At 72.3% G+C, this 56,916-nt stretch carries 52 protein-coding genes and 1 riboswitch (1 of these 53 only partly in view); of the genes, 15 read left to right on the forward strand and 37 right to left on the reverse strand.

The window, feature by feature from the left end; all coding sequences use genetic code 11:
* Together AB0G15_RS07515 and AB0G15_RS07520 are read right to left on the reverse strand one after the other, a co-directional pair.
* Window positions 1-764 (reverse strand): IS630 family transposase (locus AB0G15_RS07515; RefSeq protein ID WP_362836726.1); only part of this gene is annotated, 764 nt, incomplete at its 3' end.
* A gap of 72 nt (window positions 765-836) precedes the next feature.
* Window positions 837-1,679 carry a LysR family transcriptional regulator gene (locus AB0G15_RS07520; protein ID WP_362836362.1) on the reverse strand — a complete coding sequence of 281 codons (843 nt, stop codon included), beginning with the start codon at window positions 1,677-1,679 and terminating at the stop codon, window positions 837-839.
* 72 nt (window positions 1,680-1,751) lie between these two features.
* On the opposite strand from AB0G15_RS07520, the gene AB0G15_RS07525 reads away from it, so the two are divergent.
* Window positions 1,752-2,975 (forward strand): MFS transporter, encoded by a 1,224-nt coding sequence (locus AB0G15_RS07525; protein WP_362836364.1) that lies wholly within the window; start codon window positions 1,752-1,754, stop codon window positions 2,973-2,975.
* Between the two features lie 208 nt (window positions 2,976-3,183).
* On the opposite strand, the gene AB0G15_RS07530 is transcribed toward AB0G15_RS07525, so the two are convergent.
* Window positions 3,184-4,266, reverse strand: coding sequence for a hypothetical protein (locus tag AB0G15_RS07530; protein WP_362836366.1), 1,083 nt, complete (start codon window positions 4,264-4,266; stop codon window positions 3,184-3,186).
* A 129-nt stretch (window positions 4,267-4,395) separates the two neighbouring features.
* On the opposite strand from AB0G15_RS07530, the gene AB0G15_RS07535 reads away from it, so the two are divergent.
* From AB0G15_RS07535 to AB0G15_RS07545, 3 genes are all read left to right on the forward strand, one after another.
* Window positions 4,396-5,499 (forward strand): ATP-binding protein, encoded by a 1,104-nt coding sequence (locus AB0G15_RS07535; protein ID WP_362836368.1) that lies wholly within the window; start codon window positions 4,396-4,398, stop codon window positions 5,497-5,499.
* Window positions 5,496-6,131 carry a response regulator transcription factor gene (locus AB0G15_RS07540; protein WP_362836370.1) on the forward strand — a complete coding sequence of 212 codons (636 nt, stop codon included), beginning with the start codon at window positions 5,496-5,498 and terminating at the stop codon, window positions 6,129-6,131. The genes AB0G15_RS07535 and AB0G15_RS07540 overlap by 4 nt, the downstream gene beginning before the upstream one ends.
* A 193-nt stretch (window positions 6,132-6,324) precedes the next feature.
* Entirely contained in the window at window positions 6,325-7,734 is a 1,410-nt protein-coding gene (locus tag AB0G15_RS07545; RefSeq protein ID WP_362836372.1) for an NAD(P)/FAD-dependent oxidoreductase, read from the forward strand.
* A gap of 126 nt (window positions 7,735-7,860) precedes the next feature.
* Here the strand turns inward: AB0G15_RS07545 and AB0G15_RS07550 are convergent, their stop codons facing one another.
* On the reverse strand, window positions 7,861-9,042 hold the full coding sequence (locus AB0G15_RS07550; RefSeq protein ID WP_362836374.1) for an acyl-CoA dehydrogenase family protein: 1,182 nt from the start codon (window positions 9,040-9,042) through the stop codon (window positions 7,861-7,863).
* 272 nt (window positions 9,043-9,314) lie between these two features.
* On the reverse strand, window positions 9,315-10,430 hold the full coding sequence (locus AB0G15_RS07555) for a Xaa-Pro peptidase family protein (protein ID WP_362836376.1): 1,116 nt from the start codon (window positions 10,428-10,430) through the stop codon (window positions 9,315-9,317).
* 258 nt (window positions 10,431-10,688) lie between these two features.
* Here AB0G15_RS07555 and AB0G15_RS07560 point away from each other — a divergent pair, with 258 nt between their 5' ends.
* The 3 genes from AB0G15_RS07560 (at window position 10,689) to AB0G15_RS07570 (ending at window position 14,401) form a co-directional block, all read left to right on the forward strand.
* Window positions 10,689-11,873 carry a SpoIIE family protein phosphatase gene (locus AB0G15_RS07560; protein WP_362836378.1) on the forward strand — a complete coding sequence of 395 codons (1,185 nt, stop codon included), beginning with the start codon at window positions 10,689-10,691 and terminating at the stop codon, window positions 11,871-11,873.
* A gap of 26 nt (window positions 11,874-11,899) precedes the next feature.
* The gene (locus AB0G15_RS07565; protein WP_362836380.1) at window positions 11,900-12,802 is read left to right on the forward strand and encodes a 5'-3' exonuclease H3TH domain-containing protein; all 903 of its coding nucleotides are present in this window, start codon (window positions 11,900-11,902) and stop codon (window positions 12,800-12,802) included.
* A gap of 171 nt (window positions 12,803-12,973) precedes the next feature.
* Entirely contained in the window at window positions 12,974-14,401 is a 1,428-nt protein-coding gene (locus AB0G15_RS07570; RefSeq protein WP_362836382.1) for an RNB domain-containing ribonuclease, read from the forward strand.
* 124 nt (window positions 14,402-14,525) lie between these two features.
* Here the strand turns inward: AB0G15_RS07570 and AB0G15_RS07575 are convergent, their stop codons facing one another.
* From AB0G15_RS07575 to AB0G15_RS07605, 7 genes are all read right to left on the reverse strand, one after another.
* Window positions 14,526-17,255 (reverse strand): DEAD/DEAH box helicase, encoded by a 2,730-nt coding sequence (locus tag AB0G15_RS07575; RefSeq protein ID WP_362836384.1) that lies wholly within the window; start codon window positions 17,253-17,255, stop codon window positions 14,526-14,528.
* Between the two features lie 102 nt (window positions 17,256-17,357).
* On the reverse strand, window positions 17,358-18,233 hold the full coding sequence (locus tag AB0G15_RS07580) for a YegS/Rv2252/BmrU family lipid kinase (protein WP_362836386.1): 876 nt from the start codon (window positions 18,231-18,233) through the stop codon (window positions 17,358-17,360).
* A gap of 17 nt (window positions 18,234-18,250) precedes the next feature.
* On the reverse strand, window positions 18,251-19,189 hold the full coding sequence (gene tatC, locus AB0G15_RS07585) for a twin-arginine translocase subunit TatC (RefSeq protein ID WP_362836388.1): 939 nt from the start codon (window positions 19,187-19,189) through the stop codon (window positions 18,251-18,253).
* Between the two features lie 58 nt (window positions 19,190-19,247).
* Window positions 19,248-19,583, reverse strand: coding sequence for a Sec-independent protein translocase subunit TatA (gene tatA, locus AB0G15_RS07590; protein WP_362686162.1), 336 nt, complete (start codon window positions 19,581-19,583; stop codon window positions 19,248-19,250).
* A complete protein-coding gene (locus tag AB0G15_RS07595) occupies window positions 19,583-19,837 on the reverse strand; it encodes a hypothetical protein (RefSeq protein ID WP_362836390.1) in 255 nt (84 codons plus the stop codon). Before AB0G15_RS07595 ends, tatA begins: the two co-directional genes overlap by 1 nt.
* Before the next feature lie 36 nt (window positions 19,838-19,873).
* Window positions 19,874-20,830, reverse strand: coding sequence for a WYL domain-containing protein (locus AB0G15_RS07600; protein ID WP_362836393.1), 957 nt, complete (start codon window positions 20,828-20,830; stop codon window positions 19,874-19,876).
* Window positions 20,827-21,783, reverse strand: a complete 957-nt coding sequence (locus AB0G15_RS07605; RefSeq protein ID WP_362836395.1) for a WYL domain-containing protein — start codon at window positions 21,781-21,783, stop codon at window positions 20,827-20,829. The genes AB0G15_RS07600 and AB0G15_RS07605 overlap by 4 nt, the downstream gene beginning before the upstream one ends.
* Window positions 21,784-21,822: 39 nt before the next feature.
* On the opposite strand from AB0G15_RS07605, the gene AB0G15_RS07610 reads away from it, so the two are divergent.
* A complete protein-coding gene (locus AB0G15_RS07610) occupies window positions 21,823-22,941 on the forward strand; it encodes a DUF3866 family protein (RefSeq protein ID WP_362836397.1) in 1,119 nt (372 codons plus the stop codon).
* Here the strand turns inward: AB0G15_RS07610 and AB0G15_RS07615 are convergent.
* The 9 genes from AB0G15_RS07615 to AB0G15_RS07655 form a co-directional block, all read right to left on the reverse strand.
* A complete protein-coding gene (locus AB0G15_RS07615; RefSeq protein WP_362836728.1) occupies window positions 22,887-23,363 on the reverse strand; it encodes a DUF3291 domain-containing protein in 477 nt (158 codons plus the stop codon). The two genes, AB0G15_RS07610 and AB0G15_RS07615, sit on opposite strands and share 55 nt — an antisense overlap.
* A 32-nt stretch (window positions 23,364-23,395) precedes the next feature.
* Window positions 23,396-24,037, reverse strand: coding sequence for a transcriptional regulator (locus tag AB0G15_RS07620; protein WP_362836399.1), 642 nt, complete (start codon window positions 24,035-24,037; stop codon window positions 23,396-23,398).
* A 268-nt stretch (window positions 24,038-24,305) separates the two neighbouring features.
* Window positions 24,306-25,259 (reverse strand): FKBP-type peptidyl-prolyl cis-trans isomerase, encoded by a 954-nt coding sequence (locus AB0G15_RS07625; RefSeq protein ID WP_362836401.1) that lies wholly within the window; start codon window positions 25,257-25,259, stop codon window positions 24,306-24,308.
* Between the two features lie 94 nt (window positions 25,260-25,353).
* A complete protein-coding gene (gene pafA, locus AB0G15_RS07630; protein WP_030904553.1) occupies window positions 25,354-26,712 on the reverse strand; it encodes a Pup--protein ligase in 1,359 nt (452 codons plus the stop codon).
* A gap of 182 nt (window positions 26,713-26,894) precedes the next feature.
* Window positions 26,895-27,653: a hypothetical protein gene (locus AB0G15_RS07635; protein WP_362836403.1), complete on the reverse strand. Its 759-nt coding sequence runs from the start codon at window positions 27,651-27,653 to the stop codon at window positions 26,895-26,897.
* Between the two features lie 114 nt (window positions 27,654-27,767).
* Entirely contained in the window at window positions 27,768-28,571 is an 804-nt protein-coding gene (gene prcA, locus AB0G15_RS07640; RefSeq protein ID WP_362686135.1) for a proteasome subunit alpha, read from the reverse strand.
* Window positions 28,572-28,596: 25 nt separating this feature from the next.
* Window positions 28,597-29,415, reverse strand: coding sequence for a proteasome subunit beta (gene prcB / locus AB0G15_RS07645; RefSeq protein WP_362836730.1), 819 nt, complete (start codon window positions 29,413-29,415; stop codon window positions 28,597-28,599).
* Window positions 29,416-30,257: 842 nt separating this feature from the next.
* The gene (locus AB0G15_RS07650; protein WP_362686132.1) at window positions 30,258-30,467 is read right to left on the reverse strand and encodes a ubiquitin-like protein Pup; all 210 of its coding nucleotides are present in this window, start codon (window positions 30,465-30,467) and stop codon (window positions 30,258-30,260) included.
* Window positions 30,468-30,656: 189 nt separating this feature from the next.
* Window positions 30,657-31,004, reverse strand: a complete 348-nt coding sequence (locus AB0G15_RS07655) for a helix-turn-helix domain-containing protein (RefSeq protein WP_362836405.1) — start codon at window positions 31,002-31,004, stop codon at window positions 30,657-30,659.
* Between the two features lie 132 nt (window positions 31,005-31,136).
* Here AB0G15_RS07655 and AB0G15_RS07660 point away from each other — a divergent pair, with 132 nt between their 5' ends.
* The 4 genes from AB0G15_RS07660 (at window position 31,137) to AB0G15_RS07675 (ending at window position 34,034) form a co-directional block, all read left to right on the forward strand.
* A complete protein-coding gene (locus AB0G15_RS07660; protein WP_362836407.1) occupies window positions 31,137-31,424 on the forward strand; it encodes a DUF1330 domain-containing protein in 288 nt (95 codons plus the stop codon).
* 152 nt (window positions 31,425-31,576) lie between these two features.
* Window positions 31,577-31,981 (forward strand): hypothetical protein, encoded by a 405-nt coding sequence (locus tag AB0G15_RS07665; RefSeq protein WP_362836409.1) that lies wholly within the window; start codon window positions 31,577-31,579, stop codon window positions 31,979-31,981.
* A 156-nt stretch (window positions 31,982-32,137) separates the two neighbouring features.
* Window positions 32,138-32,932 carry a serine/threonine-protein kinase gene (locus AB0G15_RS07670; protein WP_344743373.1) on the forward strand — a complete coding sequence of 265 codons (795 nt, stop codon included), beginning with the start codon at window positions 32,138-32,140 and terminating at the stop codon, window positions 32,930-32,932.
* Window positions 32,933-33,194: 262 nt separating this feature from the next.
* A complete protein-coding gene (locus AB0G15_RS07675; RefSeq protein ID WP_362836411.1) occupies window positions 33,195-34,034 on the forward strand; it encodes a serine/threonine-protein kinase in 840 nt (279 codons plus the stop codon).
* Window positions 34,035-34,412: 378 nt separating this feature from the next.
* Here AB0G15_RS07675 and AB0G15_RS07680 read toward each other — a convergent pair whose 3' ends face one another.
* From AB0G15_RS07680 to AB0G15_RS07725, 10 genes are all read right to left on the reverse strand, one after another.
* Window positions 34,413-35,735 carry a cobyrinate a,c-diamide synthase gene (locus tag AB0G15_RS07680; protein WP_362836413.1) on the reverse strand — a complete coding sequence of 441 codons (1,323 nt, stop codon included), beginning with the start codon at window positions 35,733-35,735 and terminating at the stop codon, window positions 34,413-34,415.
* Window positions 35,729-36,331: a cob(I)yrinic acid a,c-diamide adenosyltransferase gene (gene cobO / locus AB0G15_RS07685; RefSeq protein ID WP_362836415.1), complete on the reverse strand. Its 603-nt coding sequence runs from the start codon at window positions 36,329-36,331 to the stop codon at window positions 35,729-35,731. The genes AB0G15_RS07680 and cobO overlap by 7 nt, the downstream gene beginning before the upstream one ends.
* 136 nt (window positions 36,332-36,467) lie before the next feature.
* A complete protein-coding gene (locus AB0G15_RS07690) occupies window positions 36,468-38,675 on the reverse strand; it encodes a VWA domain-containing protein (protein WP_362836417.1) in 2,208 nt (735 codons plus the stop codon).
* A gap of 56 nt (window positions 38,676-38,731) precedes the next feature.
* Window positions 38,732-39,295, reverse strand: coding sequence for a histidine phosphatase family protein (locus AB0G15_RS07695; protein ID WP_362836419.1), 564 nt, complete (start codon window positions 39,293-39,295; stop codon window positions 38,732-38,734).
* Window positions 39,292-40,032, reverse strand: a complete 741-nt coding sequence (locus AB0G15_RS07700) for a CbtA family protein (RefSeq protein WP_362836421.1) — start codon at window positions 40,030-40,032, stop codon at window positions 39,292-39,294. Before AB0G15_RS07700 ends, AB0G15_RS07695 begins: the two co-directional genes overlap by 4 nt.
* Before the next feature lie 7 nt (window positions 40,033-40,039).
* Entirely contained in the window at window positions 40,040-40,234 is a 195-nt protein-coding gene (locus AB0G15_RS07705) for a CbtB domain-containing protein (RefSeq protein WP_362686101.1), read from the reverse strand.
* 34 nt (window positions 40,235-40,268) lie between these two features.
* A riboswitch (cobalamin riboswitch) is annotated at window positions 40,269-40,398 on the reverse strand.
* 111 nt (window positions 40,399-40,509) lie between these two features.
* Entirely contained in the window at window positions 40,510-42,027 is a 1,518-nt protein-coding gene (dop, locus tag AB0G15_RS07710; RefSeq protein ID WP_362836423.1) for a depupylase/deamidase Dop, read from the reverse strand.
* An 87-nt stretch (window positions 42,028-42,114) separates the two neighbouring features.
* Window positions 42,115-43,272, reverse strand: coding sequence for an acyltransferase (locus AB0G15_RS07715; RefSeq protein ID WP_362836425.1), 1,158 nt, complete (start codon window positions 43,270-43,272; stop codon window positions 42,115-42,117).
* Between the two features lie 253 nt (window positions 43,273-43,525).
* Window positions 43,526-45,289, reverse strand: coding sequence for a proteasome ATPase (arc, locus tag AB0G15_RS07720; RefSeq protein WP_362686093.1), 1,764 nt, complete (start codon window positions 45,287-45,289; stop codon window positions 43,526-43,528).
* Between the two features lie 205 nt (window positions 45,290-45,494).
* Window positions 45,495-46,373, reverse strand: a complete 879-nt coding sequence (locus tag AB0G15_RS07725) for a tRNA (adenine-N1)-methyltransferase (protein WP_362686090.1) — start codon at window positions 46,371-46,373, stop codon at window positions 45,495-45,497.
* 243 nt (window positions 46,374-46,616) lie between these two features.
* On the opposite strand from AB0G15_RS07725, the gene AB0G15_RS07730 reads away from it, so the two are divergent.
* Window positions 46,617-47,723, forward strand: coding sequence for a GNAT family N-acetyltransferase (locus AB0G15_RS07730; protein ID WP_362836427.1), 1,107 nt, complete (start codon window positions 46,617-46,619; stop codon window positions 47,721-47,723).
* Between the two features lie 48 nt (window positions 47,724-47,771).
* On the opposite strand, the gene AB0G15_RS07735 is transcribed toward AB0G15_RS07730, so the two are convergent.
* Both AB0G15_RS07735 and AB0G15_RS07740 read right to left on the reverse strand, forming a co-directional pair.
* Entirely contained in the window at window positions 47,772-48,995 is a 1,224-nt protein-coding gene (locus AB0G15_RS07735; protein WP_362686084.1) for an aminotransferase class III-fold pyridoxal phosphate-dependent enzyme, read from the reverse strand.
* A 148-nt stretch (window positions 48,996-49,143) separates the two neighbouring features.
* A complete protein-coding gene (locus tag AB0G15_RS07740) occupies window positions 49,144-50,067 on the reverse strand; it encodes a sugar kinase (RefSeq protein ID WP_362836429.1) in 924 nt (307 codons plus the stop codon).
* Between the two features lie 81 nt (window positions 50,068-50,148).
* Between AB0G15_RS07740 and AB0G15_RS07745 the strand changes: the two genes are divergently transcribed.
* A complete protein-coding gene (locus AB0G15_RS07745) occupies window positions 50,149-50,781 on the forward strand; it encodes a TetR/AcrR family transcriptional regulator (protein WP_362836431.1) in 633 nt (210 codons plus the stop codon).
* A 42-nt stretch (window positions 50,782-50,823) separates the two neighbouring features.
* On the opposite strand, the gene AB0G15_RS07750 is transcribed toward AB0G15_RS07745, so the two are convergent.
* On the reverse strand, window positions 50,824-51,612 hold the full coding sequence (locus AB0G15_RS07750; RefSeq protein WP_362686075.1) for a serine/threonine-protein kinase: 789 nt from the start codon (window positions 51,610-51,612) through the stop codon (window positions 50,824-50,826).
* Between the two features lie 120 nt (window positions 51,613-51,732).
* Between AB0G15_RS07750 and AB0G15_RS07755 the strand changes: the two genes are divergently transcribed.
* A complete protein-coding gene (locus tag AB0G15_RS07755) occupies window positions 51,733-53,808 on the forward strand; it encodes a cation:proton antiporter (RefSeq protein ID WP_362836433.1) in 2,076 nt (691 codons plus the stop codon).
* A 243-nt stretch (window positions 53,809-54,051) separates the two neighbouring features.
* Here the strand turns inward: AB0G15_RS07755 and AB0G15_RS07760 are convergent, their stop codons facing one another.
* The 3 genes in view from AB0G15_RS07760 to AB0G15_RS07770 are tightly spaced (at most 12 nt apart) and all read right to left on the reverse strand, a layout consistent with a single transcriptional unit that may run on beyond the window.
* Window positions 54,052-55,518 carry an FHA domain-containing protein gene (locus tag AB0G15_RS07760; protein ID WP_362836435.1) on the reverse strand — a complete coding sequence of 489 codons (1,467 nt, stop codon included), beginning with the start codon at window positions 55,516-55,518 and terminating at the stop codon, window positions 54,052-54,054.
* A complete protein-coding gene (locus AB0G15_RS07765; RefSeq protein ID WP_362836437.1) occupies window positions 55,515-55,949 on the reverse strand; it encodes a hypothetical protein in 435 nt (144 codons plus the stop codon). Before AB0G15_RS07765 ends, AB0G15_RS07760 begins: the two co-directional genes overlap by 4 nt.
* Before the next feature lie 12 nt (window positions 55,950-55,961).
* On the reverse strand, window positions 55,962-56,916 hold the 3' portion of the coding sequence (locus AB0G15_RS07770; protein ID WP_362836439.1) for a hypothetical protein. It continues 581 nt past the right edge of the window; 955 of the gene's 1,536 nt are visible here — the last part of the coding sequence; its start codon lies beyond the right edge, outside the window — the gene reads right to left on this strand; it ends in the stop codon at window positions 55,962-55,964.

Here is a 56,916-nt window from a genome sequence, read left to right on the forward strand (position 1 = left end):
TGGACGTCCAGGTCCGCGGGGACACTCTTGTCGATCGTGATCAGGAACTTCTTGAACTCGGCGGCGCGGTGCTGGCGGTGCAGTTCACCGATGACAGTGCCGTCGGCGACGTTGAAGGCGGCGAACAGACTGGTGATCCCGTTGCGGACGTAGTCATGGGTGCGCCGCTCGGGCATGCCCGGCATCATCGGCAACACCGGCTGTGAACGGTCCAGGGCCTGGATCTGGGACTTCTCGTCCACGCACAACACCACGGCCCGCTCGGGCGGGTTGTGATACAGCCCCACGACATCGACGACCTTCTCCACGAACAGCGGATCGGTCGACAACTTGAAGGTGCCGGCCTGGTGGGGCTTGAGACCGAAGTCGCGCCAGATCCGCCCGATCGTGGACTTCGACAGGCCGCTGCGGGCGGCCATCGAGGTCCTCGACCAGTGGGTGGCGTTCTTCGGCACCTGCTCCAAGGTCGTCACCACCACCTGCTCGACCTGATCCAAGGTGACCGAGGGCGGACGGCCGGGGCGTTGTTCGTCCATCAGCCCCTCCAGCCGGAGCCGGACGAACCGCCGCCGCCATTTGGAGACCGTGTCACGGTGAATCCGCAGGGCGGCGGCGATCTCGATGTTGTCCAGACCATCCGCACACGCCAGCACGATCTTCGACCGCATCGCCAGGACTTGCGAGGACTTCGCACGCCGGGCCCAGCGTTCCAACGTGGCCCGCTCATCAGCGGAAAGCGTCACCGGAGTCTTGGGCCGTCCCATCCGCGCCATGCAGCCCATTCTAGACTTAGCAGACGAACTTTAGACGCAGGACACTAGCGGGCCGCGCGCCGCTCAGATCATCCGCCGCAGGGCGGTCTCCACGGCGTCGACGAGCGCGTCGCCCTCGGTGCCGGGGTGGCGGGCGAGGCCGAGTTCGACGTCCGGCAGAGCGGGCAACGCGGCCTCGTCGTGGCAGGCCATGGCCGGCTCGAGGTTGGCGGGCAGGAGCGCCGCGACTCCGAGCCCGGCCCGTAGCGCGGCGAGCACCCCGGCGAGGCTGTTGCTCTCGAACGCCACCCGCCAGCGCCGCCCCGTGCCCTCCATCGCTTCCAGCACCGACGTCCGCCAGGCGCACGCGTTCGAGAACAGCACCACCGGCAGCGGATCGGCGTCGACGGCGACTCCCTGCCCGACCGCCCAGACCAGCGGCAGGCGCACCGTCCAGCGCGGCGGCCAGGGAAGGTCCGGGACCTCGTCGAGCACGAGCTGGACACGGCCCGTGTCGTAGGCCTCCCGCATCTCCGCGCCGGAAAGGCTGAGCACCTCCAGCGTCGCGCCGGGGTGCAGCCGCGCGAGGTCGGCGAGTGCCTGGGAAAGGCGGGAGGCGGCGAGATCTTCGAGGAGTCCCACCCCGCAGTGCCCGGTGAGCGCGCGTCCTGTTTCGGCGAGTGCCTGTGCCGACAGCGCGAGAATGCGCTCGGCGTAGGGCAGCAGCTCCTCGCCCGCCCGGGTCGGCGAGACGCCGGACGGCGCCCGGTGCAGCAGCGGGCTGCCGACGGCCCTCTCGAGCTTGCGCAACTGCTGGCTGAGCGCGGGCTGGGTACGGCCGAGCGCCGCCGCCGCACGGCTGATGCTGCCCGCTCGCACGGCGGTGACGAACGACCGCAGCAGCGCGGTGTCGAGATCACGTGCCATAAGCGTTCATTATGCCTGGCCCAACGAATTGACGACTTCCTATGGCACCCCTGGTGACCTAGCGTCAAAACGGTGATCGGATTTCGACAGGTGCTCGCGGTGCCGGGGATGACGCCGCTGCTGGGCGTCTCGCTGCTCGCCCGTGCCGCGATCACGGCGGACGCGATGGCGTTGACGATGTACGTCGTCATCGCCCTCGGCATGAGCTACGCGGCGGCGGGAGGCGTGGTGGCGGCGCTCACCGCCGGGGTAGCGCTGGGCGGGCCGCTGCTGGGCCGGATGATCGACCGGCGGGGCCTGCGCACCGTGCTGCTGTCCACGATCGCGTCGCAGCTCGTGTTCTGGCTGACCGTGCCCGTGCTGCCGTACGTGATCCTGCTGGGCGCCTCCTTCGCCGCCGGCCTGCTGATGGTGCCGGTCCAGTCGGTCACCAGGCAGGCGATCGCCGCGATGACGGCGGCGGGGCAGCGGCGGGCGGCCTTCGCGCTGGAGGCGGTGGTGGGCGAGCTGTCGTACATCGTGGGACCGGCGGTGGTGATCCTGGGCGCGACGGCGGTGTCCCCCGGCGTGGTGGCATGGGGAGTGGGCGCCGCGATCGTCGCCGGCGGAGCGGGGATCGCCCTGCTCGACCCGCCGATGCGGGCCGGGGACGAGGCGGGCGGCGAGGCGGCGGGCCGGCCCCGGCGCCGGGAGTGGCTGGGAACGCGCATGGTCGCCGTCCTGACGATGGGCTTCGGCGTCGCGATGCTGCTCAGCGGCGTCGACCTGGCCATCGTCGCCACCCTCCGGGAGGCCGGTCAGGTCTCGTGGGCGGCCGTGGTCGTCGCCGTGTTCGGGGTGACGTCCGTCGTGGGCGGCCTGGTGTACGGAGCGCTGCCCCGGCCGATGCCCACCTGGCTGCTGCTCGGCCTGCTCGGGCTGGTGACGATTCCGGCCGGGCTCGCCCGTGACTGGCCCTGGCTGTGTGTGGCCGTCGTCGCCGCCGGGCTGCTCACCGCGCCGACCCTGTCCACGGTCTCCGACGCGGTGAGCCAGCTGGCGCCGGCCGGTGCGCGAGGTGAGGCGACCGGCCTGCAGTCCTCGGCGGCGAGCGCGGGGTTCGCGCTCGGCTCCCCGGTCGTGGGAGTGGCGATCGACGCGTCCGTGCCGGCGGGCGGCTTCGCGGCGGCCGGCCTGGCCGGCCTGCTCACCGCGCTGGCGGGATACCTGCTCTCGCGCCGGCCACCCGCCGCCGCGCCTCCGTCGTCCTCGTCGCAGGCACGCGAGCCCTGCGGCGCCGTCGCGCCGGTCCCGTGACGCCGGCCCGGTACGGCTGTGGGCGCTCCGCATACTTCCGCGCACTCCTGAACGCCTCCGCGCACTCCTGAACGCCTGCGTACTCCTGACACTCCTGAACGCCTCCGCGCGTTCCTGAACGACGACGCCGCGACCGCCGCCGACCGGCTGCCGGCTCGGCCCACGGCCCGCTTCCTCCGCGTTCCGGCCGCGCCCCTGTCGGAGCCGGTCAGACCAGCCCGCAGTAGCGGCACCGGCCCCGCCTGCGCAGGTGGTACGCCAGTGTCGCCAGGCCGAGGGCCACGGCCCAGATCGGCCAGTACGCCATCGGGCTGCTCAGCCAGGCGACCGGGTCGGTCCAGTCCGTGCCGCGCACCACCTGCGCGCCCGCCGACAGCAGGACGGCCGTGACCACCGAGGCGAGCGCGACCGGAAGGGCGGGCGGGACGCGCCTGCCCGCCAGTCCGATCACCCAGCGGGGCCAGATCTCACCCCAGCGGTGCACCAGCCCGAGCGTGAGCACACCGCCGGCCGCCGCGAACGTCGCCAGCCCCGCTCCCGCCCACACCAGGCCCGATTCGTGCAGCCGGCGCAGTCCCTCCTCCGGGAACAGCAGCGGGATGTTCAGCACCCACGCCCAGCGGACCACGGCGTAGAAGAGCGGGACGGCGAAGGCCGTGTAGGCCGCCCAGCGCCCCCATCCGGCCGCCGAGACGGGTGTCGTCCAGCCGGCGCTCCCGCGCGCGGAACGGCCGCAGCCGCCGCAGGAATCGCCGGTGCGCCGCTGGAAGGCCAGTGCCGCGCCCGCCCACAGCAGCCCTACGGCCAGGCAGATGATCAGGTTCAGCACCGGCCAGGGCAGCGCGACCTCGACGTAGTCGACGTCCGGCCAGCCGAACGGCAGCCCGGCCAGAACGATCGGGGCGTACCCGACCGCGATCATGATTCGGGCGTCGGGGACGAGGGCGACGAGCGTCACCGCGAGGGACCAGGCCATCGCGAGCACCGCGACGCGGGCCGGGCCGCGCAACCGTACCCGGGCCATGACCAGCGCGAGCGCCGCGCCCGCGAACCCGGCCGCCGCGATGACCGGCGCGGTTCCCGAGGCCGTCGCGCCGCCCAGCAACGACTCCGCCCTGGCGTCGGGGATGTCGCCCTCGCCGAAGGGGAAACCCGCGCCGCCCCGTGCCCAGTGAAGTCCGAGGCCGCCGTAGACCAGCGACCACGCGCTCGCCGCGTACGCCGCCCAGCGGGCCCATCGGGGGGTCGCCTTCCGGTCTTCCGTGGTCGTTCCGTCTGTGGTCGTTTCCATGGCTCAAGCGTCGGGCGACGCGCGGCGCCGCGCCCATCCGCCGTTCGGCGGATCTCGCCCGGCGGGAGTCGTGCCGCGTCTTCCTTTCGGGGGATCCGCCGCGGCCGGGTATCCCCGTAGGGTCGATCCATGGACAAGGTCGCCGCGTTCGTGGCACTCGCCACGATGATCACGGCGTTCGTGCCGCGCGTGCCGCCCGCGTGGCCCGCCGCGGCGGCCGGGGCGATCTCGATCGCGATCACCATCACGTATCCGCTGGCCGGACGGCACGGCGGCACCATCGCCTGGGCGCTGGCCGAGGTACCGCCCCTGCTCATGCTGACGCTCATGACCGCCAGGCGCGCGCCGGCCTCCCGGGCCGTCGCCTCGGCCGGGCTCGCGGGGGGCGCGGTCGCGCTGATGCTCGTGCGCACGCTCTGGCCCGGCGACGTCACGTTCACCGTCGTGGCCTGCGCGAGCTGGTCCCTCTTCGCGGTCGCGGCGGCGGGGACCGGCCTCTACCTGCGCATGCTGGACGGCGGCCGGCGCCGCGCGGTGGCCGAGGCCAGGCGGGCGCAGCGGCTCGCGCTCGCCCGCGACCTGCACGACTTCGTCGCCCACGACGTGAGCGGGATGCTCGTGCGGGCGCAGGCCGCCAGGATCGCGCCGGGGGCGGTCCCGCCGCAGGTGGCCGACGCGCTGCGGCGTATCGAGGAGGCGGGCCTGCGGGCCCTGGCCGCCATGGACCGGACCGTCCGGATGCTCCACGAAGCCGACGAGGCCGGACCGGACGCGGCGGGACCGCTGCCCGGGGTGGACGGCCTGGCGCGACTCGCCGCCGGCTACTCCCCTTCGGTGCGGGTGGACCTGTCGGTCGATCCCCGGCTGGGGCGGCGGCTCTCCCCGGAGACCTCCGCCACCGTCTACCGGGTCGCGACGGAGGCGCTCACCAACGTGCGCCGCCACGCCCCCGCGGCGACCTCCGTCGCGATCACCGTCACCCGGGTGGGAGAGTCGGTCCGCGTGCGCGTCGACGACGACGGCGGCGGCCACTCGGAAGCGGCCCGCCGTGGAGGCTTCGGCCTGGCCGGGCTCACCGAGCGGGTCGAGCTGCTCGGCGGCTCGCTGTCGGCCGGACCCGAGCCGGGCGGCTGGCGGGTCGAGGCGCTCGTGCCCGCACACCCGCCACGGCGGCTCCGGCACGCCGGAACAGGCGCGAGACGTCCGGCCGCCGGTCGAGGAGGGCGGACATGACCACCCGGATCCTGATCGCCGACGACCAGGAGGACGTGCGGATCGGCTTCCGGCTCATCCTCGGCTCCCAGCCCGACATGACCGTGGTGGGAGAGGCCGCCGACGGCCACAGCGCCGTCGGCCTGACCCGGTGTCTGCGGCCCGACGTGGTGCTCGCCGACATCCGCATGCCGAAGCTCGACGGGCTCGAGGCCACCCGGTTGCTGGCCGGGCAGACCCGGGTGATCGTCGTGACGACCTTCGACCTCGACGAGTACGTGCACACCGCGCTGCGCAACGGCGCCTGCGGCTTCCTGCTCAAGCGGTCGGGCCCCGCCCTGCTCGTCGAGGCCGTCCGGGCGGCCATGGCCGGTGACACGCTGATCAGCCCGCAGGTCACCGTCCGCCTGCTGGCCCACCTCCGGGCGCCTGCCGCGCCACCCGCGCTCGCCGAGCCGCTGACGGAGCGAGAGCTCGAGATCGCCCGTCTGGTCGCCCGCGGCCGTACCAACGCCGAGATCGCCACCGAGCTGTTCATCGGCTCCGGCACGGTGAAGACCCACGTCGCCAACGTCCAGCGCAAGCTCGCGGTGGCCAACCGGGTCGGCATCGCCGCCTGGGCGTGGAGCTCCGGCACCGTCACCGGCCCGTAGCGCACGCCGAACGCCCGGTCCCGACGGGCCGTGCCCGGCGAGCACCCCACGGGCGGCCACCGGCGACCCCGGCTCGAACCCGTCGAGACCAGGGGCCCGTCCACGGCCCCGGCCGGAGGGTGCGAAGCTGGTACGACCGGCGTCGCCGGGGGCGGCGCGCGGCCGATGGCCGGTTCTCTGTGGGAGGTAAGTCGTGTCGGACGAGTTCGACGTGGTGGTGGTGGGCGCGGGGCCCGCGGGCGAGAACGTCGCCGACCGCGCGGTCAGGGGAGGCCTGACCGCCGCGATCGTGGAGAGGGAACTGGCCGGCGGCGAGTGTTCCTACTGGGCGTGCATCCCCAGCAAGGCGCTGCTGCGCCCGGTGGAGCTGACCGCCGAGGTCGCCCGGGTGCCCGGCCTGACGCCTGGCCCCATCGACACCTCCGCCGTGCTCGCCCGGCGCGACGAGGCGGTGTCCCACTTCGACGACGGCGGCCAGGTCGAGTGGATCAGAAGCGTGCCCGCGGAGTTCGTCCGCGGGCACGGGCGGCTGGACGGCCCCGGGCGGGTCGTGGTGACCGCAAAGGACGGCTCGGTCCGCACGCTGACCGCCCGCCGGGCGGTCGTGCTGGCCACCGGCAGCGTCGCGGCCCTCCCGCCGGTCCCCGGCCTGGCGGAGGCGTCGCCGTGGACGAGCCACGAGGTGACGGCGGCGAAGAGCGTGCCCGGACGGCTGGTCGTGCTGGGCGGCGGCGTGGTGGGCTGCGAGATGGCCCAGGCCATGCACGGGCTCGGCGCCCGGGAGACGACCGTGCTGGCGCGCGGCGGGCTGCTCGGCAGGATGGAGCCGTTCGCCGGGGAGCTGGTGGCCGCCTCGTTCGCCGAGGCGGGCATCACGGTGCGCACGGGCGTCCGGGTGACGAGGGTCGAGCGGCCGGCGCCCGGCGGCCCGGTGACGGTCCACCTGTCCGAGGGCCCGCCGCTGGAGGCCGACGAGCTGCTGGTGGCCACCGGCAGGCATCCGGCGACCGGCGACGTCGGCCTGGAGACCGTCGGCCTGGAGGCCGGGAGCACGGTGGAGGTCGACGACAGCATGCGCGCCACCGGCGTCTCCGGCGGCTGGCTGTACGCGGTGGGCGACGTCAACGGCCGCGCCCTGCTCACCCACATGGGCAAGTACCAGGCGCGGGTGTGCGGCGACGTCATCGCGGCGCGCGCCAAGGGCGAGCCCGACGACCTGCCGGGCACGCGCGACATGGCGGACGCGTACGGAGCGCCGCAGGTGGTCTTCACCGACCCGCAGGTGTGCTCGGTCGGCCGGACCGAGGCGGAGGCCCGCGCCGAGGGGTTCGACGTCCGCGTGGTCGAGTACGACCTGGCCAGGGTGTCGGGAGCCTACCTGCAGGGCGACGGCTACCGGGGCAGGGCCAAGGCCGTCGTGGACGAGCGGCGCCGCGTCCTGCTCGGGGTGACCTTCGCCGGCCCCGCCGTGGGCGAGATGCTGCACTCCGCGACGATCGCCGTCGTCGGCGAGGTGCCCCTCGACCGGCTCTGGCACGCCGTGCCGTCCTTCCCCACGGTCAGCGAGATCTGGCTGCGGCTGCTGGAGGAGTACGGGCTCTGACCCGGCGTACCCGGACCCCGGACCGGCGTCCGGGCCGGGAGGCGACGCCCTCCCACGGCCCGGACCGCCGCCGCCGGAACCACCCGGCGGGTCACCCGCGCGCCGACGCCGTGGGCGTCGCGGGGGTCACCGCCCGGCCTTCTCCGCGTCCTTGGCCAGGGCGCGGCCGATCACCAGGCGCTGGACCTGGTTGGTGCCCTCGACGATCTGCAGGACCTTGGCCTCCCGCATGAGGCGCTCGACCGGGAAGTCCTCCACGTACCCGTAGCCGCCCAGGACCTGGACCGCGTCGGTGGTGACCTTCATGCACACGTCGGTGGCGAAGAGCTTCGCCATCGCGGCCCGCGTGCCGTACGGCCGGCCCGCGTCGCGCAGCCGGGCGGCGTCCAGGTAGAGGGCGCGGGCGGCGGCGATCTGGGTGGCCATGTCGGCGAGCATGAAGCCGACGCCCTGGAAGTCGATGATCCGCGAGCCGAACTGGCGGCGCTCGGCGGCGTACGCGGTGGCGGTCTCGAAGGCCGCCTGGGCCACGCCCACCGCGCAGGCGGCGATGCCGAGCCTGCCGCCGTCCAGGGCGGCCATCGCGATCCGGAAGCCCTCGCCCTCCGAGCCCAGCAGGGCCTCGGGCGGCAGCCGCACCCCGTCGAAGCGGACCTGGGCGGTCGGCGAGGCCTTCATCCCCATCTTCCGCTCGGGCGCGCCGAACGACAGCCCCTCCGTCCCGGCGGGCACGTGGAAACAGGAGACGCCGCGCGCGCCGTCGGCCGAGGTGCGGGCCATCAGCGTGTAGAAGTCGGCGGCGCCGCCGTGGGTGATCCAGGCCTTCACCCCGTCGACCGTGTAGCCGGTGGAGCCGGCGGAGCCGCCGTCCTCGGGAACCGCCCTGGTCGTCAGCGCGGCGGCGTCGGACCCCGACTGCGGCTCCGACAGGCAGTAGGCGCCCAGCAGCTCGCCGCCCAGCATCTCGGGCAGCAGCGCGGCGCGCTGCTCGGCGGTGCCGTAGGCGGCCACCGGGAAGCACGACAGCGTGTGGACCGACAGGCCGAGACCGACGGCCAGCCAGCCGGCCGCGAGCTCCTCGATCACCTGCAGGTAGACCTCGTACGGCTGCGCCGCCCCGCCGTGCTCCTCGGGGTAGGGCAGGCCGAGCAGCCCCGCGCGGCCGAGCGTGGTGAACACCTCCCGGGGGAAGCGCCCGGCGGACTCGTCGGCCGCGGCCCGGGGCGCGACCTCCTTGCCGATCAGGTCGCGGACCAGGTCCAGGAGGTCATGGGCGTCGCCGGTCGGCAGAACGCGCTCAACGGTCATCTGAGTCCTTCCAGCGTGGAGACCCGCCCCAGGGTTCGCGGGGAGGGGTCGCGCCCGCTTGCTCCGGGTCCCGGCGCGGAGTCCTGACCGCGAGGTCCTGGCGCGGACGGCGAGAGGGCGGCCGGGATCACCGGCCACCCCGATTCTGGCACCCGCCGCGCGATCTCGGCCACGCGACCGTGCCCCGTACCTAGTACGGGGCACGGGAGCGGCGCGCACGATCCGGCCCGCCACCGGGCGAACCGCGAGCGCACGCGGCCGTCCGGGAGCGGCTAGACGACCACCAGCTCGCGCGGGCGGTGGTTGACCCGCTCGCCGCCGTCGTCGGTGCAGACGAGGATGTCCTCGATGCGGGCGCCGTGGGCCCCCGGCAGGTAGATCCCCGGCTCGACGGAGAAGGCGAAGCCGGGCGCCAGCGGCTCGGTGTTGCCCGCGACGATGTAGGGCTCCTCGTGGGTCTCCAGGCCGATGCCGTGGCCGGTGCGGTGGATGAAGTAGTCGCCGTAGCCCTCGGCGGCGATCACGTCGCGCGCGGCGGCGTCGACCGCCTCGCACGTCACCCCTGGGGCCACGGCGTCGCAGGCGGCCTGCTGGGCCCGCCTGAGTACCTCGTAGTACTTCAGGAAGCCGGCCGGGGGCTCGCCGACGGCGTAGACGCGCGTGGAGTCGGAGCAGTAGCCGTCGGGCATCTGGCCCCCGATGTCGACCACGATCGGCTCGCGCTCCCGGACGACGCGGTCCGACAGCTCGTGGTGCGGGCTGGCGCCGTTGGGCCCGGAGCCGACGATGACGAAGTCGACGGTGGAGTGGCCGGCCGCGATGATCGCCTCGGCGATGTCCCTGCCGATCTCCCGCTCGGTCCTGCCGGCCCGCAGGAAACCGGGCACCTGGGCGTGGACGGCGTCGATCGCGGCGCCCGCCGCGCGCAGCGCCGCCACCTCGGCCGGGCTCTTGCGCATCCGCAGCCCGCGCAGGACGGTCCCGGCGAGCACCTGCTCCGCGCCGGGGATCGCGTCGCGCAGGCGCAGCGACTGCATCGCCCACATCCGGTCGGCGAGGCCGACCCTGCGGACCGCGCCCAGGCGTTTGCCCACGACCGCGTACGGGTCGTCGGTCTCGTCCCAGGGGACGAATTCGACGCCGAGCCGCGACGCCGGGGAGTGCTCGGCCGCGGGCAGCTCCAGGCGGGGCACCATCAGGAACGCCTCGCCCCTGACCGGAAGCACCAGGCAGGTGAGCCGTTCCAGCGGCAGCGCCTCGTAACCGGTCACGTAGCGAAGGTCGGGACCGGGGGTGAGCAGCAGCGCGTCGAGCCCGGCGGCGGCGGCCGCCTCGCGGGCGGCGGCCAGGCGGGTCACGGGATAGAGGTCAGAGGGCTCCGTCGTCACGGCGACCAATCTAATCCCGGGTGGAACGACGATGCATCCGGGCCCGTCCCGGAAACCGAAAGTCAGGGAAAGGAAGGCACGAAGGCGACTCCGCCACTACAATCTGTTGAAGTACGATCACATTTTGTTGGCAAAATATCCGTAAAGCCACACATTTCGAGAGCGAGCTACATGGTCGGCGTAGTGGGCGGCCACCAGCCACCCCTCCACCCACGAAACGACCAGGTGACCGGTTCGGCCCCGTCGACCGCCGTTGAGATGGTGCAGCGGTCGCGCGGTGAGCCGGACGGGCACATGGCCGTGGAGCGACAACTCCTCACCGCACGCCTGGCGCACGCGGAGCGCATGGGCGAGATGGGCTGGACCGAGTGGGATCTCCAGACCGGAGAGTCCACCTGGTCCGACCAGGCGTACACCATATTCGGCCGCGCCCCCGGCGACGGCCCGATCCACCTGCGCGACCTGCCCGGTCACGTCGAGGCGGCCGACCGGCCCGACCTCGACCGGCTGCTGTGGTCCGTCGTGCACCGGACCCAGGCCGGGGAGATCGAGTTCCGCATCCGCCGGCACGGGGAGCTCCGGCACCTGCGCGCCGCGTTCGACCCCGTCGTGAAAGGCGGGCAGCCCGCCGTGCACGGCGTCGTGCAGGACATCACCTGCCGCCGCCGCGCCGAACGGATCATGTCGGAGTCGCGCAGCACGCTGCTGCGGGTCCGCGAGCAGGCCGCGGAGGAGCACGACATGAGCGTGGCGCTGCGCGAGGCGATCATGCCGGGCCTCGGCGACACCATCGACCTGCCGCACGCGCGCATCGCGGTCCGCTACGTGGCGGCGGGGGTCAAGCCCGGCCTGGGCGGCGACTGGTACGACGCCGTCCCCCTGTCCGACGGCAGGGTGCTGCTCGCCATCGGCGACGTGTCCGGGCACGGGATGGCCGCGATCTCCCAGATGGCCCAGCTGCGCCACGCCCTGATCGGCCTCGCGATGACCGGCCACTCCCCCGACAGGCTGCTGGCCTGGCTCAACGACCTCGTGCTGCACCGGATGCCCGAGACGACGGCGACCGCGGTCGTCGGCCACCTCGACCCGGCCACGAGGACGTTCACCTGGGGGCAGGCGGGACACCCTGCGCCGATCCTGGTCCGCGAGGGCACGGCCACCCAGCTCGACCCGCCCGCCGGGGTGCTGCTGGGCGCCACTCCCGACGAGCCGTACGAGCTGGCCGGGGTCGAGCTGCGGGAGGGTGACCTCCTGCTGCTGTTCACCGACGGGCTGGTGGAGCGGCGCACCCGCGACATCGACGAGGGCCTGGCGCTGACCATGGAGGCCGCGGCCCTGCTGAGAGGCGATCTGGACGACGGGCTCGACCGGCTCATCGAGGTGATCGGCGGCCCCAATCCCGAGGACGACACCTGCGTCCTGGCGATCGGGGTGCTCGGCTGATCAACCTGATTGGTTAAATGGTCGCCATGCCCGGCCTGATGCTTCTCGACACCCCCTCGCTGTACTACCGCGCTTTCTACGGCATCCCCGAGTCGATGACCGCGCCCGACGGGATGCCCGTCAACGCGGTGCGCGGCGTCATCGACATGATCGCCATGCTGGTCCGGCGGCACTCCCCCGCCGAGCTCGTCGCCTGCATGGACGCCGACTGGCGCCCGGCCTTCCGGGTGGCGGCCATCCCGACGTACAAGACCCACCGGGTCGTCGAGGGCGGCGCCGAGGAGACCCCCGACACGCTCGCCCCGCAGGTGCCGGTGATCGAGCGGGTGCTCGACGCGGTGGGCATCGCCCGGGTCGGCGTGCCCGGCTACGAGGCCGACGACGTGATGGGCACGTTCACCGCACGCGCGAGCGGCCAGGTCGACATCGTCACCGGCGACCGGGACCTGTTCCAGCTCGTCGACGACTCCCGGCCGGTCCGGGTCCTCTACACCGCGCGGGGGGTCAAGAACCTCCAGCTGGTCGACGAGGCCGCCGTCGCCGAGAAGTACGGCGTCCCCGGCCGCTCCTACGCCGACTTCGCCACCCTGCGCGGCGACCCCAGCGACGGGCTGCCGGGCGTGCCGGGGGTGGGCGACAAGACCGCGGCGGCCCTGATCACCCGGTTCGGCTCGCTGGAGGCGCTGCTGCGCGCCGTCGACGGGGGTGAGGGAGCCGATGATCTCACCGCCGGGCAGCGCGCCAAGCTGTCGGCGGCCCGCGACTACCTGCGGGTGGCCCCAGGCGTGGTCCAGGTCGCCCGCGACGCGCCCCTTCCCGAGGTCGGCATCGCGCTTCCCGCCAAGCCCAGGGACCCGGAGGCCCTCGCCGCGCTGAGCGAGCGTTACGGCCTCTCCAGCCCGCTGGAGCGCCTGACCTCGGCACTCTGACCCCGCCCGCCCGGTCCCACCGTCCGCCCGGCCTGGTCTTACCGCCGTTCGACCGGCCTCCCCGTCTTCGTCCCCCGCGTTCCGGCCCTGACCTGGCTCCCGGCCGCGCCGGTCACCGTCGCCCCGGCCGGCCGGTGGGGCGGCCCGCCGCGAGCCGGTAGGTTGCTCCCTGTGCCTCACAAGAGCATCCGGGTGCCCGGAGAGTCCCATCCGCGGCTCGACGACGGTTTCGAGCGGATTCGTCGTGAGATGAAGCTGCCCGAGGGTTTCCCCCGGGCGGTGGTCGACGAGGCCGAGTGGGTCGCCGAGGTGCCCGCCCTGCCCCGGCTCGACCGGACCGATCTGCCGCTGATCACCATCGACCCCCCGGGGGCGATGGACCTCGACCAGGCCGTGCACCTGGAGGAGCGGCCGGGCGGCTACCGCGTCTGGTACGCCATCGCCGACGTCGGGGCGTTCGTCAGGCCCGGCGGCGCGATCGACGCCGAGGCGCGCACCCGCGGCGAGACGGTCTACATGCCCGACGGGCGCGTGCCGCTGCATCCGCCCGTCCTGTCCGAGGGCGCCGCGAGCCTGCTGCCCGGCGTGACGCGGCCCGCCGCGCTGTGGTGCGTCGACCTGGACGCCGAGGGCCTGATCGTGGGCGCGGACGTGACCAGGGCGCTGGTCCGCAGCCGCGAGCGGCTCGACTACGACTACGCGCAGGCCGCCGTCGACACCGGCACCGCCGACGGCACGCTGCGGCTGCTGGCCGAGATCGGCCGGCTCAGGCTCGCCCAGGAGCGGGCCCGGGGCGGCGTGACGCTCCCCACCCCCGACCAGGAGGTCGTCTCCGACGGTGACGGCTACCGGGTGGAGCTGCGCGCCCCCCTGGACGCCGAGGCGTGGAACGCGCAGATCTCGCTGCTGACCGGCATGGCCGCCGCCTCCATGATGCTGGACGCCGAGATCGGCCTGCTGCGGGTGCTGCCGCCCGCCCCGGCGGAGAGGATCGCCCAGGTGCGCCGGGTGGCCGCCGCTCTCGGCGTGCCCTGGCCCGAGGGCGCCGGGTACGGCGACGTCGTGCACTCCCTCGACCCGAAGATCCCCGAGCAGGCCGCGTTCCTGCAGGAGTCGACGGTGCTGCTGCGCGGCGCCGGATACGTCGCCTTCAACGGCGAGCCGCCCGCGCAGGCGGAGCACGCCGCCGTGGGCGCGCCGTACGCGCACGTGACCGCCCCGCTGCGCCGCCTCATCGACCGCTACGCCACGGAGATCTGCCTGGCCATCGCGGCGGGCGAGCCGGTGCCGCAGGACGTCCAGCGGGCCATGGGCGAGCTGCCGGAGATCATGCACGCCACCGGGCGGCGCGCGGGCGGCGTCGAGCGGGCGTGCGTGGACCTGGTGGAGGCCTTCGTCCTGCGCGAGCGGGTGGGCCAGACGTTCGAGGCCGTGGTGATCGACGTGGCCGAGGACCGGCCGTGGGGCCAGGTTCAGGTCACCGACCCGGCGGTGGTGGCCCGCTGCGACGGCGAGGGGCTCCCGCTGGGAGAGACCGTACGCGTGCGGCTGACGCGCGCCGACCCGACCACCCGCGAGGTCCGCTTCAGCCTGGCCTGAGCCCCCTCGCGGAGTCCTCTCGCAGAGTCCTGTCCGGCCCCGCCGCACCCGGCGAGGCCCGGCGGACCGCCCGGCCGGGACCGAAGGCGGCCCGGCCGGGGACCGGGACGCCGGGGACCGGGACTCAGGTGAGGGACGAGTAGGCCACCACCCCGCGCCGCAGGGAGTCCATCGCCTTGCCCGCGGTCTGCTTGACCTTGCTCCCCGCCGGGGCCGCGTCGGAGATCTGGCCGAGGAGGTCGAGCAGCTGCTTGGTCCAGCGGACGAAGTCTCCGGCGGCCAGCTCCGAACCGGCGACGCCGTCGCGGAGCACGGCGTCCAGGGTGTGGCCCTTGGCCCAGCGGAAGGCCGCCCAGGCGAACCCGAAGTCGGGCTCCCTGATGAACGACAGGCCGTGGTCGCCCTCGATCGACTCCAGCTCCCCCCACAGGCGGACCATGTCCGCCAGCGCCTTCTGGGCCGCTCCGGCGGGGATCCTGGGCTGGCGGGCGTCGTCGGCCTGCCGCGACTCGAAGACCAGTGACGACACGCACGCGGCCAGCTCGGCCGGGTCCAGGTCGTTCCACAGTCCCGCGCGCAGGCACTCGGCGGTCAGCAGGTCCAGCTCGGTGTAGAGCTGGGCCAGGCGGCGGCCCTCGGCGGTGACGCTCTCGCCGTCGAGGTAGCCGAGCTGGTCGAGCACCCCGCAGACCTTGTCGAAGGTGCGGGCGATGACGTGGGAGCGGCCCTCGACCCGGCGGCGCAGCCCCTCGGTCTCGCGGAGCAGCTTGTAGTAGCGCTCGGCCCAGCGGGCGTGGTCCTCGCGCTCGTCGCACCCGTGGCAGGGGTGCTGCCGGATCTCCCGGCGCAGGCGGATGATCTCGTCGTCCTCCGCGGCGTGGTCGCGCGCCCTGACGGGCTTGCCGAAGTCACGGTCGCCGATCTTGGCGTGCACGGAGGAGACCAGGTTGGCCCGCTCCTTGGGCGAGCGGGCGTTGAAGTTCTTCGGGATGCGCAGGTGCTCGACCGGCTCCACCGGGACGGGGAAGTCGGCCGGCGACAGCTTCTTGACCTGCTTGCCGATGGTCAGCACCAGCGGGGACGGGCCCTCGCCCCGGGAGTTGAGGCCGGGGTCCAGGACGACGGCGAGCCCCGCGCGGCGCCCGCCGGGAACCCTGATGATGTCGCCGGGCTTCAGCGCCTCCAGCGAGCGCAGCGCCTGCGTCCTGCGGGCCGCGCCGCGCTGGCGCGACAGCTCGGCCTCCCGGTCGGACAGGGCCCTGCGCATCGCGGCGTACTCCTCGAAGTCGCCCAGGTGGCAGGTCATCGCCTGGCGGTAGCCCCCCAGGGCCTCCTCGGCGCGGCGCACCTGCTTGGCGATGCCGACCACGGCCCGGTCGGCCTGGAACTGCGCGAACGAGGACTCCAGGAGGGTCCTGGCCCGCTCCCTGCCCACCTGGCCGACCAGGTTGACCGCCATGTTGTACGAGGGGCGGAAGCTGGAGCGCAGCGGGTAGGTGCGGGTGCTGGCCAGGCCGGCGACCTGGAGCGGGTCGGTGCCCGGCTGCCAGTGGACGACCGCGTGGCCCTCCACGTCGATGCCGCGGCGCCCGGCCCGCCCGGTGAGCTGGGTGTACTCGCCGGGCGTGAGGTCGGCGTGGGTCTCGCCGTTCCACTTGTCGAGTTTCTCGATCACCACCGAACGGGCGGGCATGTTGATGCCCAGCGCGAGGGTCTCGGTGGCGAACACGGCCTTGACCAGGCCCCGGGTGAACAGCTCCTCGACGACCTCCTTGAAGGCCGGCAGCATGCCCGCGTGGTGGGCGGCCAGGCCGCGCTCCAGGGCGTCTCGCCACTCCAGGTAGCCGAGCACGCCCAGGTCCTCGTCGGGCAGGTGCGCGGTGCGCTCGTCGACGATCTGCCGGATCTCGTGGCGCTCGGCGTCGGTGGTGAGCCGGATGCCGTCGTGCAGGCACTGCATGACGGCGGCGTCGCAGCCGGCCCTGGAGAAGATGAAGGTGATCGCGGGCAGCAGGGCGTCGGCGTCCAGGCGCTCGATGGCCGCGGCCCGGTCCGGCGGGCCGTTCCTGCGGGGCCGCGAGTAACCGCGGCGCCCCCTGCCGAACGCCTGGCGCTCCTCGTCCCTGGCGATGCGCAGGAGGTTGGGGTTGATCTGGGGGCGCCGGTCCTCGTCGCCGGTGACGAACAGGTCGTAGATGCGGCTGCCGACGAGCATGTGCTGCCAGAGCGGGACCGGGCGGTGCTCGTCGACGATGACGCTGGTGTCGCCGCGGACCTCGCCCATCCACTCGCCGAACTCCTCGGCGTTGCTGACCGTGGCCGACAGGGCGACCAGGCGCACCGACTCGGGCAGGTGGATGATCACTTCTTCCCAGACCGCGCCGCGGAACCGGTCGGCGAGGTAGTGGACCTCGTCCATGACGACGAAGCCGAGCCCCGCCAGGGTGGGGGACCCTGCGTAGAGCATGTTGCGCAGCACCTCGGTCGTCATGACGACGATCGGGGCCTCCCCGTTGACGCTGTTGTCACCGGTGAGCAGGCCCACCTTGTCGGTGCCGTACCGCTTGACGAGGTCGTTGTACTTCTGGTTGGACAGCGCCTTGATCGGGGTGGTGTAGAAGCACTTGCGGCCCTCCTGCAGGGCCACGTGCACCGCGAACTCGCCCACGACGGTCTTTCCCGAGCCGGTGGGGGCCGCCACGAGGACCCCGTCGCCCGCCTCCAGCGCCCGGCAGGCGTCGAGCTGGAACTCGTCCAGCTCGAAGTCGTACAGACCGCGGAACGAGGTCAGCGCCGGCCCGCTCTCGGCCTGGCTCTGACGGAAGGCAGCGTATCGTTCCGCTGGGGTCGTCATGCGTCCAGCCTACCGATATCGGGATTCCGGTCCGTCCCCCCTTTCCGCCGGGTTCCGGCCTGCCGGGCGGGCCCGGGCGGCGCCGGCGGACGCCGGGCGGCCCTAGACGAGGACCGCCAGCGCGCCGGGGACGATCTCACACGTCAGCGGGGTGGGACCGACCCGCTCGCCGTCGGCGTAGGCGATCACTCCCGGCGCCTCCAGGGTCACCCGGCGGGCGCGGCGCATGGTGACGGCGGGGTGGGCGCCGTGGGAGCCCCGGTAGACGCGGGGGAAGGTGCGCAGGAACTCCCCCTTGGGGATGGCGCCGAGGATCGTCACGTCCAGCAGGCCGTCGTCGGGGACGGCGCCGGGGCACACGCGCATGCCGGCGCCGTAGGAGGAGGTGTTGCCGACCGCGACCAGCATCGCCTCACGCTCGACGACCTCGCCGTCCAGGTCGATCCTGAACGGGATGGGCCGGAAGGAGCGCAGCTCCTCGGCGAGGGCGACCAGGTATCTGGCCATGCCGGGCGGCCAGGCCATCGTGTTGGCCCGCTCGTTGACCCGGGAGTCGAAGCCGCAGGCCAGCACTCCGGCGAACCACTCGTCCTCGCCCACCTTCGCGGCGTCGACCGTGCGCACCCGCCCGCGCAGCACGGCGTCGGCGGCGGCCAGCGGGGCCTTCAGGGGGATGCCGAGCGCGGCGGCGATGTCGTTGCCCGTGCCCACCGGGATGACGCCCAGCGGCACGCCGCTGCCCGCGACCGCCTGGACCGCGAGGTGGACCAGGCCGTCGCCGCCGAAGGCCACCAGTGCCTCCGGCTGCTCGGCCACGGCCGTACAGGCGCGTTCCAGGGCGTCGGAGGCGGAGTCTCCGAGGATCACCGAGACCTCGCGCCCGCCCTGCCTCAGGCGGTCGAGCACCGGGGAGAGCAGTCCCCGTGAACGGCCGCCGCGGGCGGCGGGGTTGACGAGGACTGCGATCTCTGCGGGCACAGACCGGAACTTATCCCCTATTTGCCGGGATCGGTGTCGGTCGTTCTCGAATCGATAGGAGCCGGGTCGCCGACGGGGGCCACGTCGCCCAGGGGCGAGGCGTCGTCGTCGAGCGAGGAGGCCTCGTCGTCGGACAGGTGGGAGAAGTCCTCACCCTTGGGCTGTCTCTTGTCACGCAGGTACATGACCCCTTCGGCCAGCGCGAACAGCACCACCATCGGGACGGCCAGGGCGATCATCGAGAACGGGTCGGTACTCGGCGTGGCCAGGGCGGCGAAGAGGAACATGATGAAGATCACCATGCGGCGGTGCTTGGCCACGGTGGCGTGCGACAGGACACCGATGACGTTCAGGAACACCATCAGCAGCGGCAGCTCGAAGGAGACGCCGAAGATGATGATCATGACCAGCGCGTAGCTGAGGTACTCGTCCATCTCCAGCAGCGGCACCGCGTTGTTCGGCGCGAAGCCGAGCAGGAGCGCCAGGCCGGTGTCCATGATGAAGTAGGCCAGCGCCGCACCCGCCAGGAACAGCGGGATCGCCAGGGCGAGGAACGAGATCGAGTAGCGCTTCTCGTTGCTGTAGAGGCCCGGGGTCACGAAACCCCAGATCTGGTACAGCCACACCGGCGAGGAGACCACCATCGCGAACATCGCCGCGACCTTCAGGTTGACCAGGAACGCGTCGAAGACACCGCGGATGGCGAACGTGCACTCGCCCTTCCGCAGGATCTGCGAGACGGGCAGCTGGCAGTAGGGCTCGGTGATGAAGTTCCAGATCGGCTGGAAGAAGATGAACCCTACGATGATCCCCGCGACCATCGCCAGAAGGACGATGACCAGCCGGTTGCGCAGCTCGCGCAGGTGCTCCATGAGCGGCATGCGGCCGTCGGCCGAGTCGGCGGGCGGTGGTGCCGCCCCGTTCCGGCCAGATTTAGGCCACTTCAGCAGCGCCATTCGCGAATCCTGGGGTGACGAGTCGGATGATCGGGGTAGATCTTCAGGCTACCGCCGATCACTGCGACTTGGGCGCTCCGGCCTGGGCGCGCAGCCGGGCGGCCTGCTCCTCAAGCTGGCGGGCCTGCTCCTCGGCGCTCGGCGCGGGGGCCGGGGCCTGGGTCGCGGCCGGGATCGGCTGCGGTGCCGGGGCCGGGGGCTGGGGCTGCGCCTGGACGACCGTGGCGGTCGTGGTCTGCGGCTCGTCCTCGTCGCGGAGCTTGGCGGTCTCCGACTTGAAGATGCGCAGCGACCGGCCGAGCCCGCGGGCGGCTTCCGGCAGCTTCTTGGCGCCGAAGAGCAGCACCAGGATCAGGCCGATGATGATCAGCTCAGTGGGTCCGAGGTTGGGCATTACACATCCTTACGCCGGGCGACGTGCGGTCTCTGGTCCCGATCGTACGCTCCCTCGGGGACAGACTCATCCCTTTGTCCCCGTACAGCTGCCGTACGCTCGCCGAACAGGACGCGAACGGGTTCCAGTCTCCCCTGCGTGCGGTCGACCTCGCGGCCCAGCTCGGCGGCCGCGCGCAGCACGCGGACGGCGAGGAAGGCCAGGACGGCGAGCCCGGCGAAGGTCAGCGATACCGCGGCGATGATCCAGCTCATGTCGGGAGGCTCCGGCTCCGTACGTCGGCGAACACGTCAGGAAACCGACTCGTAACGATTCAGCGCGGCGGTGGCCGCGGCCCGGACGCTCGCGTCCAGCGAGGCGGGCGAGACCACCCTGCCGGTGTCGCCCAGGCGCAGCGCCAGGCGTACCAGCCAGCCCTGGTCCCTGGCCCGCAGGGCCACCCGGACGCGGCCCTCGCCGAGCTCGGTGACCCGCTCGCACGGGTAGTACTCGGCGACCCAGCGGCCCGCGGCGGTCAGCTCCAGCTCCACCAGCTCGTCGGTCGGCGAGGGCCGGAACACCCCGGGCGTCACCTCGTCGGCCACGGCGTCCTCCGGCGGGTCGGCGGGCACGTCGAGCACGTCGACGGAGAGCATCCGGTCCAGCCGGAACAGCCGGACCGCCTCGGCCCGGTAGCACCAGCCCGACAGGTAGGGGCGGCCGTCCACGACGACCAGGCGCATCGGGTCGACCTCGCGCGGGGTGATCTCGTCGCGTCCCGGCACGTAGTAGCGCAGCGACAGCCGCCTGCCGCTGCGCAGCGCCTCGTTGACGACGGGCAGCGCGTCGGGCGCGGCGTCGACCTCCACCGCGACCTGGCTGCTGACCGCCGCGGCGCCCTCGCCCGAGGCCTGCTCGAACTTGGCGATGACCCGGGCCAGCGCGTCGCGCTCCCCGAACTCCGGCATCTCGGCGAGCAGGCGCAGCGCGACCAGCAGGGCGCTGGCCTCGTCCACGCCCAGCCGCAGCGGGCGGGCGATGGTCTCGGCGTTGTCGATGACGATCTCGCCGCCGTCCCACGACACGTCGATCAGGTCGCCGGGGGTGTGGCCGGGCAGCCCGCACATCCACACCAGCTGCAGGTCGTCGATGAGCTGCTTCTCGCTCAGCCCGAAGATCTTCGCGACCTCGGGAACCTGGGCCCCGGGGTGCGACATGAGGTAGGGCACCAGTGCCAGCAGCCTGGGCAGGCGATCGGCCGTGCTCACGCGAGTGCTCCCTTCAGGCGGCAGATGACCGCGTCGCGGGCGTCCGGCGGGCCGACCACCTCGGCGTCGTCGGCGAAGCCCACGATCCATCCGGCCAGCCGGCCGGCGTCGGTGAAGTCGACGTCCAGCTCGTCCCAGCCGTCGCCGGCGGGCCGCACCTCCTTCGCCACCTGGCGCAGCCCCTGGCAGGTGTCCCGCCTGACCCGGATGAGGGCGGTGCGCTCGCGGACGGCGGCGTCGCTGAAGCCGACCATGGACTTGATGTCGACGCCCTCGGGCACCACCACGGCGCCGGGGCGGCCGACGGTGGTGACCGTGCCGCTGATCCGGCTGAGCCGGAAGACCCTCGGCGCGTCCCGGTCGCGGTCGTGGCCGACCATGTACCAGCGGCCCCGGCGGCTGACGACGCCCCACGGCTCCACCGTGCGGGTCAGCACGTTCTGGCTGGCCGCCGCCCGGTAGGCGAACCGGACCGCGCGCCGGTCGCGCACGGCCTCCCACAGGGCGGGGAAGGACGGGTCCTGGGTGTCGACGCGCAGCTCCAGGGCCCCGCCGAGCACCCCGTGGGCCTCGTCGGTCTGCACGCCCCCGGCGCGCAGCTTCAGCAGCGCCCCGCTGGCCGCCTCGGCCAGGCTGGCCCGCTGCCACACCTGGGCCGCCAGGCCCACCACGGCGGCCTCGTCGGGCTCCAGGGTGATCTCCGGCAGCTCGTACGCCGACCGGACGATCCGGTAGCCCGGATCCTCCTCCCACGGGTCCTTGTGGACCTCGATCGGGATGCCGATCTCCCGCAGCTCGTTCTTGTCCCGCTCGAACATCCGCTGGAAGGCCTCGTCGTTGTCGGCGTCGTAGCCCGGCACCGCCTGGCGGATGTGCTCGGCACTGAGCGGCCGCCGCGTGGCCAGCAGGCAGATCACGAGATTGAGCAGCCGCTCGGTCTTCCGGCGCGACATCCGGCCTCCTCCCTATTCGAGTGACGCTACCCTTCCCCCGTGATCAGATGGCGCAGGGGCGAGGTCGTACGGGTCCGGCGCGAGTGGCCGGGGGCGGTGGAACTCGACGTGACCACCGAGGACGGTGAGGCGCGCGCGCTCGCCTACCCGGCCCTGGTGGGACGCCCGGAGCCCGGTGACGTGGTGCTGCTCAACACGACCGCGCTCGCGATGGGTCTCGGTACGGGAGGCTACGCCATGGTGGTGGCTGTTCCCGACCGTTTACCGCAAGATCCTCAAGGCCCCGGACATCTGGTGAAGGCACGCTACACCCCGTTGCAGGCCACCGTCCTCGGCGCGGACGAGCAGGACTCGCCCTTCCACGAGGTCCTGCGCGACGCCGACTCCGTGGACGGCATGCCGGTGATCGTCGCTGACCTGCACTCGGCCCTGCCCGCGATCCTCTGCGGCCTGTACGGCGCCAACCCGCCCGGGTCCGGGAAATCCGCGGGCGGACCTGAGGGCCGGGAGCGCGGAAAGCCCGTCAGGGTCGCCTACGTGATGCTCGACGGGGGCGCGCTGCCCGCCTGGTTCTCCATGTCGTGCGCGCGGCTGCGGGAGACCGGCTGGCTGTGCGGGGTCGTCACGGCGGGCCAGGCCTTCGGCGGCGACGTGGAGGCGGTGACCCCGCACACCGGCCTGCTGGCGGCCAGGCACGTCCTGGAGGCCGACGTCGCGATCGTCACCCAGGGGCCGGGCAACCTGGGCAGCGGCACCCGCTGGGGGTTCTCCGGCGTCTCTGCCGGCGAGGCGGTCAACGCGGCCGCCGTCCTGGGGGGCCGCCCGGTCGCGGCGCTGCGGGTCAGCGAGGGCGACCTGCGCGAGCGCCACATCGGGGTCTCCCACCACTCGCTGACCGCCTACGGCCGGGTGGCGCTCGCCCCGGCCCAGGTCGCCGTGCCCGTGCTGCCCGGCGACTTCGGCAGGCGGGTGGCCGAGCAGTCGCGCCCGCTCGCCGCGCGGCACGAGCTGGTCGAGGTGCCGGTGGACGGGCTGCACGAGGCGCTGCGGGGCTCTCCGGTGCGGCTGTCGACGATGGGCCGGGGCCTGGAGGAGGACCTGGCCTACTTCCTGGCCTCGGCCGCGGCCGGGCGCCACGCGGCCTCGCTGCTGTCGTAGAACTTCTTGAAGGTGAAGGCCTCGGGCGTGGGGCCCTCGGCCTTCAGCCGCTCCAGGCGCTCCATCCCCTCGGCGAGCGTCGGCTCGTGCCCCTCGGGGATCCACCACATCACCGAGTACGGCTCCGCGACGCGCAGGAACCACTCCCTGCGCCGCTGCAGGAACGCCAGGTGGCCGCTGCGGTAGACGTAGTCCCACAGCGCGTCGCGTGACCTCCACACGGAGAAGTTGATCAGCAGGTGGTCTCCGTACTCGTGCTCGACCACGTCCTCGGGGCCGTCTCCCCCCTTGAGCCGCCACACGAAGCCGGGATCGGCCTCGGCCAGCCGGTTGAGGGGGTCGAGGCCCGCCATGAAGGAGGCCAGTTCCGGGGAGTCCTTGGGCGCGCGCATGTGGGCGATGTTCAGCTGGGCCAGATGCATGGACACAGCAGATCACCCCCGATCCTTCTATGTCAATCTTCATTATTTTTAGAAAAGGCGACGCAGCACTCCCCGGGGCGCGGGTCCAGGCTGGCCGTCGAGGCGTCCTGGCCGAGCGCGTCGAGCAGCCCGCGGCACAGCTCCAGGTTCACCGAGCAGACCAGCAGCGGGTGCTCCTCGGCCGGCACGTGGAACGGGCAGTTGCGCAGCCGCACCCGGCCGTCCTCCTCGTACGGCTCGTATCCGCGCCGCCGCAGCACCCCGGCGAGATCCTCGCCCTTCCCCGCGGACCGGGCTCCCGCGCGCCGGGCGGCCTGCTCGGCCCGCTCGTCCCCGCCGAGCAGCTCGACCGCCTCGGCCAGCACCAGGGCGAGGGTGCGGTAGTCCCTGGCCGGCACGCTGACCTGCCACTCCCCCGGCGCCCTGCGGTAGACCTTGGCCGGCCTGCCGCTGCCGGGTCCCGTCCGCTCCGTCAGCCGCCGGAACCCCGCCTCGAGCAGGCCCGCCTCGACGAGCCGGTCGAGGTGGAAGGCGGCCAGGGTCCGCTGGACCCCCACCGCCTCGGCCGCCTCGTTGCGCCCCACGTCCTGGCCCCGGGAGGCCACGTAGTCGTAGACGGCCCGGCGCACCGGGTCGTGAAGTACCGCCACCGTGTCAAGGTCGTCGCCGCTCACAGCCCGGATTGTAGGCCGCGGTCCCCGGAGGCCTGCCCCCGCCCGCCCCCGCCCGCCCCCGCCCGCAGGGGCCCGTACGGGGCCCTGCGGGCCGTTCGGCCCGTGCGCGGGACCCGGGCGGCACGATCCCGCGGGGGCCGGGCGTCCGGCCCGGGAAAGCACGGAGCCCGGCCGTGCGCGCACGGCCGGGCTCCGGGACGAGGCGGGTCGCCCCGGCGACGGCCCGGCGGGCCTCACCGGGGACGGAACGCCGGGTCGGTGGGTGGGATCAGTAGGCGCCCAGCACGTCGACCAGGAAGACGAGGGTGTCGGTGCCCTTGATCTTCTCGCCGCTGCCCGCCTTGCCGTAACCGAGGTCCGGCGGGACGCTCAGCAGGACCCGGCTGCCGACCGGGACGCCGACCAGACCCTGGTCCCAGCCCTTGATGACCTTGCCGGTGCCGATCGGGAACATGATCGGCTGGGCGCCGCGGGACCAGCTGCTGTCGAACTCGACGTCCGATCCCCAGATCTTCCCGGCGTACTGCACCAGGATCGACTGGCCGGTCTTGACCTCGGGACCGGTGCCCTTGATCACGGTCTTGGCGACGAGCTCCTTGGGAGCCTTCTTCTTGGTCTTGGTGGTGAGCTTCGGCGCGGCGTCGCCACCGGGGTTCTCCACCTTGATCCCGTCGACGCCGGGATCGGTCGCGGTGCCCTGGGCGGCCTTGGCCTGGGGGACGCCCACCACGTCGACCACGAAGACCTGCGACTGGCCCGGAGGGGCCTGCGCCTGCTGCTCGGCGGGGAGCGCGTCCTTGGCGACGACCGACATGAACCTGCCGCCGCCCTTGGTCTCGGCGAAGCCCTTGCGGAGGATCTCCGGGACCTGCTCGTTGAGCGTGATGACCTGCGGCCCGCCCTCGTCGTAGGTCGAACCGGCGATCTTGTTCTCCTTGCCGTCCCAGGTGAAGACGGTGAAGTTGGCGATCACGCTGGTGCCGAGCTTGGCGGCTTCGCCGGTGGTGCCGGGGGTGAGCACCTTGAAGGAGGAGGTCTCGACGACCTTGGACGGGAAGGCGACGGTCGGCTTGGCACCGGCCTGCCCTGTCACCTGCAGCTCGGTGACCCCGCTGCTGCTGGCGGGACTGGAGGCGCCGGTGGCCACGCCTCCGCCGGAGCCACATGCTGCGGCGAACATCAGAGGCACTGCGGCCAGTACGGCCATGCTGCGGCGGCGCATAGGTATCCCTCAAGCAGACGTCAGGTTCGGCCACACTACCCGTCCCGGCGTACGGAGGAGGTAAGGCCGGGACGAGCTTGCCGAAGTATGACCGTCACATTCCGGCGATGAGCTTGTCCACCCTCTCGTCGACGCTGCGGAAGGGGTCCTTGCACAGCACGGTGCGCTGCGCCTGGTCGTTGAGCTTCAGGTGCACCCAGTCGACGGTGAAGTCGCGCCGCTTCTCCTGCGCCTTGCGGATGAACTCACCGCGCAGCCGGGCCCGGGTGGTCTGCGGCGGCACCGACTTGGCCTCGAAGATCTTCAGGTCGGAGGCCACCCGCTCGACCGCGCCGCGCTTCTGCAGCAGGTAGAACAGGCCACGGCGGCGGTGCACGTCGTGGTAGGCGAGGTCGAGCTGGGCGACCCTGGGGCTCGACAGCGGCAGGTCGTACTTCTTGCGGTAGCGCTCGATCAGCTGGTACTTGGTCACCCAGTCGATCTCGCGGGCGACCTTGTCGAGGTTGCCCGTCTCGACCGCGTTGAGGGTGCGCTCCCACAGTTCCAGCACCCGGTGGCTGATCTCGTCGCCACCGCGGCGGTCGACGAAGTCGCGGGCCTTGGAGAGGTATTCCTCCTGGATCTCCAGCGAGGACGCCTCGCGGCCGTTGGCCAGCCGGACCCGCCGCCGCCCGGTCATGTCGTGGGAGACCTCGCGGATGGCCCGTATCGGGTTCTCCAGGGACAGGTCGCGCATCACGGTGCCCGCCTCGATCATGCGGAGCACCAGGTCGGTCGCGCCGACCTTGAGCAGCATGGTCGTCTCGCTCATGTTGGAGTCGCCGACGATGACGTGCAGGCGGCGGAACCGCTCGGCGTCGGCGTGCGGCTCGTCGCGGGTGTTGATGATCGGGCGCGACCGGGTGGTGGCGCTGGAGACGCCCTCCCAGATGTGCTCGGCCCGCTGGGAGACGCAGTAGACGGCTCCCCGCGGGGTCTGCAGCACCTTGCCCGCCCCGCAGATGATCTGCCGGGTGACCAGGAACGGGATCAGCACGTCGGCCAGGCGGCCGAACTCGCCGTGCCGGCCGACCAGGTAGTTCTCGTGGCAGCCGTAGGAGTTGCCCGCGGAGTCGGTGTTGTTCTTGAACAGGTAGATGTCGCCGGCGATGCCCTCCTCGCGGAGACGCTTCTCGGCGTCGACGAGGAGGCCCTCCAGGATGCGCTCGCCCGCCTTGTCGTGGGTGACGAGCTCCACGACGTTGTCACACTCGGGGGTGGCGTACTCGGGGTGGCTGCCCACGTCGAGATACAGGCGTGCCCCGTTGCGCAGGAAGACGTTGCTCGATCGGCCCCAGGAGACGACACGGCGGAATAGATAACGCGCTACCTCGTCGGGTGACAGCCGCCGCTGCCCCCTGAACGTGCAGGTGACGCCGTACTCGTTCTCAAGCCCGAAGATGCGACGATCCATTGCCTCACACTATTCGCCGAACCCCTCTCGCGGGAGGGATCATGGGGTTTTCGGTCGTACGGCTTATGCCCCGGGCTGTGAGCGGCTAAGCACGGACGCGGGCGGACAGGGGCGGACACGGCCCGTGCCCGGCTCCCGCCGGGCACGGGGTGGCGCGGAGGAGCCGGGACCGGCGGCCCCGATCAGCCCCCGCCCTGCCAGAAGATCTCGACAACCTTGGTGATCCTGCCGTTCTCGGTGGTGATCAGGGCCGGCCGGTGGAGACCCTCGACCCCGGTCAGGGAGGCGGCCTCCCTGACGTTGTCGATCAGCGTCCGGCGGGAGCAGCTCTCGGTGCCGAGGTTGGTGGCCTTGTCGTAGGTCTGTGTCGTGCCGTCGCAGCCGCTGTCGGCGAGGAACCGCACGTCCTCGGCGATGGGCGCCAAATAGCGGACCACGTCGCCTTCCTCGGGACCGTCGAAGTGGCCGTCCTCGCCGTCGCGCTGGACGAAGCGGATCGGCCGGTACTCGGCCACCCCGTTGTCGTCCACGTCGGTGAGCCAGCCCCGCAGGACGCCCTCGAAGGGCGGCGGCCGCCCCTTGCTCCAGTCGTGCTCGGGAGCGGCCTGGAACTCGGTACCGAAGAGCTCGGGGGTGGCCGCGGGCCCGGAGGCCGGGGTGGGCTCCGCCGCGGGGTCCGGCGCGCCCGTCGAAGCGGACGCGGAGGGGACGGACGCGGAGGGGACGGACGCGGAGGAGGCCGCGGCGGGGGGAGGCGCGGAGGCGGTCCTGGAGGCGGTCTCAGGGGCGCAGCCGGACGCCAGCGCCACCGCCGCGAGCAGGGCGAGCACCGCACCGGGTCGTCGCGGGGCGGCGAGGGCGGCACCGGGTCGTCGCGGGGCGGCGGGGGCGGTCAAGGCGGGAACGAGCCTGGTCCAGGCCCGGGAGGTGCTGTTCTTCACGCAGACTGTGACCGCCGCGGGACGGGATCGGTTGCCCGAAGACGATGTGATCCAGGACACAACCGAGCGCCGCTCCCTGGCGGGGGCGGCGCTCGGTGTCGCCGGTGGAAGCGGTCAGCCGCTGGATCCGGTGTCGATGTCGCCGTCGGGCGCGGTCGGCGGGGCGCCGGGCGTCTCGGGCGCGGAGAGGGGGTTCTCGTCCCTGGCCGCCTGGGCGGCCGACTCGGCGGCGGGGGCCCCGTCGGCCAGCAGTCGCTCCAGCCTGGGGCCGTTGAGCCGCAGGAACTTGCGGTGCGGCCGGTTGCGGTCGAGCACCGCCACCTCCAGCTGGCTCGCCGGGAAGCGCTCGCCTCCCGGCTCGGTCAGCGCGAACAGCGCCGCCTCCAGCGCCTCGGCCAGCGACAGGCCGTCGCGGTAGCGCTCCTTGAGACGGCCCGCGACCGCCTCGGCCTGGCCGCCCATGGCCACCAGACCCGCCTCGTCGAAGACCGAGCCGTCGAAGGTCAGCCGGTAGATGTGGTCCTCGTCGGAGGAGTCGCCGACCTCGGCGACCACGATCTCCACCTCGAACGGCTTCAGCGACTCGGTGAAGATCTGGCCGAGGTTCTGCGCGTAGAGGTTGGCCAGGCCCCGGGCGGTGACGTCGTCGCGGGCGTAGGTGTAGCCGTTGATGTCGGCGTATCGGATGCCGCCGAGGCGCAGGGCCTCGAACTCGTTGTAGCGGCCGACCGCGGCGAACCCGATCTTGTCGTAGATCTCGCTGATCTTGTGCAGGGCACGGGACGGGTTGGGCGCGACGAACAGGATGCCGTCCTCGTACTGCAGGACGACGACGCTACGGCCCCGCGCGATCCCCTTGCGCGCGTAGTCCGCCTTGTCCCGCATCTGCTGCTCGGGCGAGACATATCCAAAAGGCATGGACACCTGGGGTGATCCTCTCGTGTTAGCGCAGCGGGGCGGCGGGGCCGTCGGGGCGGTCCGCCCGGGATTCGACCACGACCCGGACGAGCTCTCCGACCTCCTCGTCGGGAAGCCTGTGGTATCCGTCGGCGGTGATCACCGCGACGACGGGCCAGATCCTGCGGATCACGTCCGGGCCGCCGGTCGCCGAGTCGTCGTCGGCCGCGTCGTAGAGGGCCTGGATCAGCGTCAGCACGGTGTCCTCGGGTGAGGCGCCCTCGCGGTAGAGCTTCTTCAGAGAGCCCCGCGCGAAGATCGAGCCGGATCCGATCGCGTGGTGGTGACGCTGCTCGTAGGGGCCGCCGCCCACGTCGTAGCTGAAGATGCGGCCACCGTCGACGTCGGGGTCGTAGGCGGCGAAGAGCGGGACGACCACGAGCCCCTGCATCGCCATCGGCAGGTTGCCGCGGATCATCGTGGCGAGCCTGTTGGCCTTGCCCGCCACCGAGAGCGTGCGGCCCTCGCGCTTCTCGTAGTGTTCGAGCTCCACCCGGTAGAGGCGGGCCATCTCGATGCCGGTGCTCGCCGCCCCGGCGATGCCCATGCCCGAGTGGTCGTCGGTGCGGAACACCTTTTCCATGTCACGCTGGGAGATGATGTTGCCGGAGGTCGCCCGGCGGTCTCCCGCGATCACCACGCCACCGGCGCACATGGCCGCCACGATCGTGGTGGCGTGCGGGATCTGATCGCCCACCGGGGTTGCCAAGGTCTCGTTACGGCCAGGCAGCAAGTCCGGCGAATGGGACCTGACGAACTCGGTGAACGAGGAGCTCCCGGTGTCGGTAAAGATGTGATTCACCATGCCGGCGGGCAGGTCCCTGTGAGATCCCACGCGACTCCCTCCAAAGGTGCAGTCCTTTAAGGCCCGACCTTACTCATCTTGCCGTGCTGCTTGCACTTCCCTGGATCAGCTCAGCGCGAACCCCCCTCGGCGGGCTTTTGAATCTTTGGGGTGATCGGTCCCGGTCGCCGGAACCGCCGTGGATCCCGCCGGACACGACGAGGACGAGGGTGGCGAAGCCGGCGGCCCGCCCGGGCCTCGGAGGGCGCGGGACCGGGTCCTGCCGGAGGACGGGGCGGCGCCCGGGGGAAGGGCGGGCGGGCGCCCGAGGGGGCCTGAGCGGCCGCCGAGAGGCGCGAGGGCGTCCTCGCGGAAGGCGGGGGCGATGCCCGCGGAAGGCGCAGGACGGTGCCCGCGGAAGGCGCAGGAGGGTGCTCGCGGAAGGACTTCGCGGGGACCCGGTGCTCGCGGTCCTCCCTCGCGGGCTCTCGCCACGGAGGTGGCGGGGCCGGCGGGAAAGGGGTCAGCGGGAAAGGGGTCGGTGGGAAAGGGGTCGGTGGGAAAGGGCCGGCCCGCCGGGCCGGGCACGATCGCGACCGGATTCGGCCCGCGCCTTCCCGCTTCGTACTCCGGACGGTTCTCGTTCCCTCCGGGAACCGTTCCCGGAGGGTCCCCCTGTCGGCTCAGCGTGTTCGCGGCGTTCGCGGGCGGAGCACCGGGAAAGGCGCTCCCGGCGGGGGACGGCCGCGCGTCACCCGCCCGCCTGGCCCGGCGGGCGCCGGGCCGGGCCCGCGGTCAGGAGGGGTCTGCCGGCTCCTCGCCGGATCCGCCCTCACCCCTGACCTGGGTTCGGCCGGGCGGACCTACTGTCCGCCCTTCTGCACGTAACTCCTCACAAACTCCTCGGCGTTCTCCTCAAGGACCTCATCGATCTCGTCGAGGATCGCGTCGACGTCATCGGAGAGCTTCTCCTGACGCTCCTGGACGTCGGAGGTTTCCGCCGCGGCGGTCTCCTCGACCTCCTTGTCGGTACGGCCGGTCTGCTTCTGGCCGCCGGTGTCCTTGCTTGCCATGTGTGGCACCTCCACCTGGGGGACGGATCTGATTCATATCTTCCCCGAACCGGGCGACATTGCGCGCGGATCGTCCCGCGATCTTTACGGGAACCCGAACGGGCCGTGCCGAGGTCCTGCCCGCCAGGGAAACTTCCCCGAGGTCCCGAGGCAAATCCGGGCGCCTTTCAGCCGGTGGCGGCTCCATCCTCATCCGGTGGCGGCTCCATCCGGGAGAGGCGCTCTCGTCTCACCGTCGTCGACGGCGGCGATGACGGTGTCGATCAGGCCGGGGAAGCGGGCGTCGAGGTCCTCGCGCCGCAGGGTGTGGGTGATGATGCGCCCTTCGCGCCGCGCCCACAGGATGCCGCCCTCCCTGAGCACCCGCCAGTGACGGCTGGCCGTCGAGGCGTTGACGTCGGGCAGGGTGGTGGAACAGGTCAGTTCCTCCCCCTCGGCGAGACGCCCGACGATCCGCAGGCGCAGGGGGTGGGCGAGAGCCTCCAGGACGGCGTCCAGGCGCAGGTCTTCGCGGGCGGGGTGAACGAACGCCTTCATGTCTCGATCGTACGCCTCTATGCAAAGTGACGAAGCGTTGTGAGCAGTCTCACAACGGATCGGTTTGCCTTCCCTCCCGCCGAACTGTTTCATAGTTCACGTACTAGCAAACAATTTGAAGAGGAGAACGACATGAGCACCTACATGGTCATAACCGTCACGCCGGACGACGAGGAGAAGATGGCCCGGTACGAGAAGGAGACCCTGTCCGTCGTGGCGCGCTTCGGCGGCCGGCCGATCAGGCGCGACACCGCCCCGATCGCCCTGGAGAGCGACCACGAGCCCGCGATCGCGGTCATCCTGGAGTTCCCCGACAAGCAGAGCGCGCTGAACTTCTACAACTCCGCCGAGTACAGGCCGCTCAAGGAGTTCCGGCACACCTTCGCCCGCGCCAGCGCCGTCCTCGTCGACGCCACCTGACCCCCGCCCGGCGCACCCCGCCCGGCACGGCCCGCCGAACCCGCCGAGCAGGAAGCCCTCCCGCGGACGTCGAAGCGAATCCACCCGCCCTTGACCGGATAGCACTCCTATCCAATAATTGGCTAGCTTCACTATCCAACGAGAGGTCCCCCATGTCACCGTCGTCGCTGAACACAGCGGGAATACTCCTCATCACCGTGCCCGCCGTGGCCTTCGGCGGGGTCTCCCTGCTCGCGCAGATCATGCGGGGCGTCCCCGGATACCTGGACAATCCAGTGCGGCGCGGCCTGTGGCGGGCCGGGCACGCGCACGCGGGCGTCCTGGTGCTCTTCGCGCTCGTCGCGCTGCTCTACATCGATCAGGCCGACCTGTCCGGCGGTCTGAAGGACCTGTCCCGGATCCTGATCGTGGCGGCGCCGATCCTGATGCCGCTGGGCTTCTTCCTGTCCGTGGTGCGCCCCTCCGACACGAAGCCGAACAGGCTGATCTGGCTGGTCCCGGCGGGCGGGGTGTCACTGGGCGCCGGCACGCTGCTGCTCGGCATCGGCCTCGTGTGAGCCCTCGCACGACCCGCGCGGTCTCGCACGAGCCCCGTGACCCCGTACGCCCCTGTGAGCATCGTCACCCAGGAATCCGGGCGCATCCGACACTCCTGGAGAGATAAGGAACGTTCCAGGTAGGCCTTCGGGGCTGGAAACTGCGATCATTGGGGGGTGAGCACCATCATCGCGCGCAGGTACAAGCTCGTCTCACGCGTCGGCCAGGGGGCGACCGGCGTCGTCTGGCGCGCTTACGACCTGCTTCTGGAGCGAGAGGTGGCCCTCAAGGAGATACTCCTGCCACCGGGTGCCGCCGCGGCCGAGCAGCGGCGGCGGGTGGTCAGGGAGGCGCGCATGGCGGCGCGGCTGAGCCACCGGGGCATCGTGACGGTGCACAACCTCACCGAGGAGGCCGAGCGCCTCTGGATCGTCATGGAGTTCCTTGAGGCGCTGACGCTGCACGACACGCTCGTGCAGGCGGGCCCGCTCCCGGTGGACCTGGTGGCGGCGATGGGATGCCGCCTGCTGGAGGCGTTGCGGCACGCGCACGACGGCGGGGTGATCCACCGCGACATCAAGCCCGCCAACATCATGCTGACCGGCGACCGGGTGGTGCTCGCCGACTTCGGCTTCGCCGCACCGGAGGGCGCGGCGACGACCTCGACGCGGGGCACTCCGGCGTTCATCGCGCCGGAGGCGCTGCAGGGCAGGGGCGGCACCCGCGAGGCGGACATGTGGTCGTTCGGCGCGACGCTGTACATGGCGGTGGAGGGCAGGACCCCGTTCCGTACGGTGAACTCGATGGCGGCGCTGGTGGCGGCGCTGCGCGAGCCGCCACGCGCGCCGAAGCGGGCGGGTGCCCTGGAGCCGGTGCTGCGGGGATTGCTGCGCAAGGATCCGCGGGCGCGGCTGAGCGCCGAGCGGACGTCGAAGATGCTCGAGGACGTGCGCTGCTTCAGCGCGGCCTGAGAACGTCCGCGAGCGTATCCGAAACGCCTTCGCCGACCTCCGGGCCATCTTCCTGATTCCCCGATCAGGATTTACGGGCATGGAACAAAATCCCATCACGCCCATGCGTCTGAATCGTTACCGAGAATCACCATAGGTAATCACATAGTGCACTCTTCCAAGTGAAAATATGAATCAGCTGAGGGGCCCGGCTTCTATGTGCAGCAGGTGATTCATGGGAACAGATGCGGGAAAGGCACGCTTACTAGGTGATCGTTATCACTTGGCCTCGCCGATCGGGCAGGACGGTGTGGGCACGGTGTGGCGAGCCCACGATTCCCTGCTGAGGCGGAACGTGGCGATCAAGGAGATCCAGCCCCGGTTCGGCGAGGACGGGGCGGACATGCGTGAGGCGCGACGACGGGCGCTGCGCGAGGCGCGTTCGGCCGGGAGACTGAACCACCCGGCGGTGATCTCCGTGCACGACCTGATCGAGGAGGACGGGCGGCTCTGGATCGTCATGGAGCTGCTGGAGGCCCTCACGCTCAAGGAGACCGTACGACACCTGGGCCATCTGCCGATCCACTGGGTGGCGTGGATCGGCTTCCAGCTGCTGGGCGGGCTGCGCCACGCGCACGGGGCGGGCGTCCTGCACCGGGACATCAACCCGCGCAACATCCTGCTGACCGGCGACCGGGTGGTGCTGGCCGACTTCGGCATCGCGGCGCTGCACGGTGACCCGGACACCCTCGCGACCGTACCGGTCGTCCACGTTCCCACCTTCGTCGCGCCGGAGCGGCTGCGGGGCGGGCCACCGACCCCGGCGGGCGATCTGTGGTCGCTCGGGGCGAGCCTGTACTTCGCGGTGGAGGGCCGGCCGCCGCGCCCCCTGTCCCGTACGCCGGCGCCGCGCGAACCTGGGGGCGGCGGGCACCCGGGGCCGGTGGCGCGGGCGGGGATGCTGTGGCCCGTCCTGGAGGGGCTGCTCCGGCGCGACCCGGCGGCCCGCATCGGCATGGGGCAGGCGGGCCGCATGCTGTCGGCGATCCTCCATGCGGAGAGGGTGACCCTGGCCCCGCCACGGCTGCCCGCGGCCCGGCTGCCGCCGGACGCCTTCACCTGAGAGCTCGCGGGACCTTGCGGGATCTCGCGCGGCCTTGGCCGGACATTCCGGACGGGAAACGTCCGTCTTCCTCCTTTCTCCCGCCACGCGGGCCCGCCTCCCGCGCGGCCGGGATGCCCCGCGGCGGCCGGGCCGGACGCGTTTTCCGGCCGGGCATAAATGATCAGAACGGATGGAGCGCGAGAAACCGCGAAAAGGCCGGGCGCCGGCATCCCCGGCATTCAACACATCCCGAATCTTCGCCAATCATCACAAATTGGTTCGATCTAACCTCGGGTCGTTTCCGACCGCTTCGGCCCGGCCCGGATCAGCCCGGGCCGTACCGAGACGATCCGGGGCGGCCCGGAGCGATCCGGGGCGATCCGGGGCAGGGAGCGGTCAGACGACCGGGACGCGGCGGCAGGCCTCGACGAACCTGGAGGCCAGCCGGGGACTGCCGGCCCAGTGCAGGTGCAGGTAGGAGGCGGTGATCCGGCCGTCGGCGAACCCGTCGGCGCCGCCCCGCCAGCGGAACAGCGGCCGGTCGGGGGCGGGCTCGACCGCGGTGCGGTGGAACTCGTGGCCCCGGTAGCGCTCCCCGTCCCTGGTGAGCGGCGAGTCGCGGACGGCCACCGCGTCCCGGTAGCCGAGGGTGAGGGTGCCGGTCATCCTGGCCTCGACGTCGAGGACCCCGCACATCGGCCTGCCGTCCAGCCTCCTGGCGAGGTACAGCAGGCCCGCGCACTCGGCCGAGATCGGCCCGTCGAACGCGGCGACCTGGTCGCGCAACGGCTCGTTGGCCGACAGCTCGGCCGCGTAGACCTCGGGGAAGCCACCCCCTATGACGATCCCGCGAGCCCCCTCGGGGAGGGTCTCGTCGACGAGCGGGTCGAAGGGGACGACCTCGGCGCCCGCCGCCGCCAGCAGCTCCGCCTGCTCGGTGTAGCCGAAGGTGAAGGCCTGCCCCCCGGCGACCGCGATCCTCGTGACGGGAGCGGCGGGCGGCCCCGGGCTCCACGGGACGGCCGGCAGCGGCGGCGCGGTACGGGCCAGCCGCAGGAGTTCCTCCAGGTCGCAGGAGGCGGCGACCAGGTCCGCGACGGCGTCCATCGCCCTGACCGCCTGGGTGCGGCGCTCGGCCGCGGGAACCAGGCCCAGGTGCCGGGAGGGGGTGGCGACGGCGTCGCTGCGGCGGATCGCGCCGAGCACCGGGACACCGCTCTCGGCGAGCGCCTCGCGGCAGATGGCCTCGTGCCGTTCGGAGCCGATCCGGTTGAGGATCACCCCGCCGAGCCTGATCCGGGTGTCGTAGGAGGCGAACCCGTGCACCAGCGCCGCCACGGAGCGGCTCTGCTTGGCCGCGTCCACGACCAGGACCACCGGGGCGCCGAGCAGCCTGGCGACGTGCGCGGTGGAGGCGAACTCGGTGGAGCCCGCGCCGTCGTACAGGCCCATCACCCCCTCCACGACCGCGATGTCCGCCCCAGCGGCCCCGTGCAGGAGCAGCGGGGCGACGAGCTCCTCCCCCACCAGCCAGGGGTCGAGGTTGCGCCCGGGGCGGCCGGTGGCCATGGCGTGGTAGCTGGGGTCGATGTAGTCGGGCCCCACCTTGTGCGGGGAGACCGCCATGCCCCGGCGGGCGAGGGCGGCCATCAGACCGGTCGCCACGGTCGTCTTGCCCGCCCCGGAGGCGGGGGCCGCGATGACCAGCCGGGCTACCATTCGATGCCCTTCTGGCCCTTCTGCCCGGCGTCCATGGGGTGCTTGACCTTGCCCATCTCGGTGACCAGGTCGGCGGCGTCGAGCAGCCGGGGGTCGGCGTCGCGGCCGGTGACGACGACGTGCTGGCCGCCCGGGCGCCCGCGCAGGGTGTCGACCACCTCGTCGACGTCGATCCAGCCCCACTTCATCGGGTACGTGAACTCGTCGAGCACGTACAGGCGGAACGTCTCGGCGGCGAGGTCGCGCTTGATCTGCTCCCAGCCCTCGCGGGCGTCGGCGGCGTGGTCCTCCTCGCTGCCGGGGCGCTGGATCCAGGACCAGCCCTCGCCCATCTTGTGCCAGGAGACCGGCCCGCCCTCACCGGAGTCGCCGAGCACCCTCAGCGCTCGCTCCTCGCCGATGCGCCACTTGGCGGACTTCACGAACTGGAAGACCCCGATCGGCCAGCCCTGGTTCCAGGCGCGCAGGGCCAGGCCGAAGGCGGCGGTGGACTTGCCCTTGCCCGGTCCCGTGTGGACGATCAGCAGCGGCCGGGTGCGGCGCTGCCTGGTGGTCAGGCCGTCCTCGGGCACGCTGACGGGTTTGCCCTGCGGCATCGTCGCCCTCCTTTCACTGTCATGCGGCTCACTGCCATACGGCTCACTGCCATGCGGTACGACGTCCTCACCGGCCGTTCACCCTCACACGGTGCGGCGCCCTCACCGTTCCGCCGTTCTCGCCGGCTCTTCGCGGTCACGCGGCGCCGCGCCGCTCACGGACCATTCCGGCCAGGTCGGTGAGGTCGTCGAGGCGTACGGTCTCCGCGCCCATCCGCGCCGCCAGCGAGGCGGCGAGGCCGAGGCGCACGTGGCCGCTCTCGCAGTCGACCACCACCCCCGCCACCCCGGCCAGCAGTCCCGCCGCGCGGTGGGACTCCTCGACGGTGCCCGAGGTGGCCCGCCCGTCGGTGACCAGGACCACCAGCGGGCGCCTGGACGGGTCGCGCAGGCGCTCGACCCGCAGCACCTCGACGGCCCGCAGCAGGCCGGCGGCCAGCGGGGTCCGCCCCCCGGTGGGGAGCTCGCGCAGCCGGGCCGCGCCGGCCTCGACGGAGGAGGTCGGCGGCAGGACCAGGTCGGCGCGGGCGCCTCGGAAGGTGACGAGCCCGACCTTGTCGCGGCGCTGGTAGGCGTCGAGGAGCAGGCCGAGCACCGCTGTCTTGACCGCCCGCATGCGCTGCCTGGCGGCCATCGAACCGCTCGCGTCCACCACGAACAGCACCAGGTTGCCCTCGCGGCCCTCGCGGACCGCCTCCCTGAGGTCGCCGCGCCGCAGCAGCAGTCCCGGCCCGCTCCTGCCCCGCGCGACCTGGTACGGGGCCGCGGCGCCGACGGTGGCCCGCAGGTGGAGGGAGCCGGTGTGGCCCTCGGGGACCCGGGCTCCCGTGGTACGGCCCAGGGGCGTCCTGGCGCGCGACCGGCGCCCCGGGGCCCCGGCGCCGACACCGGGGACGGTGAACAGCCTGGTCCTGCCCCCGGGTTCGGCGTCGAAGGTCCGCTCGCGGGCCGGCGCTCCTCCGGCCGTCTCCGGCGGTTCGCCGGGGTCCGCGGCGGAGGCGGGCTCCCGCTTCCCGTGGCCGGGACCGTCCTGGGCGTCCGGAGCCGCGAGCCGGGAGGCCTGCCTGTCGTCGCGGCCGCCGGGAGCGCCCGGGTCGCCCGCCTCCTCCGGGGTGGCGTCCCCGGCCTCGGGGCCGCCGTCGGGCGCGGGCCCGTCCGGATCGGTGCCCCCGGGGCCGCCGGAGTCGTCCGGGTCCTCGGGATCCTCGGGGTCGCCGGGGATCTGGTCCAGGAGATCCTGGAGTTTGGACTCGTCCAGGCCCGGCGCGTCGAAGGGATCGCGGCGGCGGCGGTGCGGGAGCGCGAGCCTGGCCGCCTCCCTTACGTCGTCGGCGGTGACGGAGGTGCGGCCCTGCCAGGCCGCGTGCGCGATCGCCGCACCGGCGGTGACCAGGTCGGCCCGGAGCCCGTCCACCTCGAACCCCGCGCAGACGGTGGCGATCCCGAGCAGTGCCGCGTCCGGCAGGACGACCTGGGAAACCCTGGCACGGGCCTCGGCGATGCGCGCGGCCAGTGCCCGCTCCTCGCCTGCCCAGGCGGCGGCGAAGGCGTCGGGGTCGGCCTCGAAGGCCAGGCGGCGCCGGACCACGTCCACCCGCTGGGACGGTTCCCGCGAGGCCCGGACCTCCACGGTCAGCCCGAAGCGGTCGAGCAGCTGCGGGCGCAGCTCCCCCTCCTCGGGGTTCATCGTCCCGACCAGCAGGAACCGGGCGGCGTGCCGTACCGACACCCCCTCGCGCTCGACGTAGCAGGTGCCGAGGGCCGCGGCGTCGAGCAGCAGGTCCACCAGGTGGTCGTGCAGGAGGTTGACCTCGTCGACGTACAGGACGCCCCGGTGGGCGCTCGCCAGGAGGCCGGGTTCGAAGGATTTCACGCCCTCGGTGAGGGCTCGCTCGATGTCGAGGGAGCCGACGAGGCGGTCCTCGGAGGCGCCGACGGGCAGCTCGACCAGGCGGGCGGGCCGCACGGCGCCGTCCCGCGCTCCCCCGGACCGCACGGCGCCGTCCCGCGCTCCCCCGGACCGCGTGATGCCGGGCTGAACGGTGGCGGGCCGAGCGGTGGCGGGCGGGGTGGGCCGGTCGCCCGGTTCGGTACGGTCCTCGTGCGGCCCGTCCGGGCAGCCGGGGTCGGGGGCGGCGGGGTCGCAGGAGAAGCGACAGCCGGTCACCACCTCGACGGGTGGCAGGAGCGCGGCCAGCGCCCGCACGACCGTGGACTTGGCGGTGCCCTTCTCCCCCCTGACCAGCACTCCCCCGACGCGGGGGGAGACCGCGTTGAGGATCAGCGCGAGTTTCAGGTCCTCCAGCCCCACGATCGCGGTGAAGGGATAGCGGGAGTCACGCACCTTCGGGATCTCCTGTCCGTCTCGTCGAATCAAAGGGTCGCCGGGCGCTCGAACCGTCATGGCAAGTAACTGAGCCGCCAGCGCCCGCCGCGCCCGGTGAGCGTCACGCGGGCCAGCGGCGCGACGTCGACGCGCCAGAAGGCCTGGGCGGGGGCGCCGAGGGCGTGGACGACCGCGGCGCGGATGACCGCCGGGTGGGTGACCGCGACGGTCCTGCCGGGGGCGCGGACGGCGAGCCAGCCGGACACCCTGGCCAGGAGCGCGGTGACCGGCTCCCCGCCGTGCGGCGCCGCGCCGGGGTCGCCGAGCCAGGAGGCGAGCGCCTCGGGTTCCGCGGCCTCGACCTCGCCGAGCGTCATCCCGCTCCAGCGGCCGTAGTCGCAGTCGGCCAGCAGCGGGTCGTGCTCGGCCCGCAGGCCGAGCGCCGCCGCCGTCTGGACGCAGCGCAGCTCGGCGGGGCAGGCCGCGGGACCCGGGCCGAGGTCCCGCGCCATCCCCTCGGCCCGGCGCAGGCCGGGTTCGTCGAGTGGTTCGTCACCCGGGAACGCGGCCCGTACCGTCGCCGAGGTGGAGGCGTGGCAGACCAGGAGCAGGCGGGTGACCCCCGAGGGGGTCGTCACACCGGGCCGCGCCCGCGGGCGGCGAAGGCGAACAGCGCGCCGACGCCGGCCCAGAAGACCACCTGGGTCCCCATGGAGGCGACCCGGAAGTCCCACAGGAGGTCGGCGGGGAAGCCCCGGGGCACCTCCGAGATCTCCGGCAGGAGGATCCAGGCCGCGACGACGGGGACCAGGAGGGTGGCGCCCGCCGACAGCCAGCGCACCCACGGTTCGCTCCGCGAGGCGTAGCGGTAGGCGGCGACCGCGGCGGCGACGGCGAGGATCCCGATGACCACCGCGACCAGGTACAGCACGGTGCGCTGGTCGATGGTCTCCGGGTCACCGACGGCCGGCGGGTTGGCGGGGTACTTCACGAAGGGGATGAGGACCACGGAGGTGAACGCGGCGGCGGCGAGGGTGACCGCGAGCACCGGTTCCGAGCGGGGGCCCGCCCGGCCGCGTACGGCCGCGTAGACGAGGGAGAACAGGCCCCCGACCGCCAGGCCGTACAGGCCGAGGGCGAGGAAGAGCCCGAAGCGCTGCCCGTCCCTGCTGACCAGGGCCTCCTCCTCGTCGTGGGAGTGGGCGGCGGTCCCGGTGTCGTCGTGTGGTCCGGCCGGGGCGGCGGCCGCGGCCGCCTCCTCCAGCGCGATGGCCTGGTCGATGCGAGGTTCGCCGACGGTGTAGGCGAAGACGGCCGCGAGCAGCCCTGCGAGCAGTCCGACGACGAGGCCCCGGACGATGAGTTTGGTGATCACCTGTGGCTCAGTGGCACGGCACGCCGAGCAGGTGACGCCCGTCGTGCATGAGTTCGTGCAGGTAGTTCCCCGCCTGTGAGATCGCTCCCTGGTCGAAGGTGACCAGGTAGGCGAGGAGCAGCAGCACCGGTACGGCGAGCAGCCAGCGGGTGAGCGAGGGCCATGGGATGGGCTGGGTGTGCGGTGCCGAGATCTGGCTCACGGCTACCTCCTCCGGGATTGACGCGTCCCTTTTCGTAGGTCGGTGGCGGCCGAGTGTGACCTGGCTTCCGGCTCCTGGGAGCCGGTTACAGTGGCGCGACCGCACCGGAGTTTCACCGGATTTCCCTCGCACCGCCACAAAACACCCGGAACGTATCCCGGTTCTCTGTCCCCCGTCAATCCGGGTGTCCGGTTTGACGGGCTCCGGCCGTCACGGGGTGCGGGCATGACGAGGGGGGAGGCGGCCCGGCCGGACCGCCTCCCCCCTCGCGTGAGTCACTGCTCGCCGGTCAGCGCCGTCACCAGCTCCGCGGCGGTACGGCAGCGGTCGAACAGCTCGCCCACGTGTGCCTTGGTGCCGCGCAGCGGCTCAAGGGTGGGGACGCGCTGCAGCGACTCGCGGCCGGGGATGTCGAAGATGACCGAGTCCCAGGAGGCCGCGGCCACCGACTCGCTGTACTGGCTCAGGCAGCGGCCGCGAAAGTAGGCCCGGGTGTCGTTGGGCGGCACCTCGATGGCCCGCTGGACCTCTTCCTCGGTGACCAGGCGCTGCATGCGGCCCCGTGCGACCAGCCGGTTGTAGAGCCCCCGGTCGGGACGGATGTCGGAGTACTGGAGGTCGACGAGCTGCAGGCGCGGATGCGACCAGGGCAGGCCGTCACGGGTGCGGTAGCCCTCCAGGAGCTCCAGCTTGGCCACCCAGTCGAGCTCCCCGGACAGCTGCATCGGGTCCTCCGCCAGACGGGTGAGGACCGACTCCCAGCGCTCGAGGATGTCCTTGGTGGGCTCGTCCAGGCCGTTGGCGCTGCGCTCCTCGGCGTACTTGCGGGCGAGCTCCAGGTACTCCATCTGCAGCTGCACCGCCGTCAGCCTGCGGCCGTCGCGCATGGAGATCTCGTACTTGAGCGTGGGGTCGTGCGAGACCGCGCGCAGGGCCTGGACGGGGTTGTCCACGGCCAGGTCGCGGGTGAAGTAGTTGTCCTCGATCATGGCCAGGACGAGCGCGGTCGACCCCAGCTTCAGGTAGGTCGAGATCTCCGACATGTTGGCGTCGCCGATGATGACGTGCAGGCGGCGGTATTTCTCCGGGTCGGCGTGGGGCTCGTCCCGGGTGTTGATGATCGGCCGCTTGAGCGTCGTCTCCAGGCCCACCTCGACCTCGAAGAAGTCGGCCCGCTGGCTGATCTGGAAGCCCTCGCCCCGGGAGTCCTGGCCGATGCCGACCTTGCCCGCGCCGGTGACGACCTGCCGGGAGACGAAGAACGGCGTCAGGTGCCTGACGATGTCGGCGAACGAGGTGGCCCGGCGCATGAGGTAGTTCTCGTGACAGCCGTAGGAGGCGCCCTTGTTGTCGGTGTTGTTCTTGTAGAGCTGGATCGGGGCGTTGGCCGGCATCGCCGAGGCGCGGACCGCCGCGTCGTGCATCACCCGCTCGCCCGCCTTGTCCCAGATCACCGCCGCCCGGGGATTGGTGCACTCGGGCGTGGAGTATTCGGGGTGGGCGTGGTCGACGTACAGCCGGGCCCCGTTCGTGAGGATCACGTTCGCCAGGCCGAGGTCCTCGTCGGTCAGCTGGCTCTGGTCGGCCACTTCCCGCGCGAGGTCGAACCCCCGTGCGTCCCGCAGCGGGTTCTCCTCCTCGAAGTCCCATCGCGCGCGCCGAGCCCTCGCGGCCGAGGCCGCCAGATAGGCGTTCACGACCTGAGAGGAGGTCACCATCGCGTTGGCCCCCGGCTGTCCGGGCACGGAGATGCCGTACTCGGTCTCGATGCCCATCACCCGCCGTACCGTCATGCGCACCCTCTGTTCGTCAGGGACTGATTCTCTCCGTGGTATCTATTCCCGACCCTAGACCCTTCACTATGCCCGGTGGTCGGACAGTTATGGCACCGAAGCCTTTTCGCCCGTTGCGAGGGGGATCGAGGAGAGCGCGGGGAGCTGTGACGGGGACGGGGATGCGGCCCTTCTCCGCCTCCTGGACTTGACGAACTCCTGAAGCGGACGCTCGGCCAACCGGTACACCAGGTAGGAGAACGCCATCGCGGCCAGCACGGTGACCAGCGCGGTCAGCGGGGGCGGCAGCACGTCCCGCAGGGCGGGGACGATCAGGACCGCGGCCGGGGTGTGGAACAGGTAGAGCGGGTAGGTGAGCGCGCCCAGGACGACCAGGCCGCGCCAGCGCAGCCACCCCAGCCAGCCGAGCGCCACCATCGCCATGAGCACGTAGAAGCCGATCACGGTGGCGGCCACGGCCCACTCGGGCACGGGCATCGCGGCGTAGCCGACGTTCTCGATCCGCCCGGCCACCCGGTCGATCGCCGCGTTCACGGCCAGGCCGCCGCTGATCCCGGCGAGGCACCACAGGACGAGCCTGGGGCCGAACTTCGTCATCAGGAAGAACGCCATGCCGCCGACGAAGTACGCCGCGTACTTGGGCATGACCACCAGGTCGACCCAGGCCTCGTCGCTCCCGGTGAAGAACCCGGCCGCCAGCAGCCAGACGCCCATGAAGGCCAGGCAGCGGTTGAGCGTCACCCCGGCGATCACCAGGATCGAGATCAGCACGTAGAAGCGGAGCTCCACCCACAGCGACCAGTAGACGCCGTTGGCGTCGTAGACGCCGAAGGCCCGCTGGAGCATCGTGAGGTTGATCCCGTACTCGCCGAGGCCGAGCTTGGGGTCCAGGGCCGTGGCGGCCGTCAGCCCGTAGACCGCGGCGGTGACGGCCACGCTGACCCAGTAGGCGGGGAAGAGCCGCACCAGCCGGGAGAGGGCGAACGCCCCCAGGCCCCGCCCCCAGATGCTCATCAGGATCACGAAGCCGCTGATCATGAAGAACAGCTCGACGCCGAGGATGCCGAGCCCGGAGAGGGTGGAGATCGCCGGGAACAGCTCGGCCGGGCGGTCGCCCCACACCGAGGCGAAGGCGATGAAGTAGTGGAAGGCGAGCACCGCCATGGCGGCGAGGAAGCGCAGGAGGTCGAGCTCTGCGAGGCGGCCGCCTCCCCGAGGCGCCTCGCGGGACCCCGCGCCGCTCACCGGGCGGCCGGGCCGGAATGTTCACGCACGCCACTTGGACGGCGTCTCGATCATTCGGGTTCCCTGTGACGGCCGTTATTTCGGTTCACTTCCGGGACGGACGTGAACCGAAATACGGACCCTTAACCACAAAAATGGATAAAACCGGACAAGGTTTATCACCTGCCGAACGTTCGCACCGTCGACGAGGGTTTCGGGAAGACGCCGGCGGCGCGGCCCCCAGGAGGGGAACCGCGCCGCCGGTCACACGTGGTTACAGGTACTGACCGGTGTTGGCCACCGTGTCGATGGAGCGCCCGGCCTCGGTGCCCTGCTTGCCCGTCACGAGGGTGCGGATGTAGACGATCCGCTCGCCCTTCTTGCCGGAGATGCGGGCCCAGTCGTCGGGGTTGGTGGTGTTGGGCAGGTCCTCGTTCTCGGAGAACTCGTCCACGCAGGCCGCCAGAAGGTGCTGGATCCTCAGGCCCTTCTGCCCGGTCTCCAGGAACTGCTTGATCGCCATCTTCTTGCCGCGGTCGACGATGTTCTGGATCATCGCGCCGGAGTTGAAGTCCTTGAAGTACAGGACCTCCTTGTCGCCGTTGGCGTAGGTCACCTCGAGGAAGCGGTTCTCCTCGCTCTCGGTGTACATCCGCTCGACGACCCGCTGGATCATGCCGGAGATGGTCTCCTGGCGGTTGGCGCCGTGCTCGGAGAGGTCCTCGGCGTGCAGCGGGAGCTCGGGGATGAGGTACTTGGAGAAGATGTCCTTGGCCGCCTCGGCGTCCGGCCGCTCGATCTTGATCTTGACGTCCAGGCGGCCGGGCCGCAGGATCGCCGGGTCGATCATGTCCTCGCGGTTGGAGGCGCCGATCACGATGACGTTCTCCAGGCCCTCGACGCCGTCGATCTCCGACAGGAGCTGGGGAACGATGGTGTTCTCGACGTCGGAGGAGACGCCCGAGCCTCGGGTCCGGAAGATCGAGTCCATCTCGTCGAAGAACACGATCACCGGGGTGCCCTCGGAGGCCTTCTCGCGAGCCCGCTGGAAGACCAGGCGGATGTGCCGCTCGGTCTCGCCGACGTACTTGTTGAGAAGTTCGGGACCCTTGATGTTGAGGAAGAAGCTCTTGCCGGACTGGCCGGTCTTCTCCGCGACCTGCTTGGCCAGGGAGTTGGCGACGGCCTTGGCGATGAGCGTCTTGCCGCAGCCGGGCGGCCCGTAGAGCAGGACGCCCTTGGGCGGGCGGAGCTTGTGCTCGCGGAAGAGGTCGGCGTGCAGGTACGGGAGCTCGATGGCGTCCCGGATCTGCTCGATCTGCCGCATGAGCCCGCCGATCTCCTCGTAGGAGATGTCGGGCACCTCCTCCAGGACGAGCTCCTCGACCTCGGACTTGGGGATGCGCTCGTAGACGTAGCCCGAGCGGGGTTCGAGCAGCAGGGAGTCGCCCGCCCGGATCGGCTGGTCCATCAGCGACTCGGCGAGCTTCACCACCCGCTCCTCGTCGGCGTGCGAGATCACCAGCGCGCGCTGGCCGTCCTCGAGGAGCTCCTTGAGCATCACGATCTCGCCCAGGTCCTCGAAGCCGAGGGCCTCGACCACGTTGAGCGCCTCGTTGAGCATGACCTCCTGGCCGCGCTTCAACGACTCGACGTCCACCGCGGGACTCACGTTCACCCTGAGTTTGCGGCCACCGGTGAAGACCTCCACCGTGCCGTCTTCCCTGGTTTCGAGGAACACACCGAACCCGGACGGCGGTTGCGCCAGCCGGTCTACCTCCTCCTTCAAGGCGACGATCTGGTCCCTGGCCTCCTTGAGGGTGGCCACCAGACGCTCGTTCTGGCCGGTTACGGCCGCGAGGTTCGCCTGTACGTCATGGAGACGCTCTTCGAGAATCCTGGCCTGCCGGGGAGACTCCGTCAGCTTCCGACGCAACGCGGTGATCTCCTCCTGCAGGAAGGAGACCTGTGTTGTGAGGTCGGCGACCTCCCGTTCGCGCTGCGCGGCACGAGCCTCAGCGTCGTCGCGAGCTGCCACGGCGTCACCTCCTTCCCAGTCGAGACCGACTACTCAAAACCCTACCCATCTAAGGGCTGTCCCTTACCTGGCTGAGCAGTGTTCATATGACTACATTAAGTGCGTGATGATTAATCCTTTTTGGCGCTTTTAGTCCTAGAAGTATAAGAACACGAAGGTCTGCTTCCGTGTCACGCTCTCACGGACCGTCGTGGCCGAATCGTCATCATGTGGCGGAAGACGTGGAAGTCGTGGACTCCTCGCCATTGGCCCCCTTCGCCGGACGTCTACGTCGAGGTGGTGGCGTCACCCCGTCGGCCATGCGACGGGCCGTGACCAGGAACCCGGTGTGGCCGACCATCCTGTGGTCGGGCCGCACGGCGAGCCCCTCGACATGCCAGTCACGAACCAGGGTCTCCCACGCATGGGGCTCGGTGAAACTCCCGTGCTCCCGCAGAGTTTCGACCGTCCGCGAGAGCTGGGTTGTGGTCGCGACATAACAGCAGATCACCCCGCCCGGGGTGAGAGCCCGGGCCGCGGCGTCCACGCATTCCCAGGGGGCGAGCATGTCCAGGATGATCCGGTCGACGTCGCTCTCGTCGAGATCCTCGACGAAGTCGCCGACCACCAGGCGCCACTGCTTCATCGGGCCGCCGTAGAACTTCTCCACGTTCTTGGTGGCGATCTCGGCGAAGTCCTGGCGCCGCTCGTACGAGGTGAGGGTGCCCTCGGAGCCGATGGCGCGCAGCAGGAAGCAGGTGAGCGCGCCGGAGCCGACGCCCGCCTCCACCACCTTGGCGCCGGGGAAGATGTCGGCCATGGCCACGATCTGGGCCGAGTCCTTGGGATAGATCACCGCCGCGCCGCGCGGCATGGACAGCGTGTAGTCCTGGAGGAGGTGCCTGAACGCCAGGTACTGGGTGCCGCCGGACGAACGGACCACCGACCCCTCGGGCTGGCCGATCAGCTCACTGTGCGGGATTCCGCCCTTGTGCGTGTGGAACACGCCGTCTTCCTTCAGCGTCACCGTGTGGCGCTTGTTCTTGGGGTCGGTGAGCTGCACCTGATCCCCGGCCTGAAACGGCCCATGCCTGCGAAAACCCATGTCCGCAAGGTTATCGGCGCGCGGCGGTGTCCTCGGACGGCCGGGGACGCCCCCGCCCCGGTCGCCCGGAGGGAGCGGGGAAAGCGAGGGAAGGCCGGGGGAAGCGGAGCGGAGTGCCGCGGTACGAGGACAGGGACGGCGGAGGGGCCCAGGGGGCGATCGGGCGGAAACGATTCACAAAGCGCCACAAAATGCTGCAAAACGATTCGCCCCTCCGGGACGGCACCTGGTAGCTGTTGTGATGTGTTTCCCCATGATCTGATTCCGGCAGGCCCCGTCGTCCTGAGGCCGCTCGCCCCCTCCGACGCCGAGGCGATCGTCCGTGCCTGCGCCGACCCGGAGATCGTCCGGTTCATCCCCCTCATCCCCGTGCCGTACACCCGGGACGACGCGATCCAATACCTGGAGCAGACCCGGCAGGAGTGGCAGGCCGGAGGGGCCCCGTTCGCGATCGCGGACGCGGGGACGGACGAGTGGCTGGGCAACATCGGCCTCATGGCCCGCCCCCGTGGCACCACCGAGATCGGCTACCTGGTCGCGCCGTGGGCGCGGGGCCGCGGGGTGGCCACGGCCGCCACCGCCGCGCTGACCCGCTGGGGGCTCGAGCACGGCGCGAAGCGCGTCGAGCTGCTCGCCAACGTGGAGAACCTGGCCAGCCAGCGGGTCGCCATGGCCGCCGGCTTCCACCGCGAGGGCATGCGGCGCGGGGCCGAGGAGCAGCGGGACGGCACCCGCCACGACCTGGTGGCCTTCGCGCGCCTGCCCGGCGACTCCGGCGAGCGCGTGAGGCCCCTCCTGCCGGAGTTCCCCGGTGGCTCGCTGACCGACGGGGTCGTCCGGCTCAGGCGGCTCACCCTCGCCGACACCGCCGACTACCTGGCGATGCGGAACCTGCCCGACATCATGAGGTACAGCGTCCCGCCCGAACCCTGCACCTTCGAGGAGGCCGAGGAGCGGTGCCGCACCGCGGGCGCCAACTGGCTGGCCGGTACGGGGGCCGAGATCGCGATCCTGGACGCCGCGACCGGCGCGTTCGCCGGGGACATCCAGCTCAGCGGGGTGATCCCCCCGCTGGGGCAGGCCATGACGGGCTACAGCGTGCTGCCGGAGTTCCGCGGCAGGGGCTTCGCCGCCAGGGCGGTGGACCTGCTGGTCGGCTGGGCCTTCGAGCACACTCCCCTGGCCCGGATCATCGCGGGCACCTCGCCCGGCAACATCGCCTCGCAGCGCGTGCTGGAGCGGGCGGGCTTCACCCGTGAGGCCCTGCTGCGCGGGCTGCTGCCCGGCCCCGGCGGCACGCGCCTGGACGACCTGCAGTGGTGCCGCCTGCGGAGCGACGCCCGGCGCTAGCCGTACACCGCCGTCCCCGCCCGGCGTCCCCCGACGCCGGGCCGGGTCTCAGTCGGCGCCGAAGCGGGCCCTGAGCTTGGCGTAGGCGGCGTCGGTGCCCTGCAGTGCCCGGTCGATGTCGGCGTCGGTGTGGGCGGCCGACAGGAACCAGTTGTGCCAGGGGTGGAGGTAGACCCCCTCCTCCAGGCAGGCCGCGGCCCAGAACATGCCCTTGTCCAGCGTCGCGTCGCCCTCGAAGGAGAGCCACGGGATCTGGACCGGCCCCGTCTGGTTGACCGTGAAGCCGTGGGAGGCGGCCTGGGCGGCCAGCCCCTCGCGCAGGCGGGTGCCCGCACGCTCCATCAGCGCGATGCCGTCGACGGCGCGCAGCGTCTCGATCGTGGCCTTGGCCGCGGCCATCGGGGCGGCGTTGAACCAGAAGGAGCCGGTGGAGTAGAGCGTCTGGGCGGGCCCGCGCAGGGAGTCCACCCCGGTGACGGCGGCGATCGGGTGGCCGTTGGCCATGGCCTTGCTGAAGGCGTACAGGTCGGGACGCACGCCCAGGGGCTCCCAGGAGCCGCCCAGGTCGATCCGCCAGCCCCCGCGCACGTCGTCGATCACCAGCGCGGCGCCGATCCGGTCGGCCAGGGCCCGCACCCCCCGGGCGAACTCCGCGGCGACGAGCTCCTGGTCCTCGAACGAGTCGTGCTTGAACGGCGTCACGATGATCGCGGCGACGTCGCCCTCCGCCTGAGCCGCGGCGGCCTCGGCACTGGCGAGGTCGTTGTAGGTGAACTCGACCAGGTCCGCGCGCTCGTTGGGGGTGGTCCCCGCCGTGCTGGGCGTGCACCACGGGTCGGCCCCGTGGTAGGCGCCGTGCGCCATGAGGACCTTGGTCCTGCCGGTGGCGGCGCGGGCGACCATCAGCGCCTGGGTGGTGGCGTCGGTGCCGTTCTTGGAGAACATCACCCAGTCGGCCTGCGGGACGGTCTCCACCAGCAGCTCGGCGAGCTCCACGTAGACGGGGCCGGGGCCGTTGAGGCAGTCGCCCGCGGCGAGCTGGGCCGCGACGGCGCTCTCGACGGCGGGGTGGCGGTGGCCGAGGACCATGGGCCCCCAGGAGCACATGAGATCGACGTACTCGCGGCCGTCGGCGTCACGCTGGCGGCATCCCTCGCCCCCGACGAAGAACTGCGGGTAGGCGGGACCGTGCAGGGCCGCGTTGAGATGGCCGTACATGCCGCCGGGGACGACCTTGGCGGCCCGCTCCCTGAGTTCGGCGTCGATGGACATGCGTCGTCCTTTCACGTCTGAAGTCACGTCTGTGAAGTCACGTCTGGGTTCACGTCTGGATGCGTTCGGGCGGTTCGCTACCGCTCCCGCCGCCCTTTCGCGACCCGGAGGTCGCGGGCGGCGGGGCCGCGGCGGGGTCACGGCGGGGTCACTGCTCGTCCCGGAGCTCCCGCGCCCCGTCCAGGCCCGCGTCCGAGCCGAGGCCCCCGGCGACGCGGGCGGCCAGCGCGGTGCCGAGCCTGGCGGCGCCGGCCACGTCGCGGCCGTCGACCAGACCGGCGATGAAACCGGCGCAGTAGGCGTCGCCGCACCCGGTGGTGTCGACCACCGGCACGTCGAGGGCGGGCACGCGGGTGAGGCCCCCCGCGCCGGCGATCAGGCTCCCGCCCGCGCCGAGCGTGACCAGGACGGCCGAGGGGCCCTCCGGCAGCAGGGACAGCGCGGCCTCCTCCACGTCGCCCCCCTCGCCCGCGCCGCTCATCAGCAGCGCCTGCTCCTCGTTGGGCAGGAGGTAGTCGACGTGCGGCAGGAAGCTGCGCACCCCCTGCATGAGGTCGGGCATGTTGGACAGCAGGTCCATGGTCACGATCGTGCCCGCCGCCCGGGCCTCGTCCAGCAGCGCGTAGAACGCGGGGTCGTACAGGCCCCAGGTGACGTCCATGCCGCCCAGGTGCACGACCCGCGCGCCGAGGACGGCCTCGCGGGCCACGTCGGCGGTGGACAGGCCCAGGTTGGCTCCGGGGACGTGGAAGGACGGGCGGCCGCCGTCGGGACGGATCGGCAGGATCGAGGCCGCGGTCTGCTCCCCCGGTTTGCGGACGATCCCGGTCACGTCGACCCCGCGCCGCTTCATCATCATGACGAGCAGGTCCCCGAGCTCGTCGTCGCCGATCGCCCCCACCGAGGACACCGGGACACCGAGCGCGGCCAGGTCGACGGCGGTCGCGGCGGCGGCGCCCGCGGCGGTGACCCGGATCTGTTCCAGCAGGTGGGTGTCCTGCCCGGCGGGGATCGACTCCACCGGTCTGGCGAGCACGTCCACGATGTGCACGCCGAGGGAGACGACGGTCATGGTGAGTCCTCCTCGTGTCTTCAGCGGATAATAGACGGGCGCCCGACTAAAATGTCAACGAATCCAGGCGAAAGGGGCGAGGTGCCGAAGATCGTCAATCACCGCGAGCGCCGCGAGGAGGTCGTCGAGGCCGCGCGGCGCATCATCCTGCGCGAAGGGATCGAGGCCGCCACGACCAGGGCCATCGCCAGGGAGGCCGGTTACTCCAACGGCGTGCTGACCCACTACTTCGCCGACAAGGACGACATCATGCTGTCGGCGCTGCGGTCCTCGCACCGGCGCATCGTGGAACGCCTGCGCGGCAAGCTGGCCGGTCTCACCGGGCTGGCCGCGCTGCGCGAGCTCCTCCTCGACAACCTCCCGCTGGACGACGAGCGCGCCGCGGAGAGCGGGCTGGAGATCGGCTTCTGGAGCCGCAGCATGACCAGCCCGGCGATGCTGGAGGCACAGCGCGCCGAGGCAGAGGAACTGCGCTATCTGGTACGCAGCCTGCTCGGCGCGGCGGCCGGCGGCGGGGAGATCGCCACCGCCGACGATCTCGACGACGTCACCGAGCGGCTGCTCGCCCTCGTCGACGGGCTGAGCGCGCACCACCTGCTCTATCCGGACAGGCTCGGCGCCGCGCGCCTGGAACGGATGCTCGACGCCGAGCTGGACCGCCTGCGCCCGAACGGCGGGCGGGCCGGGCCCGGCTCTCAGGCCGGCGGCGCGTAGGGACCGCCTGCGCCCCGCCGGAGAGCGGGCCCGGCCGCGCCCTCAGGCCAGCAGCGCGTGGAGCCGGTCGGCCACCCCCCTGGCGGTGGGCCGTTTGGCCACGTCGCCGAGGCAGTCCTGGACCAGGTCCGACAGCTCGGGCTCCAGGCCCGGGTCGATCGACGGCGGCGTGCTGTTCAGCCTGCGCAGGGTCAGCAGCGGGTCGTGGGTGGGCAGCTCCCCGTAGAGCCCGTTGCCGCTCACCGCCCAGTGCAGCGTCGCGCCCAGCGACCACACGTCCCCCGCGGGGCTGGGAGTCTCCCCCTGCAGCAGCGTGGGATCGGTGAACTGCGCCGATCCGATGTCACCCATCCCGGTCACCGTCGCACCCGGCGTCAGCACCTGCGACAGGCCCAGGTCCGAGAGCTTGCCGCCGTCGTCGGTGAGCAGCACGTTGCCGGGACGGATGTCGCGGTGGACGATCCCCTCCTCGTGCAGCGCCTGCGCCGCGTGGGAGACGCAGGCGATCGAGCGCAGCACCCGCTCGCGCGAGGGGCGCTCCGCGGGACGCGCCAGCGAGCCCCCCGGCAGGTACTCCATCGAGTAGTAGAACACCCCGCCCTGCTGTCCGGCGTCGTAGAGCCGCACCAGATAGGGCGAGCGCACCGCGGCGAACGCCTTCAGCTCCCTCGTGGCGCGCCGGAACGCGTCGTTCCCGGTGCCGCCCACCACCTTCACCGCGACCAGGTCCGCCTCGACGGGCAACCGTTCCGGCCGTTTCGCCACGTAGAACTCGCCGTGGTTGCCCGCCCCCAGTGACCGGACGAACTCGTAGTCGGCGATGCCTTCCACCAACGGTCTCCCTCCATGCCCGCGCAACGTTCGCGACGACATTCCCCACACGGTAACGTCGCCCTCGACATTCTCGGGGCTTTTCTTTGCTTACGGAAAGCGTGCCGTCACGTGCTCCATATGGACCTGCTCCTGCTCGACCTCGTCATCGTCCTCGCGGCGGCCCGGCTGTTCGGAGCGCTGGCCAGGCGACTCGGCCAGCCGCCGGTCATCGGCGAGATCGTGGCGGGCATCCTGCTCGGCCCCACCCTGCTGGGCCCCCTGATCGGCGACGAGCTGTTCGGCCCCGAGATGCGGCCCCCGCTGCAGGCCCTGGCCAACGTCGGCCTCGTATTGTTCATGTTCGTCGTCGGCCTGGAGCTGGACCAGAAGCTGGTCAGGGGCAAGGGCCGGATCGCGGTGACCGTGGCGCTCGGCTCGACGGTGGTGCCGTTCGTCCTGGGGTGCGTGCTCGCGCTGGCCGTCGCGGGCGAGCACGTGGGCGGCGACAAAACCCTGCCGTTCGTGCTGTTCATGGGCGCGGCGATGGCCGCCACCGCGTTCCCGGTGCTGGCCAGGATCCTCACCGACCGGGGAATGCAGCGCATCACGCTCGGCGGCCTCGCCCTGGCCTCGGCCGCCGTCATCGACGTGCTCGCCTGGACCGTCCTGGCCGTGGTGGTCGGCATCGCCGGGGCGGGAGAGGCCGAGGGACAGTGGAAGGTCCTGCTCGCCCTGCCGTACGCGCTGGTGATGTTCCTGGTGGTCAAGCCGCTGCTGGCCCGCCTGGTGCCCGCGTACGAGAGGGCGGGGCGGCTCACGCCCGGGCTGCTCTCGCTGGTGCTCATCGGCCTGATCGGGTCGGCCTGGGCCACCGAGTGGATGCACGTCCACTTCATCTTCGGGGCGTTCGTGTTCGGCACGGTGATGCCCCGCGAGGGGGCCGAGCGGCTCAACCACGAGATTCTGGAGCGGCTGGAGCAGCTCGCCGTGCTGCTGCTGTTGCCGATGTTCTTCGTGGTGGCGGGCCTCAACGTCAACCTGCGCGAGCTCGACCTGTCCAGCCTCGGCACCCTCGCCGCCATCCTCGCCGTCGCGATCGGCGGCAAGGTGCTCGGCTCCTACGCCGCCGCCCGGACGCAGCGGCTGCCCGCCCGGCAGTCCTGGACGCTGGCCGCCCTGCTCAACACGCGGGGGCTCACCGAGATCGTCATCCTCACCGTCGGCCTGCAGAAGGGCGTGCTCGACGACGAGCTGTACTCGCTGATGGTGGTCATGGCCCTGGTCACGACCGCGATGACCGGCCCGCTGGTGCGCAGGCTCTATCCCGACCGGCGGGTGGCCCGCGACGTCGCCGACGCCGAGCGCGCCGCCCTCGGGGTGACCGCCGCCCACCGGGTGCTGGTGATCGTGCCGGAGCCTCCCGCCGAGCAGGCCCCGCTGGTCGGCCTGGCCACCACCCTGGCCCTGTCGAGATCCCCCTCCGAGGTGGTCCTGGGCCACCTGCGCCCCTACCCTGCGGGGCGCCTGGAGGTCGGCAGCGGCCTCTCCTCGGAGCTGGCCGAGCTGGCCGAGACCCTCCAGGAGCTGGAGACGCTGGCCGCCACGGCCCGCGAGCGCGGCCCGGACAGCAGGGTGGTGAGCCGGTTCAGCGCGGACGTGGCGGGCGAGCTGCCGGGGCTGGCCTCCGGTGCCCGCCCCGACCTGCTGGTGCTGCCCGCCGATGTCCCCGGCCACGCCGGGGTGCGCGACGGCGCCACCTGCCGCGTGGTGACCGTGGCCGGACCCGGACCCGGCTCGCCGTCCGAGTCCCCGTCGTCCCCGTCGTCCCCGTTCGGGCAGGCCGTGCCCGGCTCTGGGCCCGGCTCTGCGCCCGGCTCCGTGCCGGGGCCGGTGGCGGTGCACCACGGCCCGGGAGGCGACGCGGCCGCCCACGTGGCGCTCACCCTGGCGACGCTGCAGGGACGTCCCCTGGTCCTCACCGGGGGAAACCGGGCCTCGGCACTGGCCCAGCGGCTGGTCAGGCTCGGGGTGGAGGCCACCTCCGGCCCGGTCCCGGAAGGCGCGCTGGTCGTGGCCGCCGACACCGCGAACGCCCCGGAGGGCGCCCACCTGCTGGTCCGCGCCGAGCAGGACGCCGACCCGGTCGACTGGGCCGAGGCCGTCTCCGCCCTGCGCGTCCCGGTCGCACCGGTCGCACCGGTCGCGCGGCCCTGACCGCCCGGCCTTCCCGCCTTCCCGCTCCGGGAACACCGGGAAAGCCCGGAAGCCCGAGAACACCGGAAGCACCGGAAGCACCGGGAAACAGCACCTCGGGAACGGCGGCTCCCTCGAAACCCGGAGAACACCTCGGGCGGCACGGCCGTGGCCGTGCCGCCCGGAAGGCGAGAGGCGTTCTCAGAGAGGTGTTCTCAGAGGCAGGTGTTCCCAAGGGGCGGGTGTTCCCAGCGGCAGGCGTCCTCAGCGGTTGCGGTGCGACTCGTAGCGCATGGTGCGTGAGACGCCGATCCGCACGGTGGTGCCGGGCAGGATCGCGACCGGCTCGTTCGGCGGGATGTCGTAGAAGTTGGGGTCGCCGGGCGGCTGGATCTGGGTGCCGTTGACCGACCCCAGGTCGACCAGGTTGACGTCCCAGCCGTCCAGCGCCACCCGCAGGTGACGCCGGGAGACCGAGCCGTCGGGGCTGGTGACCTTGGCCGGGCGCACCGAGCCGTCGGCCACCTCGGGAGCCCGCTCGGGGTCGCGGCCCACCAGGTAGTCGGTGTCGAGCCGCAGCGTCAGGCCGTCGTCCAGGAGCAGCACCCCCAGCGGCGGGCGCGGCCCCTTGTAGGGGACGAGGGTGCGCTGGACCAGCGCGATGCCGCAGACCGCGCAGTAGGGCACGCGAGGGTCGTTGAAGTGGTCGTTCTTGCAGTCGACCCCGTAGACCAGCGGCCGCGCCTCGGGCTCGGCCGCTGGGCCGGAAGGCTCGCTCCCCGGCTGCGAGCCCCCGGGTGTCAGCAGCTCGTACTCGAACGGCTGGTCGCGCACGTCGATGGGGTCCCCGCCCATCCCGCTCGCCATGGCGGTGTCGATGTCCTCGTGGTGGACGACCGCGGGGGCGGGCCCGGTGGATGGGCCGCCGGCGTGGGCGCCCGGGTGGCCGGGAGAGGAGAGCGGGCCCTGCGGCATCGGCTCGGAGTGCCACCCCTGCGGCTGCGGCTCGCGCCGCGGCTCGGCCGGGGGGGCGACCGGGGGGTAGGGCTCGGCCGGGCCCATCGGGTAGGGCGCGGGCGGGGCGGCCTCCGGGGGCGCCGACCACTCGGGGGGCGCCGACCGCTCGGGCGGCGCGGGCATCGGGGTGGGTGCGGGGACCGCGGGCTCCATCCGGGGCGCGGCCTGCTGGACGTTCTGCTGGGCGTGCTGCCCCTGGGGCGCGGCGGACTCCGTCCGCGGCACGGCCCGCGGGGCGGCGCCCGCCTCGGTCGGGTCACACCGGACCCCGCCCGCGACGATCACCCCGGCGTCCAGCCGGGACAGCGGGTGCGCGTCCCCGGCGTCGGGCAGGCGCAGCTCCACCTGGGTCACCGGACCGGGGACCAACCGGTCGGACCAGGTGAGCGCGTCACGGCCGGCGAGCTGGATCTCACCGTTCGCGCCGGTCACCGACGCGAACGCCGGGCCGCTGACCAGGACGGCCACTCCCCCGCTGACGGGGCCGGCGACGGCGCACGCCACCGGCTCGCCCATCATGACGGCGAGGATCTGGGCGACCCGGCGGGCCAGCGCCCGGCCGTCGCCGCCGGAGGCCGCGGTCTCCCGCAGCGCCCCCAGCAGATCCTCGACGACGGCCTCGGCCGCGTCGCACACCAGCAGCAGGCCACCCTCGTGGGCCACCAGCCCGTTGCCCGGAAGCGGACGCACCACCCCGAAGCCCTGGTCGGTCACAGAACTCTCCCTCCCCGGAAACGCCACCGGATGAACGGCACCCTCATGGGACCGTTCGTCACCAACCAGATGCATACCCAGACGACGGTGAAGTGCGTCCAGAAGGCGGCAGGCGGGACCGGATCGATGAAATCAACTGCACCGGACCGTAGCAAAAAGTACAGCACAAGACCTTCGGGCACGAGTGTCAGCAGGCCGAAGAGGGTCGGCCAGTCCTTCTCCCATCTGAACTGCATCAGGAAGTGGTATATCAGCTCCCAGACGACCCCCAGCACGGCCACCGCCGCGATGACGAGGAGGCCGTTGACGTAGCGGCCGGAGAGCGGCCCGGAAACGGGAAGCAGCGGAACGATCAGCAGGGTGATGACCACGCCGACGGTGGCGAGCATGAACAGGCGCGTCTGAATACGGCCCAGCAGGGTCGGAACCACGGGAGATACTCCTTACACCGACGAGTTGCGGGCCCATTTGAACCACTGCGAGGTCGACCGCAGCGGTCCCATCTTCTTGACGAATCCTCGCCGTGCCAGGTCGTCGGCTATCTCCTGGGCCGCGATCTGCAGGCCGAGGAAGGTGTCGACGCCGGGGAAGTAGCCGCCGAGCGTGGCCGACCCGGAGGCGTAGAGGGCGCCGTCGCCGCTGGCGGTCCCCTTCACCTCGAAGTGGCGCTCCACGTCCAGCCTGCCCACCGGGTTGCGGCCCGCCCCGCCGTACTGGAGCAGGTCCGCGAAGATCCGGTGCTCGGCGATGTCGGCCTCGAGGCCCGTGCAGTCGATGATGTAGTCGGACACCGGCTCCCTGACGATGCCGTCGCCGCTGCGCACGTAGCTGACGAGCCGCCCGTCGCGGCTCTGCTCCACGCGGTCGACGGTGCCCTGCACGGCGTGGTAGTAGCCCCCGCTGCGGCCCGCCCGCATCTGCTCCTGCCAGCGCCGCCTGAAGGGGGTGTTGGTGCCGCCCATCTCCTTGTACTTCTTCGCCCGCTCGGGCCCTTCCAGCTTGCGCATCTGCGCCTTGAGCTGGCCGCCCCACACCGACTTGGGGTAGTTGAAGCCCTGGTAGGCCCAGCCGTCCCCGCCCTTGCGGCGCGACCAGACGTGCGGGCCGTGCGAGCCGCTGACGAACGTGCGGAAGATGTGGATGATCTGCGTCTGCAGGTTGTACTTCTCCCGGTCGTCGAACAGCCGCTGGAGCACCCGGGAGGCGACGATGCCGCCGCCGCGGATGACCACGGTGCCCGGCCGGGTCTTCAGGAACTCGTACACCTGCTCGTGCGGCTCGTAGGCGTTGACGACGTGCTGGTAGTCACCGTGCTTGGTACGGAACTCCTGCAGGTCGGGCAGGAACTTCAGGCCCGGGTAGCCGACCGCGACGTGCACGAAGCGCGAGCGGAAGATG

Source organism: Streptosporangium sp. NPDC023825 (assembly GCF_040639575.1).
Lineage (GTDB): Bacteria > Actinomycetota > Actinomycetes > Streptosporangiales > Streptosporangiaceae > Streptosporangium.

What these genes read in the sequence shown, in the direction of transcription:
- AB0G15_RS07575 (WP_362836384.1), bottom strand. Translation starts at nt 17,255, where the DNA reads ATGACGACCCCAGCGGAACGATACGCTGCCTTCCGTCAGAGCCAGGCC.
- AB0G15_RS07650 (WP_362686132.1), bottom strand. Translation starts at nt 30,467, where the DNA reads ATGGCAAGCAAGGACACCGGCGGCCAGAAGCAGACCGGCCGTACCGAC.
- AB0G15_RS07550 (WP_362836374.1), bottom strand. Translation starts at nt 9,042, where the DNA reads ATGACCGTTGAGCGCGTTCTGCCGACCGGCGACGCCCATGACCTCCTG.
- AB0G15_RS07680 (WP_362836413.1), bottom strand. Translation starts at nt 35,735, where the DNA reads ATGGTAGCCCGGCTGGTCATCGCGGCCCCCGCCTCCGGGGCGGGCAAG.
- AB0G15_RS07735 (WP_362686084.1), bottom strand. Translation starts at nt 48,995, where the DNA reads ATGTCCATCGACGCCGAACTCAGGGAGCGGGCCGCCAAGGTCGTCCCC.
- cobO (WP_362836415.1), bottom strand. Translation starts at nt 36,331, where the DNA reads ATGCCGCAGGGCAAACCCGTCAGCGTGCCCGAGGACGGCCTGACCACC.
- AB0G15_RS07725 (WP_362686090.1), bottom strand. Translation starts at nt 46,373, where the DNA reads ATGGGTTTTCGCAGGCATGGGCCGTTTCAGGCCGGGGATCAGGTGCAG.
- prcB (WP_362836730.1), bottom strand. Translation starts at nt 29,415, where the DNA reads ATGGTGAATCACATCTTTACCGACACCGGGAGCTCCTCGTTCACCGAG.
- tatA (WP_362686162.1), bottom strand. Translation starts at nt 19,583, where the DNA reads ATGCCCAACCTCGGACCCACTGAGCTGATCATCATCGGCCTGATCCTG.
- AB0G15_RS07755 (WP_362836433.1), top strand. Translation starts at nt 51,733, where the DNA reads ATGGACCTGCTCCTGCTCGACCTCGTCATCGTCCTCGCGGCGGCCCGG.
- AB0G15_RS07535 (WP_362836368.1), top strand. Translation starts at nt 4,396, where the DNA reads ATGGACAAGGTCGCCGCGTTCGTGGCACTCGCCACGATGATCACGGCG.
- AB0G15_RS07540 (WP_362836370.1), top strand. Translation starts at nt 5,496, where the DNA reads ATGACCACCCGGATCCTGATCGCCGACGACCAGGAGGACGTGCGGATC.
- AB0G15_RS07625 (WP_362836401.1), bottom strand. Translation starts at nt 25,259, where the DNA reads ATGCGCCGCCGCAGCATGGCCGTACTGGCCGCAGTGCCTCTGATGTTC.
- dop (WP_362836423.1), bottom strand. Translation starts at nt 42,027, where the DNA reads ATGACGGTACGGCGGGTGATGGGCATCGAGACCGAGTACGGCATCTCC.
- AB0G15_RS07740 (WP_362836429.1), bottom strand. Translation starts at nt 50,067, where the DNA reads ATGACCGTCGTCTCCCTCGGCGTGCACATCGTGGACGTGCTCGCCAGA.
- tatC (WP_362836388.1), bottom strand. Translation starts at nt 19,189, where the DNA reads ATGGCGCTGCTGAAGTGGCCTAAATCTGGCCGGAACGGGGCGGCACCA.
- prcA (WP_362686135.1), bottom strand. Translation starts at nt 28,571, where the DNA reads ATGCCTTTTGGATATGTCTCGCCCGAGCAGCAGATGCGGGACAAGGCG.
- AB0G15_RS07560 (WP_362836378.1), top strand. Translation starts at nt 10,689, where the DNA reads ATGGTGCAGCGGTCGCGCGGTGAGCCGGACGGGCACATGGCCGTGGAG.
- AB0G15_RS07605 (WP_362836395.1), bottom strand. Translation starts at nt 21,783, where the DNA reads ATGTCGCGCCGGAAGACCGAGCGGCTGCTCAATCTCGTGATCTGCCTG.
- AB0G15_RS07655 (WP_362836405.1), bottom strand. Translation starts at nt 31,004, where the DNA reads ATGAAGGCGTTCGTTCACCCCGCCCGCGAAGACCTGCGCCTGGACGCC.
- AB0G15_RS07595 (WP_362836390.1), bottom strand. Translation starts at nt 19,837, where the DNA reads ATGAGCTGGATCATCGCCGCGGTATCGCTGACCTTCGCCGGGCTCGCC.
- pafA (WP_030904553.1), bottom strand. Translation starts at nt 26,712, where the DNA reads ATGGATCGTCGCATCTTCGGGCTTGAGAACGAGTACGGCGTCACCTGC.
- AB0G15_RS07615 (WP_362836728.1), bottom strand. Translation starts at nt 23,363, where the DNA reads ATGCATCTGGCCCAGCTGAACATCGCCCACATGCGCGCGCCCAAGGAC.
- AB0G15_RS07520 (WP_362836362.1), bottom strand. Translation starts at nt 1,679, where the DNA reads ATGGCACGTGATCTCGACACCGCGCTGCTGCGGTCGTTCGTCACCGCC.
- AB0G15_RS07665 (WP_362836409.1), top strand. Translation starts at nt 31,577, where the DNA reads ATGTCACCGTCGTCGCTGAACACAGCGGGAATACTCCTCATCACCGTG.
- AB0G15_RS07530 (WP_362836366.1), bottom strand. Translation starts at nt 4,266, where the DNA reads ATGGAAACGACCACAGACGGAACGACCACGGAAGACCGGAAGGCGACC.
- AB0G15_RS07565 (WP_362836380.1), top strand. Translation starts at nt 11,900, where the DNA reads ATGCCCGGCCTGATGCTTCTCGACACCCCCTCGCTGTACTACCGCGCT.
- AB0G15_RS07660 (WP_362836407.1), top strand. Translation starts at nt 31,137, where the DNA reads ATGAGCACCTACATGGTCATAACCGTCACGCCGGACGACGAGGAGAAG.